The sequence below is a fragment of the Mumia spirodelae genome (genome assembly GCF_050632745.1).
GTDB lineage: Bacteria > Actinomycetota > Actinomycetes > Propionibacteriales > Nocardioidaceae > Mumia.
Window position 1 is genome coordinate 280,871 of the sequence record NZ_JBODSD010000004.1, and the last position, 54,799, is coordinate 335,669.

58 protein-coding genes (2 of these 58 cut by a window edge) are annotated in these 54,799 nt (G+C 71.6%); 27 read left to right on the forward strand and 31 right to left on the reverse strand.

Translation table 11 applies throughout. The features are described from left to right. The 6 genes from ACQSSQ_RS19245 to rplS form a co-directional block, all read right to left on the reverse strand. Nucleotides 1–29, reverse strand: partial view of a YraN family protein gene (locus tag ACQSSQ_RS19245; protein ID WP_431328737.1) — the beginning only. 340 nt of this gene lie to the left of the window's left edge; 29 of the gene's 369 nt are visible here — the first part of the coding sequence; its start codon is at nucleotides 27–29; its stop codon lies off the left edge, out of view. A gap of 103 nt (nucleotides 30–132) precedes the next feature. Beyond that, on the reverse strand, nucleotides 133–441 hold the full coding sequence (locus ACQSSQ_RS19250) for a DUF2469 domain-containing protein (RefSeq protein ID WP_431328738.1): 309 nt from the start codon (nucleotides 439–441) through the stop codon (nucleotides 133–135). Nucleotides 442–508: 67 nt separating this feature from the next. After that, nucleotides 509–1,378 carry a ribonuclease HII gene (gene rnhB, locus ACQSSQ_RS19255; protein ID WP_431328739.1) on the reverse strand — a complete coding sequence of 290 codons (870 nt, stop codon included), beginning with the start codon at nucleotides 1,376–1,378 and terminating at the stop codon, nucleotides 509–511. A 27-nt stretch (nucleotides 1,379–1,405) separates the two neighbouring features. Beyond that, nucleotides 1,406–2,113: a signal peptidase I gene (lepB, locus tag ACQSSQ_RS19260; protein ID WP_431328740.1), complete on the reverse strand. Its 708-nt coding sequence runs from the start codon at nucleotides 2,111–2,113 to the stop codon at nucleotides 1,406–1,408. A gap of 53 nt (nucleotides 2,114–2,166) precedes the next feature. Next, nucleotides 2,167–2,952 carry a signal peptidase I gene (gene lepB / locus ACQSSQ_RS19265; RefSeq protein WP_431328741.1) on the reverse strand — a complete coding sequence of 262 codons (786 nt, stop codon included), beginning with the start codon at nucleotides 2,950–2,952 and terminating at the stop codon, nucleotides 2,167–2,169. Nucleotides 2,953–2,971: 19 nt separating this feature from the next. Continuing rightward, a complete protein-coding gene (gene rplS, locus ACQSSQ_RS19270) occupies nucleotides 2,972–3,322 on the reverse strand; it encodes a 50S ribosomal protein L19 (RefSeq protein WP_431328742.1) in 351 nt (116 codons plus the stop codon). A 458-nt stretch (nucleotides 3,323–3,780) separates the two neighbouring features. Here rplS and ACQSSQ_RS19275 point away from each other — a divergent pair, with 458 nt between their 5' ends. Then, entirely contained in the window at nucleotides 3,781–4,638 is an 858-nt protein-coding gene (locus ACQSSQ_RS19275) for a helix-turn-helix transcriptional regulator (RefSeq protein ID WP_431328743.1), read from the forward strand. Between the two features lie 14 nt (nucleotides 4,639–4,652). On the opposite strand, the gene trmD is transcribed toward ACQSSQ_RS19275, so the two are convergent. Genes trmD through rpsP form a run of 4 tightly spaced genes read right to left on the reverse strand, consistent with a single transcriptional unit; the run spans nucleotide 4,653 to nucleotide 6,622 of the window. Beyond that, nucleotides 4,653–5,372: a tRNA (guanosine(37)-N1)-methyltransferase TrmD gene (gene trmD / locus ACQSSQ_RS19280; protein WP_431328744.1), complete on the reverse strand. Its 720-nt coding sequence runs from the start codon at nucleotides 5,370–5,372 to the stop codon at nucleotides 4,653–4,655. Next, entirely contained in the window at nucleotides 5,372–5,914 is a 543-nt protein-coding gene (rimM, locus tag ACQSSQ_RS19285) for a ribosome maturation factor RimM (RefSeq protein ID WP_431328745.1), read from the reverse strand. Before rimM ends, trmD begins: the two co-directional genes overlap by 1 nt. Nucleotides 5,915–5,918: 4 nt before the next feature. Then, the gene (locus tag ACQSSQ_RS19290; RefSeq protein ID WP_431328909.1) at nucleotides 5,919–6,161 is read right to left on the reverse strand and encodes an RNA-binding protein; all 243 of its coding nucleotides are present in this window, start codon (nucleotides 6,159–6,161) and stop codon (nucleotides 5,919–5,921) included. Between the two features lie 8 nt (nucleotides 6,162–6,169). Beyond that, nucleotides 6,170–6,622, reverse strand: a complete 453-nt coding sequence (gene rpsP / locus ACQSSQ_RS19295; RefSeq protein ID WP_431328746.1) for a 30S ribosomal protein S16 — start codon at nucleotides 6,620–6,622, stop codon at nucleotides 6,170–6,172. A gap of 218 nt (nucleotides 6,623–6,840) precedes the next feature. Here rpsP and ACQSSQ_RS19300 point away from each other — a divergent pair, with 218 nt between their 5' ends. Then, nucleotides 6,841–7,284, forward strand: a complete 444-nt coding sequence (locus ACQSSQ_RS19300) for an HIT family protein (protein WP_431328747.1) — start codon at nucleotides 6,841–6,843, stop codon at nucleotides 7,282–7,284. Nucleotides 7,285–7,375: 91 nt separating this feature from the next. Here the strand turns inward: ACQSSQ_RS19300 and ACQSSQ_RS19305 are convergent, their stop codons facing one another. Together ACQSSQ_RS19305 and ACQSSQ_RS19310 are read right to left on the reverse strand one after the other, a co-directional pair. Next, nucleotides 7,376–9,292 carry an ABC transporter ATP-binding protein gene (locus ACQSSQ_RS19305; protein ID WP_431328748.1) on the reverse strand — a complete coding sequence of 639 codons (1,917 nt, stop codon included), beginning with the start codon at nucleotides 9,290–9,292 and terminating at the stop codon, nucleotides 7,376–7,378. Next, entirely contained in the window at nucleotides 9,289–11,022 is a 1,734-nt protein-coding gene (locus ACQSSQ_RS19310) for an ABC transporter ATP-binding protein (protein WP_431328749.1), read from the reverse strand. Before ACQSSQ_RS19310 ends, ACQSSQ_RS19305 begins: the two co-directional genes overlap by 4 nt. Before the next feature lie 133 nt (nucleotides 11,023–11,155). Here ACQSSQ_RS19310 and ACQSSQ_RS19315 point away from each other — a divergent pair, with 133 nt between their 5' ends. The 4 genes from ACQSSQ_RS19315 to ACQSSQ_RS19330 are packed head-to-tail and all read left to right on the forward strand — an operon-like array spanning nucleotide 11,156 to nucleotide 13,864. After that, nucleotides 11,156–11,914 (forward strand): ABC transporter ATP-binding protein, encoded by a 759-nt coding sequence (locus tag ACQSSQ_RS19315; RefSeq protein ID WP_431328750.1) that lies wholly within the window; start codon nucleotides 11,156–11,158, stop codon nucleotides 11,912–11,914. Between the two features lie 11 nt (nucleotides 11,915–11,925). After that, a complete protein-coding gene (locus ACQSSQ_RS19320; RefSeq protein WP_431328751.1) occupies nucleotides 11,926–12,693 on the forward strand; it encodes an ABC transporter permease in 768 nt (255 codons plus the stop codon). A gap of 24 nt (nucleotides 12,694–12,717) precedes the next feature. Next, nucleotides 12,718–13,074, forward strand: a complete 357-nt coding sequence (locus tag ACQSSQ_RS19325; RefSeq protein ID WP_431328752.1) for a DUF1048 domain-containing protein — start codon at nucleotides 12,718–12,720, stop codon at nucleotides 13,072–13,074. 1 nt (nucleotide 13,075) lies between these two features. Next, on the forward strand, nucleotides 13,076–13,864 hold the full coding sequence (locus tag ACQSSQ_RS19330; RefSeq protein ID WP_431328753.1) for a MerR family transcriptional regulator: 789 nt from the start codon (nucleotides 13,076–13,078) through the stop codon (nucleotides 13,862–13,864). On the opposite strand, the gene ACQSSQ_RS19335 is transcribed toward ACQSSQ_RS19330, so the two are convergent. Further along, nucleotides 13,861–15,255, reverse strand: a complete 1,395-nt coding sequence (locus tag ACQSSQ_RS19335; protein WP_431328754.1) for a GntT/GntP/DsdX family permease — start codon at nucleotides 15,253–15,255, stop codon at nucleotides 13,861–13,863. The genes ACQSSQ_RS19330 and ACQSSQ_RS19335 overlap by 4 nt on opposite strands. Further along, complete coding sequence (locus ACQSSQ_RS19340; protein WP_431328755.1) at nucleotides 15,255–15,782, reverse strand: gluconokinase; 528 nt, start codon at nucleotides 15,780–15,782, stop codon at nucleotides 15,255–15,257. Before ACQSSQ_RS19340 ends, ACQSSQ_RS19335 begins: the two co-directional genes overlap by 1 nt. A 139-nt stretch (nucleotides 15,783–15,921) precedes the next feature. On the opposite strand from ACQSSQ_RS19340, the gene ACQSSQ_RS19345 reads away from it, so the two are divergent. The 12 genes from ACQSSQ_RS19345 to ACQSSQ_RS19400 are packed head-to-tail and all read left to right on the forward strand — an operon-like array spanning nucleotide 15,922 to nucleotide 27,086. Then, nucleotides 15,922–17,226 (forward strand): DUF4437 domain-containing protein, encoded by a 1,305-nt coding sequence (locus ACQSSQ_RS19345; RefSeq protein WP_431328756.1) that lies wholly within the window; start codon nucleotides 15,922–15,924, stop codon nucleotides 17,224–17,226. Then, nucleotides 17,223–17,963 (forward strand): hypothetical protein, encoded by a 741-nt coding sequence (locus ACQSSQ_RS19350; RefSeq protein ID WP_431328757.1) that lies wholly within the window; start codon nucleotides 17,223–17,225, stop codon nucleotides 17,961–17,963. Before ACQSSQ_RS19345 ends, ACQSSQ_RS19350 begins: the two co-directional genes overlap by 4 nt. A gap of 26 nt (nucleotides 17,964–17,989) precedes the next feature. Beyond that, nucleotides 17,990–18,514, forward strand: coding sequence for a MaoC family dehydratase (locus ACQSSQ_RS19355; protein WP_431328758.1), 525 nt, complete (start codon nucleotides 17,990–17,992; stop codon nucleotides 18,512–18,514). Beyond that, nucleotides 18,511–19,551 (forward strand): LLM class flavin-dependent oxidoreductase, encoded by a 1,041-nt coding sequence (locus ACQSSQ_RS19360; RefSeq protein WP_431328759.1) that lies wholly within the window; start codon nucleotides 18,511–18,513, stop codon nucleotides 19,549–19,551. The genes ACQSSQ_RS19355 and ACQSSQ_RS19360 overlap by 4 nt, the downstream gene beginning before the upstream one ends. Continuing rightward, complete coding sequence (locus ACQSSQ_RS19365) at nucleotides 19,548–20,786, forward strand: CaiB/BaiF CoA transferase family protein (protein WP_431328760.1); 1,239 nt, start codon at nucleotides 19,548–19,550, stop codon at nucleotides 20,784–20,786. The genes ACQSSQ_RS19360 and ACQSSQ_RS19365 overlap by 4 nt, the downstream gene beginning before the upstream one ends. Nucleotides 20,787–20,790: 4 nt before the next feature. Continuing rightward, the gene (locus ACQSSQ_RS19370) at nucleotides 20,791–22,185 is read left to right on the forward strand and encodes an MmgE/PrpD family protein (RefSeq protein WP_431328761.1); all 1,395 of its coding nucleotides are present in this window, start codon (nucleotides 20,791–20,793) and stop codon (nucleotides 22,183–22,185) included. Further along, nucleotides 22,182–23,390 (forward strand): Rid family hydrolase, encoded by a 1,209-nt coding sequence (locus tag ACQSSQ_RS19375; protein ID WP_431328762.1) that lies wholly within the window; start codon nucleotides 22,182–22,184, stop codon nucleotides 23,388–23,390. The genes ACQSSQ_RS19370 and ACQSSQ_RS19375 overlap by 4 nt, the downstream gene beginning before the upstream one ends. Before the next feature lies 1 nt (nucleotide 23,391). Further along, nucleotides 23,392–23,892, forward strand: coding sequence for an FAS1-like dehydratase domain-containing protein (locus tag ACQSSQ_RS19380; protein ID WP_431328763.1), 501 nt, complete (start codon nucleotides 23,392–23,394; stop codon nucleotides 23,890–23,892). After that, complete coding sequence (locus ACQSSQ_RS19385; protein WP_431328764.1) at nucleotides 23,889–24,335, forward strand: MaoC/PaaZ C-terminal domain-containing protein; 447 nt, start codon at nucleotides 23,889–23,891, stop codon at nucleotides 24,333–24,335. The genes ACQSSQ_RS19380 and ACQSSQ_RS19385 overlap by 4 nt, the downstream gene beginning before the upstream one ends. Continuing rightward, entirely contained in the window at nucleotides 24,332–25,480 is a 1,149-nt protein-coding gene (locus tag ACQSSQ_RS19390) for an acetyl-CoA acetyltransferase (RefSeq protein WP_431328765.1), read from the forward strand. Before ACQSSQ_RS19385 ends, ACQSSQ_RS19390 begins: the two co-directional genes overlap by 4 nt. Next, nucleotides 25,477–25,908: a Zn-ribbon domain-containing OB-fold protein gene (locus ACQSSQ_RS19395; RefSeq protein WP_431328766.1), complete on the forward strand. Its 432-nt coding sequence runs from the start codon at nucleotides 25,477–25,479 to the stop codon at nucleotides 25,906–25,908. The genes ACQSSQ_RS19390 and ACQSSQ_RS19395 overlap by 4 nt, the downstream gene beginning before the upstream one ends. After that, entirely contained in the window at nucleotides 25,908–27,086 is a 1,179-nt protein-coding gene (locus ACQSSQ_RS19400) for an acyl-CoA dehydrogenase family protein (RefSeq protein ID WP_431328767.1), read from the forward strand. The genes ACQSSQ_RS19395 and ACQSSQ_RS19400 overlap by 1 nt, the downstream gene beginning before the upstream one ends. A 74-nt stretch (nucleotides 27,087–27,160) precedes the next feature. Here ACQSSQ_RS19400 and ACQSSQ_RS19405 read toward each other — a convergent pair whose 3' ends face one another. Further along, the gene (locus ACQSSQ_RS19405) at nucleotides 27,161–28,027 is read right to left on the reverse strand and encodes an HpcH/HpaI aldolase/citrate lyase family protein (RefSeq protein WP_431328768.1); all 867 of its coding nucleotides are present in this window, start codon (nucleotides 28,025–28,027) and stop codon (nucleotides 27,161–27,163) included. A 120-nt stretch (nucleotides 28,028–28,147) separates the two neighbouring features. Here ACQSSQ_RS19405 and ACQSSQ_RS19410 point away from each other — a divergent pair, with 120 nt between their 5' ends. From ACQSSQ_RS19410 to ACQSSQ_RS19425, 4 genes are read left to right on the forward strand one after another with little or no spacing between them, the layout of a single operon-like run. Next, the gene (locus ACQSSQ_RS19410; RefSeq protein WP_431328769.1) at nucleotides 28,148–29,413 is read left to right on the forward strand and encodes a CaiB/BaiF CoA transferase family protein; all 1,266 of its coding nucleotides are present in this window, start codon (nucleotides 28,148–28,150) and stop codon (nucleotides 29,411–29,413) included. 31 nt (nucleotides 29,414–29,444) lie between these two features. Continuing rightward, nucleotides 29,445–30,293, forward strand: a complete 849-nt coding sequence (locus ACQSSQ_RS19415) for a cyclase family protein (protein ID WP_431328770.1) — start codon at nucleotides 29,445–29,447, stop codon at nucleotides 30,291–30,293. After that, nucleotides 30,286–31,767 (forward strand): MmgE/PrpD family protein, encoded by a 1,482-nt coding sequence (locus ACQSSQ_RS19420; protein WP_431328771.1) that lies wholly within the window; start codon nucleotides 30,286–30,288, stop codon nucleotides 31,765–31,767. Before ACQSSQ_RS19415 ends, ACQSSQ_RS19420 begins: the two co-directional genes overlap by 8 nt. Beyond that, a complete protein-coding gene (locus tag ACQSSQ_RS19425) occupies nucleotides 31,764–33,230 on the forward strand; it encodes a dihydroorotase (protein ID WP_431328772.1) in 1,467 nt (488 codons plus the stop codon). Before ACQSSQ_RS19420 ends, ACQSSQ_RS19425 begins: the two co-directional genes overlap by 4 nt. Before the next feature lie 11 nt (nucleotides 33,231–33,241). On the opposite strand, the gene ACQSSQ_RS19430 is transcribed toward ACQSSQ_RS19425, so the two are convergent. Further along, nucleotides 33,242–34,051, reverse strand: a complete 810-nt coding sequence (locus ACQSSQ_RS19430; RefSeq protein WP_431328773.1) for an IclR family transcriptional regulator — start codon at nucleotides 34,049–34,051, stop codon at nucleotides 33,242–33,244. Between the two features lie 148 nt (nucleotides 34,052–34,199). Here ACQSSQ_RS19430 and ACQSSQ_RS19435 point away from each other — a divergent pair, with 148 nt between their 5' ends. Next, a complete protein-coding gene (locus ACQSSQ_RS19435; protein WP_431328774.1) occupies nucleotides 34,200–35,732 on the forward strand; it encodes a class I adenylate-forming enzyme family protein in 1,533 nt (510 codons plus the stop codon). On the opposite strand, the gene ACQSSQ_RS19440 is transcribed toward ACQSSQ_RS19435, so the two are convergent. Next, entirely contained in the window at nucleotides 35,704–36,393 is a 690-nt protein-coding gene (locus ACQSSQ_RS19440; protein WP_431328775.1) for an alpha/beta fold hydrolase, read from the reverse strand. The two genes, ACQSSQ_RS19435 and ACQSSQ_RS19440, sit on opposite strands and share 29 nt — an antisense overlap. Continuing rightward, on the reverse strand, nucleotides 36,390–36,707 hold the full coding sequence (locus ACQSSQ_RS19445) for an antibiotic biosynthesis monooxygenase family protein (RefSeq protein ID WP_431328776.1): 318 nt from the start codon (nucleotides 36,705–36,707) through the stop codon (nucleotides 36,390–36,392). Before ACQSSQ_RS19445 ends, ACQSSQ_RS19440 begins: the two co-directional genes overlap by 4 nt. Nucleotides 36,708–36,770: 63 nt before the next feature. Here ACQSSQ_RS19445 and ACQSSQ_RS19450 point away from each other — a divergent pair, with 63 nt between their 5' ends. Continuing rightward, nucleotides 36,771–37,601: a hypothetical protein gene (locus tag ACQSSQ_RS19450; RefSeq protein ID WP_431328777.1), complete on the forward strand. Its 831-nt coding sequence runs from the start codon at nucleotides 36,771–36,773 to the stop codon at nucleotides 37,599–37,601. Then, on the forward strand, nucleotides 37,598–38,461 hold the full coding sequence (locus ACQSSQ_RS19455) for an NAD-dependent epimerase/dehydratase family protein (RefSeq protein WP_431328778.1): 864 nt from the start codon (nucleotides 37,598–37,600) through the stop codon (nucleotides 38,459–38,461). Before ACQSSQ_RS19450 ends, ACQSSQ_RS19455 begins: the two co-directional genes overlap by 4 nt. Before the next feature lie 197 nt (nucleotides 38,462–38,658). Here the strand turns inward: ACQSSQ_RS19455 and ACQSSQ_RS19460 are convergent, their stop codons facing one another. The 8 genes from ACQSSQ_RS19460 to ACQSSQ_RS19495 all read right to left on the reverse strand — a co-directional run bounded on the left by ACQSSQ_RS19460 (nucleotide 38,659) and on the right by ACQSSQ_RS19495 (nucleotide 49,949). Further along, nucleotides 38,659–39,984: a hypothetical protein gene (locus ACQSSQ_RS19460; protein WP_431328779.1), complete on the reverse strand. Its 1,326-nt coding sequence runs from the start codon at nucleotides 39,982–39,984 to the stop codon at nucleotides 38,659–38,661. Then, the gene (locus ACQSSQ_RS19465) at nucleotides 39,981–40,646 is read right to left on the reverse strand and encodes a neocarzinostatin apoprotein domain-containing protein (RefSeq protein ID WP_431328780.1); all 666 of its coding nucleotides are present in this window, start codon (nucleotides 40,644–40,646) and stop codon (nucleotides 39,981–39,983) included. The genes ACQSSQ_RS19460 and ACQSSQ_RS19465 overlap by 4 nt, the downstream gene beginning before the upstream one ends. A gap of 59 nt (nucleotides 40,647–40,705) precedes the next feature. After that, nucleotides 40,706–43,567 (reverse strand): ABC transporter permease subunit, encoded by a 2,862-nt coding sequence (locus ACQSSQ_RS19470; RefSeq protein WP_431328781.1) that lies wholly within the window; start codon nucleotides 43,565–43,567, stop codon nucleotides 40,706–40,708. After that, nucleotides 43,564–44,346, reverse strand: coding sequence for an ABC transporter ATP-binding protein (locus ACQSSQ_RS19475; protein WP_431328782.1), 783 nt, complete (start codon nucleotides 44,344–44,346; stop codon nucleotides 43,564–43,566). Before ACQSSQ_RS19475 ends, ACQSSQ_RS19470 begins: the two co-directional genes overlap by 4 nt. After that, entirely contained in the window at nucleotides 44,327–45,706 is a 1,380-nt protein-coding gene (locus tag ACQSSQ_RS19480; protein ID WP_431328783.1) for an ABC transporter substrate-binding protein, read from the reverse strand. Before ACQSSQ_RS19480 ends, ACQSSQ_RS19475 begins: the two co-directional genes overlap by 20 nt. 45 nt (nucleotides 45,707–45,751) lie before the next feature. Further along, entirely contained in the window at nucleotides 45,752–47,056 is a 1,305-nt protein-coding gene (locus tag ACQSSQ_RS19485; RefSeq protein WP_431328784.1) for a hypothetical protein, read from the reverse strand. Further along, nucleotides 47,053–48,075 (reverse strand): WxL protein peptidoglycan domain-containing protein, encoded by a 1,023-nt coding sequence (locus ACQSSQ_RS19490; RefSeq protein ID WP_431328785.1) that lies wholly within the window; start codon nucleotides 48,073–48,075, stop codon nucleotides 47,053–47,055. Before ACQSSQ_RS19490 ends, ACQSSQ_RS19485 begins: the two co-directional genes overlap by 4 nt. Before the next feature lie 128 nt (nucleotides 48,076–48,203). Continuing rightward, entirely contained in the window at nucleotides 48,204–49,949 is a 1,746-nt protein-coding gene (locus ACQSSQ_RS19495; RefSeq protein WP_431328786.1) for a hypothetical protein, read from the reverse strand. Nucleotides 49,950–50,099: 150 nt separating this feature from the next. Between ACQSSQ_RS19495 and ACQSSQ_RS19500 the strand changes: the two genes are divergently transcribed. Continuing rightward, nucleotides 50,100–50,771, forward strand: coding sequence for a class E sortase (locus ACQSSQ_RS19500; RefSeq protein ID WP_431328787.1), 672 nt, complete (start codon nucleotides 50,100–50,102; stop codon nucleotides 50,769–50,771). Nucleotide 50,772: 1 nt separating this feature from the next. Next, a complete protein-coding gene (locus ACQSSQ_RS19505; RefSeq protein WP_431328788.1) occupies nucleotides 50,773–50,958 on the forward strand; it encodes a hypothetical protein in 186 nt (61 codons plus the stop codon). A 241-nt stretch (nucleotides 50,959–51,199) separates the two neighbouring features. Here the strand turns inward: ACQSSQ_RS19505 and ACQSSQ_RS19510 are convergent, their stop codons facing one another. The 5 genes in view from ACQSSQ_RS19510 to ACQSSQ_RS19530 are tightly spaced (each overlapping or abutting the next) and all read right to left on the reverse strand, a layout consistent with a single transcriptional unit that may run on beyond the window. Then, nucleotides 51,200–51,946, reverse strand: coding sequence for a maleate cis-trans isomerase family protein (locus tag ACQSSQ_RS19510; RefSeq protein WP_431328789.1), 747 nt, complete (start codon nucleotides 51,944–51,946; stop codon nucleotides 51,200–51,202). After that, nucleotides 51,943–52,620, reverse strand: a complete 678-nt coding sequence (locus ACQSSQ_RS19515; RefSeq protein WP_431328790.1) for a hypothetical protein — start codon at nucleotides 52,618–52,620, stop codon at nucleotides 51,943–51,945. The genes ACQSSQ_RS19510 and ACQSSQ_RS19515 overlap by 4 nt, the downstream gene beginning before the upstream one ends. Continuing rightward, a complete protein-coding gene (locus ACQSSQ_RS19520; protein WP_431328791.1) occupies nucleotides 52,620–53,480 on the reverse strand; it encodes an SDR family NAD(P)-dependent oxidoreductase in 861 nt (286 codons plus the stop codon). Before ACQSSQ_RS19520 ends, ACQSSQ_RS19515 begins: the two co-directional genes overlap by 1 nt. After that, nucleotides 53,477–54,460 carry a calponin homology domain-containing protein gene (locus ACQSSQ_RS19525; RefSeq protein WP_431328792.1) on the reverse strand — a complete coding sequence of 328 codons (984 nt, stop codon included), beginning with the start codon at nucleotides 54,458–54,460 and terminating at the stop codon, nucleotides 53,477–53,479. Before ACQSSQ_RS19525 ends, ACQSSQ_RS19520 begins: the two co-directional genes overlap by 4 nt. Further along, nucleotides 54,457–54,799: the 3' end of a hypothetical protein gene (locus ACQSSQ_RS19530; protein WP_431328793.1), read on the reverse strand. Its footprint extends 437 nt past the window's final position; 343 of the gene's 780 nt are visible here — the last part of the coding sequence; its start codon lies off the right edge, out of view — the gene reads right to left on this strand; its stop codon occupies nucleotides 54,457–54,459. The genes ACQSSQ_RS19525 and ACQSSQ_RS19530 overlap by 4 nt, the downstream gene beginning before the upstream one ends.

Genomic DNA, 54,799 nt, shown 5'->3' on the forward strand with positions numbered 1-54,799 from the left:
GCGCGCCGTTGCTCGTACGTCGAAGCCATGTCGCCACCTCCGGGGAGAAGGTGGCGTCCGCGGACCGCGTCGGGACACGCGGCCGTCCGAGCTGGGGACGAGCCGGCCTGCGTCCGGGCTGGGGACGAGTGCTCAGGCCTTCGGAGGCTCGAAGTCGGTGTTGGCGAGCTCCTCGACGTTGACGTCCTTGAACGTCAGGACCTTGACGTTCTTGGCGAAGCGGGCCGGGCGGTAGATGTCCCAGACCCACGCGTCCGTCATCGTCACCTCGAAGTAGGCGTCGCCCGTCTCCGAGCGCACCTTCACGTCGACGGCGTTGCACAGGTAGAACCGCCGGTCCGTCTCCACCACGTAGGTGAAGATGCCGACCACGTCGCGGTACTCGCGATAGAGCGCCAGCTCCATCTCCGCCTCGTACCGCTCGAGATCCTCCGCGCTCATCGTCCTCCCTCGTCCGGGACCGCCCTTGTGAAACTACCGCGTACGGCGGCTGCCGCACGCGGTCCGTTCACGCGCCGCGCTCACCCCGCTCGCTCTCCGTCACCGTCGACACCTCGCCCGGGCCGCCGGACGCCCACCAGAGGTCGTCCTCTCCTCCCTCGGCGGCGAACGCGACCTCGTCGGGATCGGGCGTCTCCATCTCCCACGCCTCCTCCGGCACGGGCACCACGAGCTCGCCCTCCTCGGTCTCCTCGAGGACGACGCCGTCCGGGACGAGGCCCGGCAGCCGCCACGAGACCCGGTGGTGCGGCGTCGGTCCGAGCGAGGCGAGCGCGGCGATGTGCTCCGGCGCCGCGTAGCCCTTGTTGTCCGCCCACCCGTACTCAGGGTGCTCCTCGGCGAGACCGACCATGATCTCGTCGCGAGCCGTCTTGGCGAGGATGCTGGCCGCGGCGACGGCGGCGCAGCGCAGGTCGGCCTTGATCATCGTCACCACGGGCGGCACCCGGTCGACCACGGTCGGTGGCCCGTACAGAGTCGCCTGCTCCGGGACCGTCAGGTAGTCGTGGTTGCCGTCCAGCAGCACGGTGTCGGGCGCGACCGCGAGCTGGGCCAGCGCACGGTGCCCCGCCAGCCGGAGCGCGGCGATGATCCCGAACTCGTCGATCTCGCCCGGGCTCGCGTGCCCCACGCCGTGGGAGGGCGCCCAGCGCTTGATCCGGGGCACCAGCCGCCGACGTGCCTCGGCGGTGAGCAGCTTGCTGTCGCGTACGCCTTGGGGCGCCGTCTTCGTCGCCTCGGTGACCGCGACCATCGCGACCGTGACCGGACCGCACAGCGCTCCGCGCCCCACCTCGTCGCTGCAGGCCAGCGAGGTGATCCCGCCGCGGAGCATGCGGCGCTCGATCCGCAGCGACGGCGGTGCCGTCGGACTCATCGCGCCTCCTCCGTCATGGCTGCGACCTCAGTCGCGGTCGGGGACCCCGGCGAACGGCTCGTGGTCCGAGCCGCCGGAGCCGGCACGGCTGAGCGGCCACACGATCACCCACGACTTGCCGAGGACCGCGTCGGTCTTCACGAAGCCGCCGCCCGGCCCGCCCATGTGGGCGCGCGAGTCCTGCGAGTTGCCACGGTTGTCGCCCATCAGCCACAGACGACCCTCGGGCACCTTCACGTTGAACCGCTGGCTCGCGGTCGCAGACGGGTCCTTGACGTACGGCTCGTCGATCGAGACGCCGTTGACCTGCAGACGCCCCTCGGCGTCGCAGCAGACGACGTTGTCGCCGCCGACACCGATCACGCGCTTCACCAGGTGGCCGCCGGACGGGTAGAGCCCGAAGACCGAGAGGACCTTCTGGACCGGGCCGAGGTCCTCCTCGACCGTGGGGCCGAGCCAGTCGCCAGGATCGTCGAACACGACGACGTCCCCGCGCTGCGGCTCCCCGGTCCAGTAGGAGACCTTCTGGACGAGGATGCGGTCGTCGATCTTGAGCGTGTCCTCCATCGATCCCGACGGGATCCAGAACGCCTGGACGAGGAAGGTCTTGACGATCAGCGCCAGCACGAGGGCCACGACCACCAGCAGGATCGTCTCCTGCCACAGCGGAAGGGGCTTGCGCTTCGGCTTCGAAGGGCGCTCGGCGGCTGTCGCGGCCTGCTCGTGGGACGTCACGCCCACAGCGTAGCCCTGGCTCCCTGGCGCCACGGGCGCAGCCGGTCGACTGCTCAGTCGAGCGAGGAGAACGACTCGGGGTCGTGCAGCACGGCGCGGTCCTTCCAGGGCCAGACGACGAAGGCCACCTTGCCGACGACGTTGCCGTCCGGCACGAAGCCCCCTCCTGCCTCGTCGATGTGCGCCCGTGAGTCGGCGGAGTTGCCGCGGTTGTCGCCCATCACCCACAGGTGCCCCTCGGGCACGGTGACGCTGAACGGCGTCCGTGCGGTGGCCGCCGCTTCCTTGACGTACGGCTCCTCGATGGCGACGCCGTTGACCTCGATCCGGCCGGCGGTGTCGCAGCACTTGACGGTGTCGCCCCCGACCCCGATCACCCGCTTCACGAGATGACCGCCCGACGGGAAGAGTCCGGCCGACGACAGGAGCTTCTGGGCGGCGTTGGTCGAGGCGTGGACGTCACCGGCCTGCAGCCAGCCGCCCGGGTCGCGGAACACGACGACCTCGCCGCGGTGGGGCTCGCGCCCCCAGTACGAGACCTTCTGGACGACGATCCGGTCCTGGTCGCCGTCGGGGTTGCCGGTCAGCGTCGGCTCCATCGACTCCGACGGCACGTAGAACGTCTGGAGGAAGAGCGACTTCACCACCAGCGACAGCAGCAGCGCGACCAGCAGGAGCGCGAGGATCTCCATCCACAGCGGGATCGTCCGGTCGCCCCAGCGTCCGGCCGCCAGGCGCAGACGCGGACGCACCGGGCCGCCCGCGGTGCGGGCTGCCCGGTGCGTCCCTCGTGCCTCGTCCGGCCGACCGTCGTCCGGTCGGCCGTCACGCGTGCTCACAGTCTCCCCCCGAGACTGCTCAGGCCTCGCGCTTCTCCTTGATCTTGGCTGCCTTGCCGCGCAGGTTGCGCAGGTAGTACAGCTTGGCGCGGCGGACGTCGCCGCGGCTCACGACCTCGATCTTCTCGATGATCGGCGTGTGCAGGGGGAACGTACGCTCGACCCCGACACCGAAGCTCACCTTGCGGACGGTGAACGTGCGGCCGACGCCCGAGCCCTGGATGCGGATCGCGACGCCCTGGAACACCTGGACGCGCGAGCGGTTGCCCTCGACCACCTTGACGTGGACCTTGAGGGTGTCCCCGGCGCGGAACTCGGGAACGTCGTCACGGAGCGACTGGCTCGCGACGGCATCGACTACGTTGGTCATCTCATCTCTTCCTCGTCGGTGCCACAGGTCACCCACGGCATGCGCGGTGATTGCTTCGGAGCGGCGCTGCGACGCGTCGCGAGCGACGGTCCGGAGGCTCGGAACCCCTGTGGCAGCGGAGCCCAGCACCGACGTCCTAGTGTGCCACACCGGCCCCAGCGCCCGTTAATCGGCACAGAAGCAGGGCCCGGCACCGCGTTCCCCTCGGCATCACCCCCGCTGACGCCGGCGCGGACCGCGGTGCCGGGCCCTGCTGCGAGCGTAGGTCGGCCACGACCCGGGACGGAATACGTAGTGGTACGTACGCTGCGACGCCCGCCGCGACACGAGCCGTCGCGATGTCGCATCCGGCGCGGAGCCCGTTGCTCCCGCGGACTCCCGACACGTGACACGCCGCCCAGCCGGGACCACGCCCTTCGCTACGCTCGCCGAGAGGGACGAGACGAAAGAGGTGGAGGATGCCCGACGCCGCGCAGTGGATCGGCGTCGCTGCGGACGTCCTGACCCTCGACGACCTCGGCGAGGCGCGCCAGCGGCTGACCGACCACCTGCTCCGGGAGTTCGGGGCGGACGCCGGGGCGAGGATCGCGTACGACGCCCGCACCGGCGCGTTGACGCTGCACGGGTTCCCCCGCGACATCGCCTTCGACACCGAGCGCTGGCCGTACGGCCTCGAGACGCTCACCCACACCCACCCGCTGCTGCTGCACTACGTCCGCACCGGGTCGGTCGAGCCGGAGGTCCTGCTGCGCCCCGGCGTCAGCACGCGGACGCTCCCGATGCCGCTGGTGAGCCTGCTCCGCTCCGTCGGCGTCGGGCTCCACCAGCTCGCGCTCCCGCTGCGCAACGACCCCGACACCGGGCTCGAGGCGTACGTCCTGGTGCGCGACGAGCCCTTCCCGCGCTGGGCGCTCCCCCGCGCCCGCGCCCTTCACGACCTCGTCCGCGGGCTCGACCAGCACCTGCGGCTGCGCCTCGCGGCACCGGAGGCTCAGGCCGCGGCGCCCGGTGACGACGTCGGCCTGACGCCGCGCGAGCTCACGATCCTCTCGATGCTGGCCGAGAGCCGCACCGCGGAGTCGATCGGACGCAGTCTCGGCATCTCCGCGCGGACGGTGCACAAGCACCTCGAGAACGTCTACCGCAAGCTCGGTGTCAGCGACCGCGTGGCGGCCGTCACCGCGGCCCAGCGGCGCGGTCTCTTCCCGGCGAGCGCTCCGGCCGGCGGCGCCGCTGCCACGGGTCCCGGGACGGGACAGTCCCCCGCGTCGCCCGACCTCCCGGCTGGGGGCGAGGGCGTCTCGACCCTGGCCTGACCTCGGTCCGTGCGTCAGGCGTCGTCGCGCGGCAGCAGGTCCGGCCGCCGCTGGACCGTCCGCTCCTCCGCCTGAGCGCGGCGCCACGCGGCGATGCGGGCGTGGTCGCCGGAGAGGAGGATCGGCGGGACCTCGTGGTCGCGCCAGAGGGCGGGCTTCGTGTAGACGGGGTACTCGAGGAGACCGTCGGCGCCGTGCGACTCCTCCGCGAGCGACTCGGGGTTGCCCATGAACCCGGGCAGGAGCCGGATCACGGCCTCGATCACCGCCAGCGCGGCGACCTCGCCGCCGTTGAGGACGAAGTCGCCCAGCGAGATCTCCTCGACCGGCATCCGGTCGCCCGCCCAGTCGATCACCCGCTGGTCGATGCCCTCGTAGCGTCCGCAGGCGAACGCCAGCCACGGCTCAGCCGCGAGCCGCTCGGCGTCAGCCTGCTTGAAGGGCCGGCCGGACGGGGTCGGCACCACGAGGCGGGGCACCGCTGCAGGAGCAGCCTCGCTCGCCCCCACCGCCAGCAGGTCGTCGAGCGCCTCCCCCCACGGCTCGGCGCGCATCACCATGCCGGCACCACCGCCGTACGGGGTGTCGTCGACGGAGCGGTGCCGGTCGTGGGCGTGCTCGCGCAGGTCGTGCACGTGGAGGTCGAGGAGTCCGCGCTGCTGCGCCTTGCCCGGCAAGGACAGCGACAGCGGCGCGAGATAGTCGGGGAAGATCGTGACGACGTCGATGCGCATCAGTGCGGCGTCCCGGCGTCCTCGGACTGCTCGGGGTCCAGCAGGCCGGCGATCTCGGCGACGTGGACCACGCCGGCCTCGAGATCGACCTCGGGCACGAGGGCGACGACGAACGGGACGAGGACCTCGACGCCGTCGGGACGCTCGACGGCGAGCATGTCCTGAGCCGGCAGGTGGAGCACCTCGCGGACCGTCCCCCGCTCGACTCCCCCGCTCAGGACCCGCAGGCCCTCGAGCTGGTGGTCGTAGAACTCCTCCGGATCGTCCGGGCGTTCGGACGCGTCGACGTCGACGACGACCTGCGCGCCGCGCAGCGCCTCGGCGGCGGTGCGGTCGGGCACCGCGTCGAAGGTGACGAGCAGGCGTCCCTGGTGGGGACGCGCACTCCGGACGGACATGGTGCGGTCGGCACCGGACCGCGGACGCAGCACGACCGACGAGCCCGGGGCGAATCGCCTCTCGGGCTCGTCGGTCGTCAGGTCGATGCTGACCTCGCCGCGGATGCCGTGCGCCCGGCCGACCCGGCCGACGACGATCTCCACCGGCTCAGCGACGCCGGTCGACGTCGACGAAGTCGATGCGGGCCCCGCCCTTGCCGGCGAGCGCGCCGGCAACGGTACGGATCGCCGTGGCCGTGCGGCCCTGGCGCCCGATCACCTTGCCGAGGTCCTCGGGGTGGACCCGGACCTCGAACAGCAGACCGCGACGCAGCTGCTTGGGGGTGACGTCGACGTCGTCGGGGTGGTCGACGATGCCGCCCACCAGGTGCTCGATCACTTCGGCCACCATCACGGTGCTCAGGCCTCCGCGGGCTCGGCAGTCTCGGCGGACTCGTCGGCCGCCGGCTCCTCGGCCTTGGCGGCCTTCTTGGCCGGGGCCTTCTTGGTCACGGCCTCGGTGCTCGCGTCGCCGTGGACGGCCTTGAGCGCCTCGTTGAAGACCTCGGCCTTGTCGCGCTTGGGCTCGGCGACCTTGACGGTCGACTCGGCCTTCTCGCCCTTCGAGCGCTGGAGGTCGCCGGTGAGCTTGAGCAGCGCGGCGACGGCCTCGCTCGGCTGGGCGCCGACGCCGAGCCAGTACTGGGCGCGCTCGGAGTCGATCGTGATGATCGACGGCTCGGCCTTGGGGTTGTAGGTGCCGATCTCCTCGATGACGCGACCGTCGCGCTTGGTGCGCGCGTCGGCGACGACGACTCGGTAGAACGGCGTGCGGATCTTGCCCATCCGCTTCAGACGAATCTTGACGGCCACGGGTGTGGTGTCTCCTCAATGAACGTGGTGTGGTGATCCAACGGCTGCCGTGTGGGGAACGGGCCGTCTGATCGTGGATCCGGACGCGGCCGAATGAGAGGGTTCGAGCGCGAGACGGAATCGCGATCCATTGTGCCAGACCGCGTCCGTGGCCTCCAACTCAGCGGCGGCTCACCGGGACGGCCCGCGCTCGCCGCGACGTACGGCACACTGCTGCCATGAGCACGCTCTTCACCAAGATCATCGCTGGAGAGATTCCCGGACGCTTCGTGTGGGCCGACGACGACGTGGTCGGGTTCCTGAGCATCGGGCCGATCCGCCCCGGGCACACCCTCGTCGTCCCCCGGGCGGAGGTCGACCACTGGATCGACGCCGACGACGCGCTCCTCGGCCGCCTCACGCGGGTCGCCAAGCGAATCGGCGCCGCCCAGCAGGCCGAGTGGGACAGCCCGCGGGTCGGGACGATGGTGGCCGGGTTCGAGGTCCCCCACCTGCACGTGCACGTCTGGCCCGTGTGGGGTCTCGACGACTTCAGCTTCGCCGCCGTCGACCCGGACCCCTCCCCCGCGTCGCTGGACGAGGCCGCCGAGCGCCTGCGCAGCCGGCTCGTCGATCACGGTCACGGCGCGCACGTCCCGAGCGACGTCGCCTCGGCCGACTGACCAGCCGCGCCACGGCGCCACGTCGGTGCTCCCGTGGTCACGCGTCGGAGCGCGGTGACCACGGGCGCACCGACGTGGCGGGGATTGAGGATCAGATCTCGGCGCCGGCGAACTGGGCCTGGTAGAGCCGCGCGTACGCCCCTGCGGCGTCGAGCAGCTCGTCGTGCGTCCCCTGCTCGACGATCCGCCCCTGCTCCATGACCACGATGCGGCTCGCGTCGCGGATCGTCGACAGGCGGTGGGCGATGACGAAGCTGGTGCGTCCCGAGCGCAGCTGCGCCATCGCCCTCTGGACCAACGCCTCCGTGCGGGTGTCGACCGAGCTCGTCGCCTCGTCGAGGACAAGGATCGCCGGGTCGGCGAGGAACGCGCGGGCGATCGTGAGCAGCTGGCGCTGCCCCGCGCTGAGGTTGCCGCCGTCGTCGTCGATCACCGTGTCGTAGCCGTCGGGCAGCGTACGGACGAAGTGGTCCACGTACGCCGCCTGCGCGGCCGCGACGACCTCCTCCTCCGAGGCGCCGTCCGCGCCGTACGCGATGTTCTCGCGGATCGTCCCGTGGAAGACCCACGCGTCCTGGAGCACGACCCCGAAGTTGTCGCGCAGCACGTCGCGGTCCATCGCCCGGATGTCGATCCCGTCCAGCGAGATGCGACCCTCGTCGACGTCGTAGAACCGCAGCGCGAGGTTGGTCAGCGTCGTCTTGCCGGCGCCGGTGGGACCGACGATCGCGACGGTCTGGCCCGGCTCGGCGACGAGGTCGAGGTGCTCGATCAACGGCTTCGCGGGGTCGTACGAGAAGGACACGTCCTCGAACGCCACCCGCCCGCGCACGATCTCCGGCGCGAGCGCGTCCGGTGGGTCCGGGACCTCCTCGGCCTCGTCGAGCAGCTCGAACACCCGCTCCGCCGAGGCCACGCCCGACTGGAGCAGGTTGATCATCGACGCGACCTGGGTGAGCGGCTGGGTGAACTGGCGGGAGTACTGGATGAACGCCTGCACGTCGCCGACGCTGATCGCGCCCGAGCCGACCCGGACGGCGCCGATGACGGCGACCGCGACGTAGTTCAGGTTGGAGACGAACATCATCACCGGCTGGATGAGCCCGGAGACGAACTGCGCCCGGAACCCCGCGTCGTACACCCGCTCGTTGGCGGCGTCGAAGTCGACCCGCGCCTGCTCCTGGCGGCCGAAGACCTTGACGACCTCGTGTCCGGTGAAGTTCTCCTCGACGTGGCCGTTGAGCTGGCCGGTGGCCGCCCACTGCGCGACGAACTGTGGCTGCGACCGCTTCGCGACGGCGCCGGCGATGACGACCGCGATCGGGATCGTCACCAGCGCGACCAGCGTCAGCAGCGGCGAGATCGTGACCATCATGACCAGCACCCCCACCACCGTGAGGATCGAGACGAGGAGCTGGCTGATCGTCTGCTGGAGCGACTGCGCGATGTTGTCGAGGTCGTTGGTGACGCGCGACAGGATCTCGCCGCGGGGGCGGGAGTCGAAGTACGACAGCGGGAGCCGGCCGAGCTTGTCCTCGACCTCGCCGCGCATGTCGGCCACGGTCCGCTGGACGAGCCGGGTGGTGACGACGCCCTGGACATACATGAAGACCGACGACAGCACGTAGATCGCGAGGACGCCGACCAGGACCCACCCCAGGGCGTGGAAGTCGATCCCCTCGCCGGGCTGCAGGTCCATCGCCTGCACCATGTCGGCGACGCGGTCGTTGCCCTCGGCGCGGAGCCCGGCGACGACCTGCTCCTTGGACGCCCCGTCGGGCAGCGTGCTCGCGACGTAGCCGTCGAAGACGATGTCCGTGGCGTGGCCCAGGATCCGCGGGCCGATCACGCTCAGCGCCACACCGATCACGGCGAGCACCAGGATCGCCCAGGTGCTCACCCGGTCGCGCACCAGCGTCGCGAGCAGCCGACGCGCGGAGGCGCCGAACGACTTCGCGCGCTGCGGCGCCTGCATGCCCATCATCGGGCCGGGGCCGCGGCCGCTCATGCCGCCTCCTGCTCGGTCAGCTGGGACAGCACGATCTCGCGATACGTCTCGCAGGTCTCCATCAGGTCGAGGTGGGTGCCGGTCCCGACGACGCGGCCCTCGTCGAGGACGACGATGCGGTCGGCGTCGCGGATCGTGCTGACCCGCTGGGCGACCACGATCACGGCCGCGTCGGCGGTCACCGTTCTGAGCGCCCGTCTGAGTGCGGCGTCGGTCGCGAAGTCGAGCGCGGAGAACGAGTCGTCGAAGAGGTAGACCAGCGGGCGGCTCACCACCGCACGGGCGATCGCGAGGCGCTGGCGCTGCCCGCCGGAGACGTTCGTCCCGCCCTGCGCGATCGGGGCGTCGAGGCCCTCGGTCATCGCCTCGACGAAGTCACGGGCCTGAGCGATCTCGAGCGCCTCCCACAGCTCCTCGTCGGTCGCGTCGGGCTTGCCCATGCGCAGGTTGGAGGCGACCGTGCCCGAGAAGAGGAACGCGCGCTGCGGGACCAGACCCATCGCCGCCCAGACCTGCGGGAGGGCCCGGTCGCGGACGTCGACGCCGTCGAGCAGGACCCGGCCGCCGGTCACGTCGAACAGTCGCGGGATCAGGTTGAGCAGCGTCGTCTTGCCGCTGCCGGTCGACCCGATGATCGCCGTGGTCTCCCCCGGCTCCGCGACGAGGTCCACGTCGCTGAGCACGGGAGCCTCCGCCTCGGGGTAGCTGAAGGTCACGTCCTGCAGCTCGACCCGGCCCCGGGTGACGTGCGCGGTGTCGGCGTCGGGGGCGCTGACGACGCTCGGATCGGTCGCGAGCACCTCCTGGATGCGGTCGGCGGCCACCTCCGCCCGCGGCAGCAGCACGAACATGAAGGTCGCCATCATGACCGACATGAGGATCTGGATGAGGTAGGTCAGGTACGCCGTGAGCGTCCCCACCTCGAGGGTGCCGTCGGCGACGCGGTGGCCGCCGAACCAGAGCACCGCGACGCTCGAGGCGTTCATGACGAGCATGACGGTGGGGAACATCAGGGCCATCCACTGCCCGGCCTTGATCGCGACGTCGCGGTACTCGGCGTTGGCGACGGCGAAGCGCTGGCGCTCGTAGTCGCCCTTGACGAACGCGCGGATGACCTGGATGCCCATGATCTGCTCGCGCAGGATCCGGTTGATGACGTCGATCTTGCCCTGCATCTGCCGGAAGTAGGGACGCATGTGGGCGATGATGAAGCCGACCGCGACCACGAGGACCGGGATCACCACCGCGATCAGCCACGAGAGCCCGACGTCCTGCCGCAGGGCCATGATGATGCCGCCGACGCACATGATCGGCGCGGCCACCAGCAGCGCGAACACCATGAACGCGACCAGCTGGATCTGCTGCACGTCGTTCGTGCTGCGCGTGATCAGGGTCGGCGCGCCGAAGCGGGCGACCTCCTGCGCGGCGAAGGTCTCGACCTTCCCGAACACCGCCGCCCGCAGGTCACGCCCGAACGCCATCGCCGTACGGGCCCCGTAGTAGACCGCGACGATCGTGCAGACCACCTGGACGCAGGTGACGAGCAGCATGACGCCGCCGGTGCGCAGGATGTAGCCCGTGTCTCCGTTGACGATGCCCTCGTCGATGATGTCGGCGTTGAGGCCCGGGAGGTAGAGGTTGGCCAGCGTGGCGACCAGCTGGAAGACGAGCACGAGCGCGATCGCGCTGCGGTAGGGACGCAGGTACGTCCGCGCGAGGGTCCAGAGCACGCGACGACGTTACCCCCGGGGTGGTTGCGCCTCACACCGGATTTCGCCTCTGTACGCCGAGGGCGAACGCCGGCGGAGAAACCTCGGATCAGCGCTTGACCTTGACGCTGCGTCAGGGTTCCACGCTGTACGCATGACAACGACGCACGCAATCCAGATCGCGGGACTGACCAAGTCCTACGGCGAGCACGAGGTGCTCCGGGGCGTGGACCTCGAGGTGGCGCGAGGAAGCATCTTCGCGCTGCTCGGCTCCAACGGCGCGGGCAAGACCACGATCGTCAGGATCCTGTCGACGCTGCTCGCGGCGGACGGCGGGACCGCCACCGTCGAGGGCCACGACGTGGCGACGCAGGGGGCGAAGGTACGCGAGTCCATCAGCCTGACCGGGCAGTTCGCCGCCGTCGACGAGATCCTCAGCGGACGGGAGAACCTCCTCCTCGTCGCGAAGCTGCGCCACCTCAAGAACCCGGGCGCGATCGCGGACGACCTGCTCGCGCGGTTCTCCCTGACCGACGCCGGCGGCCGCAAGGTGGCGACCTACTCGGGAGGGATGCGTCGCCGGCTCGACATCGCCATGAGCCTGATCGGCGACCCGCCGGTGATCTTCCTGGACGAGCCGACGACCGGGCTCGACCCCCAGGCACGCATCGAGGTCTGGGACGCCGTCAAGGAGCTGGCCGGCCAGGGCACGACCGTGCTCCTGACGACGCAGTACCTCGACGAGGCCGAGCAGCTCGCCGACCGGATCGCGATCCTCCACCAGGGCCGGATCATCGTCGACGGCACCCTCGCCGAGCTCAAGCAGCTCCTCCCGCCCGCCACCGTCGAGTACGTCGAGAAGCAGCCCACCCTCGAAGACGTGTTCTTCGCGGTCGTCGGCACCGACAAGTAAGGAAGACAGAGATGACCACCCGCTTCGCCTCGGACACCGCCACCCTCACCGGGCGCTCGCTGAGCCACGTCACCCGCAGCCCCGACACGATCATCACGACCGTGATCACACCGATCGCCATGATGCTGCTCTTCGTCTACGTCTTCGGCGGCGCCATCGACGCCGGCCCCGGGACGGACTCGTACGTGGACTACCTGCTGCCCGGCATCCTCATCATCACCATCGCCTCGGGCGTCGCGTACACCGCGTACCGGCTCTTCACCGACCTGCAGAGCGGCATCTTCGAACGCTTCCAGTCGATGCCGATCGCCCGCTCGTCCGTGCTGTGGGCGCACGTGCTGACGTCGCTCGTCGCCAACCTCGTGTCGCTCGCGGTCGTCATCGGCGTCGCTCTGCTCATGGGTTTCCGCACCGGTGCGGGCGTGCTGGCCTGGCTCGCCGTGATCGGCATCCTGGCGCTGTTCACGCTCGGCCTCACCTGGCTGGCCGTCATCCCCGGCCTGACCGCCAAGACGCTGGACGGCGCCAGCGCGTTCTCCTACCCGCTGATCTTCCTGCCGTTCGTGAGCTCGGCGTTCGTGCCCACCGACAGCATGCCCGGCCCGGTGCGGTGGTTCGCCGAGAACCAGCCGGTGACCTCGATCGTCAACACCATCCGCGCGCTGTTCGCCGAGCAGCCGGTCGGCAACGACGTGTGGGTGGCCCTCGGCTGGTGCGTCGGCATCCTCGTCGTCGCGTACGCCCTCGCCCTCGCGACCTACCACCGCAAGATCGCCTGACCCCACCTCTCGAAGGAGAAGACCATGAGCAGCTTCCTGACCAAGATCGTCGGAGACAAGAAGCAGTGGAAGCGCATGGAGGCGCGTGCCGCCGAGCTCCCGCGCGACTACCGGGTCGTCTACGCGGAGATCAAGAAGTACCTGTGGCGGTTCACCTCGGGAGACGGGAGCGACATCGTCGCTATCCTCGACGACGTGCTCGCGACGTTCGAGGCTGGTGCAGCAGAGGGCAAGCGCGTCCTCGAGGTGACGGGAGAGGACGTGGCCGCCTTCTGCGACGAGCAGCTCCGGGGTGCCACGCCGTACGACGGCTTCCTCGCGACGTGGCGCGCGTCCCTCAACCGGGTCGTGCTCGACCAGGACGTGAAGAAGCAGCCCTGAGATGCTGACGATCAGCCAGCTGGCCTCCCACGCCGGCGTCACGGTTCGCGCGGTCCGGCACTACCACGCGAAGGGGCTCCTGCCGGAGCCGGAGCGCGACCGCTCGGGCTACCGCCGGTACGGCGCCCAGGCCGTCGTCGAGCTGATCCGGATCCGCACGCTGGCCGACGCCGGCGTCCCGCTGTCGAAGGTGCAGGAGCTGCTGGCCGCGGGACCGGAGGAGTTCGAGGCGGCGGTCGAGGACATCGACCGCCGCCTCCGGGCCGAGATCCGGGAGCGGCAGCGGCACCGGGAGCGGATCGCCCGCCTCGCGGCCGGCGACAGCCTCGCGCTCCCGCCCGAGGCTGTGGCCTACTTCGACCGGCTGCGCGAGCTCGGGTTCCAGGAGCGGTTGATCGAGGTCGAGCGCGACAGCTGGATCCTGATCGCCGCGCAGGTGCCCGACCTGGTGCCGGACCTCATGAAGGGCAAGTGGGGACAGCTCGACGACGGGACCCTGCGGACGCTGTACCGCGACCTCGGCGAGGTCGTCGACGCCCGCCCCGACGATCCCCGGCTGGCCGACGTCGCCGACCGGCTGGCCGGTCTGCTCGACGCGGCCTACGCGCGGGCGGGCGGCCACGTGGAGGAGGAGCACGACCTCGACCCCGGCCTGGTCGCCCTGCTCGACGAGGCGTTCCTCGAGTCGTTCCCGTGCGCGCCGCGGCTGCTCGAGCTGCTGGAGGAGCGCGGCTGGACCGGGTGGACGATGATCGAGCCCACGGAGCGTCGTCGCGCGCCGCGCGACTAGACCACCAGGTGCATCAGCAGGACGAAGACGAGTCCGGACACCGACAGCACGGTCTCCATCAGGGACCAGGACTTGATCGTCTGGCCCACCGACATCCCGAAGTACTCCTTGATCAGCCAGAAGCCGGCGTCGTTGACGTGGGAGAAGAACACCGAGCCCGCGCCGATCGCCAGCACGAGCAGCGACACCTCGCCCTGCGCCATCCCCTCGGTGAGCGGGACCATGATCCCCGCCGCCGTGATCGTGGCGACCGTCGCCGAGCCGGTCGCAAGCCGGATCAGCACCGCCACGAGCCAGGCCACGAGCACGACGGAGACGCCGGAGTCGGTGACGAAGTCGGCGATCACCTCGCCGATGCCGGTGTCGATCAGCACCTGCTTGAAGCCACCGCCCGCACCGACGATCAGGATGATCCCGGCGATCGGGGGCAGCGACGTGCTGATCGTGGAGCTGAGCTCGTCACGTCCCATGCCGGAGCCGACGCCGAGCGTGAACATGGCGACGATCACCGCGAGCAGCAGCGCGACGAGCGGCTCGCCGACGAAGTCCATGAACGCGTACGGCGCCGTGTCCTCGTCGAGCAGGAGGTCCGCGACCGCCTTCGCCATCATGAGGACGACCGGCAGCAGCACGGTTGCGAGCGTGACCCAGAACGACGGGCGACGGCCTTCGGTGTCGCGGCTCGCCTCGAACGCGGCGGAGTCGGCAGGGATGTCGACCCAGCGGTTCGCGGCCATCGTGAACAGCGGACCGGCGACCACGATCGTCGGGATCGCGACCAGGATGCCGAGGCCGAGGGTGATGCCGACGTCGGCGCTCAGCACGTCGATCGCGGCGAGCGGTCCCGGGTGCGGCGGCACGAAGCCGTGCATCGCGGAGAGCCCGGCGAGGGTCGGCAGCCCGACCGCGATGAGCGAGAGCCCGGAGCGCTTGGCGACCAGGTAGATGACGGGCATCAGGAGGACGAGGCCGATCTCGAAGAACATCGGCAGCCCGATGATCGCGCCGATGCCGGCCATCGCCCACGGGAGCATCCGCTTGCTCGACCGTCCGACGATCGTGTCGACGATCTGGTCCGCTCCCCCGGAGTCGGCCAGGATCTTGCCGAACATCGCTCCGAGGGCGATCAGCACGCCGACACCGGCGACCGTGGTCCCGACGCCCGCGGTGAAGCTCTCGAGAGTGTCGGCCAGCGGCATCGTCGCGACGGCGCCGACTGCGAGGGAGCCCAGCGTCAGGGCGAGGAACGGGTGGACCTTCAGCCACACGATGAGCACGACGATCAGTGCGATGCCGACCAGCGCCGCCGTCACGAGCTGCGCGGTGCCGGCGGCCGGCGTGATCGCCTCCTGCGTCCCGAGGAGTCCGAACAGGCCGGTGGGATCGCTCATCATGGTGCCTCCTGCTCGGGGACGACGTGGGTGCGTTCGAGGAACGTGTCGACGATCTCGGCCGGCGTCGGGGTGATGTCGAGCAGCTCCCCGTTCTCGTCGGGCTCGAGCTGCTCGAGCGTCTCCTCCTGCGACTGCAGCAGCGACACCGGCATGAAGTGCTCGCGGTGCTCCATCCGGGAGCGGATGAGGTCGTGGTCACCGGCCAGGTGGAGGAAGACGATCCGCGGGGCGGCCTCGACCAGCACGTCGCGGTAGACCCGGCGCAGCGCCGAGCAGCTCACCACTCCCCCGCCGGCGTCGTGCTCGTGGAGCCATTCACCGATCGCCTCCAGCCAGGGCCACCGGTCCTCGTCGGTCAGCGGCGTCCCGGCGGACATCTTCGCGATGTTGGCCTCGGAGTGGAACGCGTCCCCGTCCTCGTACGGAACCCCGAACCGTTCGGCGAGCTCGTGGCCGATCTCCGACTTGCCGACGCCGGAGATCCCCATCACCACCGCGAGCGGGGGCAAGGTCAGCGTGCTCATGCAGCACCTCCTGCCGCTGAGCGTGGCACGACCGACGGCACATCGCTGATCGGGATGACCTGTCTCACGGAACCTCTACCCACGGTCGCGGAATGCAGATATCGTATATTTTCATATCCGCATTCATCGAGGAGGCATCGTGCGACCCCACGTCGAGCTCATCCAGGAAGACGACTACGTCTGGCACGCCGCTGAGCTGCCCGGCGGCGAGGGGCGAGCCAGCGAGCGCCGGCTGTCCGTCGACGAGGAGGACGGCTCGTCCTCGCTCCGCGTCGACTTCCACACCGACTGGGGCCGCGGTCCGGGCATCCACCACGCCAACACCGAGTACTACGTGCTCGAGGGCGAGATCGACTACGGCGGCCGCACGATCGGCAAGGGCGGCTACGTCTACGCCCCGAAGGGGGTCCCGAACGACTACCTCCGGATCGCCGAGGGCACCAAGATCCTCCACTACCGCGAGTACGGCGACGCCGGCTTCGACCCCGTCGACGCCCTCGCCGGCGCCCAGCGCTGGGACGACTCCCGCGAGGAGGTCATCGTCATCGACTCCGAGGCGATGCAGTGGGACGCCGTGCCCAACCCCGGCCCGATGCCCGGCCTCTTCATCAAGTACCTCCACGTCGACCCGGTCACCGGCTTCTACACCCGCCTCGTGCACGCCCAGGAGGGCTGGGCGGACCACCGCCTCGCGCACCACCCGTGCTACGAGGAGGCCTACACGACCCAGGGCCACATGGAGTACAACTTCGGCACGCTCGACCTCGGCACCTACTTCTTCCGCCCGGCGCGGGTGAAGCACGGCCACTTCACGACGATGGAGGGGGGCGCGACGTGGCTGCTGCGCTCCGACGGCGAGCTCGCCAACTGGTACACCCAGAACGAGTGGGTCCGCTGGGGCGGCGAGGGCGTCAACTACGGCCCCGAGGGGCTCGACGAGACCCCGCACCCGGCCCTCCGCTGGGCGCACTCGACGCACGACATGGCCCAGCCGTGGCGTACCGACGAGGACATGCGCCAGCTGACGGCGTCCTGGCAGTTCCAGAAGGACCAGGGCCGGTACGACGCCCCGGTCGCGCACCACGGCGCCGGCGTGGACAAGGGGGCGATCGCGCTCGCGAAGGCCCTCGACGCCTACAACCTGCAGGGCGGCCACGACGGGCACGGCGACGGGCACAGCCACGACCACGACCACGACCACACGCACGACCACGACCACACGCACGACCACGACCACGCCGAGCCGGCCCGCGAGGTCATCAACCTCGACTGGGGCTGGAGCGGCAAGGACACCGAGCACGCCGACGAGCGCACCGACGAGAACGCCCACAACTGGGGCGCCGGTCGGCCGTGGAAGGCGGGCGACCCGATCCCCGCGCCGATCCTGTCGAGCATGCCGGTCCGGAGCCGTTCGCGCGGCCGCTGGGACGGGGACGGGATGTGAGCGGTCCGCTCGCCGCCGTCGAGGCGGTGCACGGGTTCAACGGCTACAGCGTCGCGATCCTCCTGCACATCCTGCTCTTCGCGTACTGGCTCGGCGGGGACCTCGGCGTCTTCTACTCCAGCCGCTACATCCTGCGCGAGGACCTGTCCCCGCAGGCGAGGGGGACGGCACTCAAGATCATGCACGGCGTCGACCTGGCCCCGCGGATCTGCCTGGTGCTGTTCCTGCCCAGCGGCATCACGTTGATGGCGTGGGGTCCGCTCGGCGACGAGTTCTTCGTGAACGGGCCCCTGCTGGCGCTCGTGTGGGTGGCAGGCCTCGTCTGGCTCGCGATCGCGGTCTACGACTACTTCCGCGACACGACGACCCGCTTCGGCCAGACCGTGCAGCGTCTCGACCTCGTCGTCCGGTACGGCCTGGGCGGCAGCCTGCTCGCGGTCGGCGCGTACACGATGGTCGTGACCGAGCCGTTCGGCGTGGACACGAACCCGCGCTGGCTCGGGGCCAAGCTCGCCGCGTACGCGCTCTGCATCCTCGCGGGCGTCCTGATCCGGTGGAAGCTGCGCTCGTTCGGCCCGGCCTTCGGGCGGCTCATGGCCACGGGCTCCACGCCCGAGGTGGAGCGCGACCTGCGCGCCTCGCTGCGCGGCTGCGAGCCGTACGTGTTCGCGATCTGGGGCTTCGTGCTGCTCGCCGCCGTGCTCGGCGTGATCAAGCCCGGGTCGACCGCCTTCTGAGCACAGCGACTACGACAAGGAGCGACATGACCGTCAAGCAAGGGTGGACCGGCCGGTTCTTCGAGGACTTCGAGATCGGCGACGTCTACCAGCACCCGCTCGGGCGCACGGTGACCGAGAACGACAACACGTGGTTCTCGCTGCTGACGATGAACACGAACCAGATGCACTTCAACACCGAGTACGCGAAGAAGTCGGAGTTCGAGAAGCCGCTGGTCGTCTCGACGCTGACGGTGGCGATCGCGGTCGGGCAGAGCGTCACCGACATCACCCAGAACGCCTTCGCGAACCTCGGCTGGGACGAGATCCGGATGACCCATCCGGTCTTCGCCGGCGACACGCTCTTCAGCGAGTCGCTGGTGCTGGAGAAGCGCGAGTCGGCGAGCCGCCCGCACGCCGGCATCGTCACCGTGCGCACCCGCACGCTCAACCAGGAGGGCGACGAGGTCTGCTCGTTCAAGCGGACGTTCTACGTCTACCGTCGTGGTGCCGAGCAGGTCGAGGACACGTTCCCCGCCGGCAAGGTGCCGCTCACCGCCGAGGGCGCGTGAGCGACGTGCGCCTCACGTACGCCCCGTGGGGCGAGACGCTCGGGGAGCTCGCCGACGCGGCCCGGCGCGCCGAGGCCGCCGGGGCGGAGGTGCTGTGGGTGCCGGAGCTGCACCGCAGCGCCACCGTCAGTGCGGCCGCGCTGATCGCCGCGACCTCGACCGCACGGGTCGGCACGGCGATCACGCTCGCGTTCACCCGCAGCCCGATGGTGACCGCGCTCGAGGCGCTCGACCTGGACGAGCTCTCCGGCGGCCGCTTCGTGCTCGGCCTCGGCACCGGCGTGCAGCGGCTCAACGAGGAGTGGCACAACGCCCGTTGGGGCAAGCCGGTCGGGCACCTGCGCGAGTCGGTGCGCAACATCCGGCACTTCTGGCAGACCTGCACGAGCGGCGAGCCGATCGCGCTCGAGGGCGAGTGGGAGCCGATGCGCATCCGCGGGTACGAGCGCCCCTACCCGGTCGTCCGGCCTGCGATCCCCGTGTACCTCGCGGCGATGGGTCCGGCGATGACGCGCCTGGCTGGACAGATCGGCGACGGGTGGATCAGCCACGAGCTGTGCTCGCCGAGCTATCTCGAGAAGATGATCCTGCCCGAGCTGCACGCCGGCATCGAGGCCGCTGACCGGCGGCGCGAGGACGTCGAGGTCGTCGTCTCGGCGTGCTGCTCGGTCGCCGACGATCCCGCCACCGCGACCCGCCGTGTCGCCGGCACCGTGGGCTTCTACGCCAGCGTGCGGACGTACGCGGAGTTCTTCGCCTTCCACGGTCTCGCCGACCAGCAGCAGCGCGTGGTCGACGCGTTCCGCGAGGGCCGCGGCGCCGACTACCTGGCCGAGTCCGTCGAGCCAGCGATGGTCGACGCCCTCACGCTCAACGGCGACGCCGCACGCGTCGCCGCCCAGCTCGCCGCGTACGACGGGCTGGCCGACGCCGTCAAGCTCAGCCCGCCCACCCACGGCATCACGCCTGCGGAGACCCGTGCTGCGCAGGACGCGATCATCACGCTCATCGCCGAGCTCACCGGAGGCACCGCATGAAGCCCTTGGAGGACGTCCGCATCATCGCCGTCGAGCAGTACGGCGCCGGCCCGTTCGGGAGCGTGCACCTCGCCGACCTCGGTGCCGAGGTGATCAAGATCGAGGACCCGCGGGTCGGCGGCGACGTCGGCCGCTACGTCCCGCCGTACGCCGAGGACGAGGACTCGCTGTTCTTCGAGACCTTCAACCGCAACAAGCGGAGCCTGTCGCTCGACCTGACGACGGCCGCGGGCCGGGAGGTGTTCGAGGAGCTGGTGAAGGGCGCCGACGCGGTCTACTCCAACCTGCGCGGGGACGTGCCGGCCAAGATCGGGATCACCTACGACGACCTCAAGCACCTCAACCCCGCGATCGTCTGCTGCTCGCTGACGGGGTTCGGGATGACCGGCCCGCGGAGCAAGGAGCCGGGCTACGACTACATCCTCCAGGGCCTCGCCGGGTGGATGGACCTGACCGGCGAGCCGGACGGCCCGCCGACCAAGTCGGGGCTGTCGCTCGTCGACTTCTCGGGCGGGTACGTCGCTGCCCTGGCGCTGCTCGCGGGCCTGCACGCCGCACGCCGTGACGGGACCGGGATGGACTGCGACGTCAGCCTGTACGACACCGCGATCTCGATGCTGACCTATCCGGCTGCCTGGCACCTCAACGCCGGCTTCACGCCGGAGCGGACCCGGCACTCCGCGCATCCGTCCCTGGTCCCGTTCCAGGCCTTCGAGGCCTCCGACGGCTGGCTCGTCGTCGGCTGCGCCAAGGAGAAGTTCTGGGCCCGGCTCGCGCTCGTGGTCGGCCACCCGGAGTGGGCCGAGGAGGGCTCGCCCTACGCGGACTTCGGCGGCCGCCAGGAGCGCAGCCGGGAGCTGCTCGCCCAGCTCGAGGCGATCTTCCTCGAGCGGACCGTCGCCGACTGGCTCTCGGTCCTCTACCCGGCGTCGATCCCGTGCGGCCCCATCAACGACGTCCCTCAGGCGCTGCGCGAGGAGCACACGATCGCGCGCAACCTCGTCGTCGAGACCGAGCACCCGCGCTACGGCACGCTGCGCCAGGTCGCGTCCCCGGTCCGCGTCGGCTCCGCTCTGCCGGAGTACCGCCGGGCACCGCGCCGCAACGAGGACGCCGACCACGTGCTGCGCGAGATCGCCGGCTACGACGACGAGCAGGTCGCCGCGCTCGCCGCCGACGGCGCGTTCGGGCCCGTCCACGAGCGCCACGACGCGTCCGTGCCGGCGCAGGGATGAGCCGATGATCGCCGCGACGCTGGCCGCGTGGGCCGTCGGTGACCTGACGGTCCCCCCTGCGGTCGACGAGGCCGCGCTGCGCCACCTGCTGGACGGCTGCGGGACCGCCGTCGCCGCCGTGCGGCTCGACGCGGCCACGCCTGCGCTGACGGTCGCGGCCGGGCTCGGCGGCCCCCCGGAGGCCACGATCCTCGGCACCCGGACGCGGGTCGGCGCCCCGGCGGCCGCGCTCGCCGACGGCACGCTCGTGCACGCCTTGGACTTCGACGACACGCATGCCGGAGGGCTGGTGCACGCCACCGCCGTCGTGCTGCCGGCGGCGCTCGCCGTCGGCGAGCAGGTCGGTGCGAGCGGCCGCGAGGTCCTCGACGCCGCCATCGTCGGGTACGAGGTCGCGTGCCGGGTCGCCGCAGCCGCGCCCCACGGGTTCCACCGGCGCGGGCTGCACGCGACGATGGTCGCCGGCGTCTTCGCCTCGGCCGCGATCACGGCGCGCCTGACCGGCCTCGACGCCGCGACGACGACCGACGCGCTCGGGATCGCCGGGAGCCAGGCGGGCGGGCTGCTGGCGTTCCTCGGGACCGGCGCGAGCACCAAGCAGCTCCACCCGGGCCTCGCCGCGCAGTCCGGCATCCTGGCGGCACGCCTCGCGGCCGCCGGTGCCAGCGGGCCGGCGACCGTCTTCGACGGACCGTACGGCGTGTACGACACGCTGGCCGACGGGCCCGTCGATCCCGCGCTCGTCGTCGAGGGTCTCGGCGAGCGCTGGGAGACGACCGCGATCGGGATCAAGCCCTGGCCGACCTGCCAGCTCGCCCACGCGACGATGGCCGCCGCCCAGGATGCGCTGCGCAACGCCGGCGTCGCGGGGTCACGGGTCGCCTCCGTGCTCGCCTGGGTGCATCCCGACTCGGCCTCCGTCGTCTGCGACCCGGACCGTGACCTCGCGCGCCCGGCCAGCCCGTACGCCGCGAAGTTCTCGCTCCCGTGGAGCGTCGCCGCCCTGCTGATCGACGGACGCGTCGGCACCGACACGTACGCACCGCAGGCCCTCGACCGCGACGACGTCCGCCGGCTCGCCTCCCACGTGACCTGGGAGGTCGACACCGGCGCCCCTGGTGTGGCGGCCGACGCCGCGGGCGAGGTCGTCCTCTGCCTCGACGACGGCACCCGGGTCGCGGGCCACGTGGCGCACAGCCCTGGCACCGGAGGAGCGCCGCTCGACGCCGACGCGCTGGACGCCAAGCTGCGCGGCAACGCCGGTCCGCTCGCCCCCGCACTCGCCGACGCCATCCGCGGCCTCCCTCACGCGGACGGCGTCGGCGAGCTCCTCGAGGCGGCCGCCCGTGCCGCCGACGACCGCTCCCCCACCCCTCACTCCCTGGAGGTCCCCGCATGACGGTGTCCGCGATCCGCCCGGCCGACTTCCCGTGGCTCCCCGCCGACGGGTTCACGTTCAGCCTCGGTCTGCGCGAGGACGGCCACGCGTGGACGTCGGGGCACACGGCTGCGGCGCTCGACGCCTCGCTCGGCCGGATGACGGTGAGCGGGTCCATGACCGAGCAGGCGCGCACGGCGTACCGCAAGGTCCTCACGCTCGTCGAGGCCGCGGGCCTGTCCCCCGCCGACGTCACCCACGTCACGGAGAACGTGACGATCGCGGGACTGGCGTCGTACGAGGAGGCCGTGGCGGTGCGCCGCGAGGTCTTCGGCGACCACGAGCCCGCGGTGACCACGGTCGTCGTCGAGCGTCTGGTCCGCTCCGCGGCGCTGCTGGAGATCGAGGTGCGGGCGTCCTCCGGCGGGGGCAAGGTCCTTGCGGCCAGCGAGCGCCGCGAGGCCGGTGCCTGGATTGCGGCACCGGTCGTCGAGGGCCACGACGGCGCCGTCCACCTGCCGACGATGGTGCCGGTCGACGCCGCGGGCGACCTCGTCGCGCCCGGTGACTTCGTCGGTCAGTACCGCTACTGCCTGGAGCAGGCCGACGTGCTGCTGCGCCGGGCCGGGCTGTCGCTCGACGCCGCGGTCACGACGTACGACTACTCCACGCCCGACACCCGCACCGTTTACCGCAAGACGCACCACGTGAGGAAGGACCTGCTCGGCGGCGCCGGTGTCTACCCGGGGGCCGGCGGGATCCTGATGAGCCGCCTGCACCACCCGGGCCAGCTCGTCGCGATCGACGTCACCGCGTCGCGGCACCCCCTGGAGCTGGTCAACCCCGGCTGGTCGCGCTACGACACCCTCACCTACGCGCCCGGGGTGCGCGCCGGCCGGACGCTGTACATGTCCGGCTTCGCCGCCCTAGACATGGAGACGCAGGGGGCGCTGTTCCCCGACGACCTGGAGGCTCAGGCCGACGCGACGTACCGCGCGATCCTCCATCTCCTCACCTACGCCGGGCTCGAGGCCAAGGACCTGGTCCGGACGGTGGAGTTCTGCGTCGCCCGCGCGCTCGGCGACTACCGCGTGGTCGCCGGTGTCCGCGAGCGGCTGCTCGCGCCACCGTGGCCGGCCTCGACCGGCGCGATCTGCGCCGACCTCCTGCGGCCGGAGTTCCTCCTCGAGGTCTTCCCCACCGCCCTCTACCCCGAGGAGGCGTGACATGGGCCTGCTCACCGACGAGGTCCGCGCGCTGGTCGGCACCCGGCGCGTCTACACCGCGCCGGAGCCGATGGGGGCCGCGGCCGGACGCTACTTCGCGCTCGCGGTTGGCGACGACAACCCGCTCTACACCGACGCGGCGTACGCCCGCGCGCACGGGTTGGACGGGGTGACGCTGCCGCCGACGCTGGTCTGCGAGACCAACCAGTACGCCGGGCTGCCCGCCGACGCCGAGGGCTACGCCGGGCACACCTGGGGGCTCGAGCTTCCCGGGACGCGGCAGGTGCGCGGCGGCAACCGCTACACCTTCCACCGCCGCATCCGCCCCGACGACGTCGTCACCGCGACCTGGGAGATCACCGGAGCGACGGAGAAGCAGAACCGCTCCGGCGCCGACATGCTCGTCGTCGCCTCGACCGCGACCTACACGAACCAGGACGGCGACCTGCTCGCCGAGAACGAGGAGACGATCATCTTCGTCTCGCTGGGAGGAGCAGCATGAGCACCGCGAGCGTCCCGGCCGTCGGCGACACGGTGCCGCCGCTGGAGCGGACCATCACGCTCACCGACATGGTCGCGTACGCCGGGGCGACCTGGGACTGGCACCAGCTGCACTACGACCCCGCGTACGTCGCCGCGAAGGGCCTCCCGGGTCCGATCGTGGACGGCCAGGTGTTCGGCGCACACCTCGTCGAGGCGCTGCAGGACTGGCTCGGGCCCGACTGCTTCGTCCGCACGCTCGACTTCTTCTACCGCAACCTCGTGTTCGCCGGGGAGACGATCCGCTGCACCGGCAGCGTGACCGAGGCGCACGCGGACCGGCTCACGGTCGAGGTGCGGGTCGACGTGGTCGCGGCTGACGGGTCGGTCGGCCGCGCGGTCGTCGCTCCCGCCTCGGCGGAGGTGCTGCTCGGCGTCGCGGACCCGACCGGCAGGACGCCATGAGCACCGGCGTCGCGATCGTCGGCGCGGCCGAGTCCGACCTCGGCGTCACCGGCCTGTCGATCCTCGGGCTGCAGACCCAGGCGATCACCCGGGCCCTCGCCGACGCGGGTCTCACGCTGGCCGACGTCGACGGGATCGCCACCACCGGGGTGTCCCGGTTCTCGGCCACGCAGCTCGCCGACTACCTCGGCCTCGAGCCGCGGTGGACGGACTCGACGTTCGCCGGCGGGTCGGCGTTCGAGATGTTCGTCGCCCGCGCGACGCAGGCGATCGAGGCCGGGCAGTGCGAGGTCGTCGTGATCTCGTTCGCGTCGAACCAGCGTTCGGCGCGCTCGCGCAGGCTGGGCGGCGTCCACGAGCCCTGGCTCCCCGAGGCGCAGTTCGAGGAGCCGTACGACCCGCTCTTCCCGCTGTCGTACTACGCGATGGCCGCGCGGGCGTACCTGGACCGCTACGGCTACGGCCGTGAGCAGCTCGCGGAGATCGCGATCGCGGCACGGGAGTGGGCGCTGCTCAACCCGAAGGCGTTCCGCTACGGCACGGGGTCCTTGAGCGTCGACGACGTGCTCGGCGCGACGATGATCTCCTCGCCGCTGACCACGGCCGACTGCTGCCTGGTCACCGACGGGGGCGGCGCCGTCGTCCTCACCAGCGCCGATCGGGCTCGCGACCTCCCGAAGCCGCCCGTCCGCGTGCTCGGCTACGGCGAGCGCACCACGAACACGTCGATGACGGCACGCCGGGACACGACGCGCACCGGCGCGGAGGGGGCGGGCCGCGACGCGCTGACGCGTGCCGGTCTCACGCCGTCCGACGTCGACGTCGTCCAGGTCTACGACTCCTTCACGATCACCGTCGCGCTGACGCTCGAGGAGCTCGGCTTCTGCGGACGCGGAGAGGCCCTCGACCTCGTCGCCGATGGAGCGATCCGGCCCGGCGGGCGCCTCCCGCTGAACACCAGCGGCGGCGGGCTGTCGTACTGCCATCCCGGCCAGTTCGGCGTCCTCCTCCTCGTCGAGGCGGTGCGCCAGCTGCGCGGCGAGGCCGGCGACCGCCAGGTCCCGGACGCGCGCACCGCCCTGGTCCACGGGACCGGCGGCATCCTCTCGACCCATGCCACGGTCGTCCTGGGAGCCGAGGCATGAGCGCCCGCTGGATCCCCGGCGAGGTGCCGCCGGCCGACGAGACCACCGCCCCCTGGTGGGAGGCGACGACCCGCCACGAGCTGATCGTGCAGACCTGCGCGTGCGGCCACCACCAGCACCCGCCGCGCGCGCTGTGCACCGCGTGCGGAGCCACCGACGAGCTCGGCTGGACCGCGGCCGTCGGCACAGGCGTCGTGGACACCTTCACCGTCGTGCACCGCGCCCCGCGTGCCGACGTCGCCGTGCCGTACGTGATCGCGCGCGTCCGTCTGGTCGAGGGCCCGGTCCTCCTCACCCGGCTCGAGGGGCGCGACGACCCCGAGACCTGGTCGATCGGCGACCCGGTCGTCGTGACGTGGACCGACCTGCCCGACGGGCGGGCCCTCCCCTCCTTCCTGCCCCCTGACGTGACCATCGAGGAGTCCTGATGAAGTTCGAGCTCGACGAGGATCAGCGCGAGTTCAAGAGCCTGCTGCGCCAGTTCGTCGACAACGAGATCGTCCCGGTCGCCCGCGACTGGGAGCAGGCCGGCCGCTATCCCACCGAGATCGTCGCCGGCATGGCCGACATGGGGCTGTTCGGGATCACCGTCCCCGAGGAGTACGGCGGCCTGGACCTGGACCCGGTCTCGTTCGCGCTGGTGTTCGAGGAGATCGCCCGGGGGTGGATGGGCATCGCCGGCATCCTGGGCAGCCACTCGCTCGCCTGCCGCCTCCTCGCGATGCACGGCACGGACGAGCAGAAGGCGGCGTACCTCCCGGATCTGGCGACCGGCAAGCGCCGTACCGGCATCGGGCTGACGGAGCCCGACGCCGGCACCGACCTGCAAGGGATCCGCACCACCGCGCGGCTGGTCACCCCCGAGGACGGCGGCGAGCCGCACTACGTGGTGAACGGGGCGAAGATGTGGATCACCAACGCCCGCTTCGCCGACCCGCTGCCGGTGCTGGTCAAGACCGACCCGAGCGCCGCACCGGCGCACAAGGGCATGAGCGTCCTGCTCATCGAGGCCGACACCCCCGGCTTCACTGTCACCAAGGACATCCCCAAGCTCGGCTACAAGGGGACGGAGTCCTGCGAGATCCTCCTCGAGGACGTCCGCGTGCCGGTGACCCAGCTCGTCGGCGGCGTCGAGGGCTGCGGCATGCAGCAGGTGCTCTCCGCTCTCGAGTGGGGCCGGGTCAACATCGCTGCCCGCTCCGTCGGCATCGCGCAGCGCGCCCACGACGAGGCGCTCGCCTATGCGCAGCAGCGGCACGCGTTCGGGAAGCCGATCGCCGACTTCCAGGCGATCCAGCTCAAGCTCGGCGAGCTCGGCACGCAGGTCCAGGCAGCACGCCTCATGGCGTACTGGGCCGCCGACGCCGTCCGCAGCGGGCGCGCCGACGGCGCCACCGGCATGGCCAAGATCTTCTGCTCCGAGGTCGCGCTGCAGGCCGCGATCGACGCGATGAAGGTCCACGGCGGTTACGGCTACTCCACCGAGTTCGAGGTCGAGCGCCTCTACCGCGACGCCATCCTCATGAGCATCGGCGAGGGAACCAACGACATCCTCCGCACCGTCGTCGCCAAGTCCCTCGTCAGCGGCGAGACCGTGATCGGCTGATGTCCCCGAACGCGAGCGCGGTCCAGAGGTGTCACGGGGTGGCACCTCTGGACCGCGCTGTGCGGGACGACCCGTCAGCGCGCGAGGGCGATCACGCTGCGGGCACGGCGTACGACCGCCTCGTCGACCATCCGACCGTCCGGGCCGATCACGACACCGCGCCCGTCGGCGACGGCCTCGTCGAAGGTCGCCACCAGGGCCTTGGCCCGCTCCAGCGCCTCCGCGCTCGGCGTGAAGACCTCGTTGGCGACCTGGACCTGGGCGGGGTGGATGCAGGCGCGCCCGGTGTAGCCGCGCCTCGCGAGGGCGCGGGTCGACTCGGCGAAGCGGTCGAGGTCGCGGAAGTCGGTCGAGACCGGGGCGACGGGTGCGCTGATCCCCGCCGCGGCGCTGACCAGCACGACCTGGCTACGGATCGCGGCCCAGTCGGCGTCGTCGGCGTCGTCGGCGTCGTCGCCGAACCCGAGGTCGGCGGCCAGGTCCGCCTCACCCACCTGGAGGCGTACGACGCGGGGCGCCGCCGCGATCGCCCGCGCGTCGAGCAGGGCGGCAGCGGACTCCAGCAGCGGGACGACAGCGACCGAGCCGGGCTCGAGGCGGGCGGCAGCCTCCCCGCGGGTGAGCGCGGCGTCGACCGCCTCGAGCTCGGCGCACGCCTCGGTCTTGGCGACCATCACGCCGGTGAGGCTGGGGCCGACGACGGCCGCGACGTCGTCCAGACCGAGAGGTCCGGAGTTGACGCGGACCCAGACCTCGACGCCCGCGGTGTCACCGCGCAGCGACGTCAGCCACTGCGCGACCGTGGCCCTCGCCGTGTCCTTGGCGGGCCACGGGACGGCGTCCTCGAGGTCGACGATCACGGCGTCCGCACCCCGGTCGAGCACCTTCGCGAGCTTGTCGGGCGCGTTGCCGGGGACGTACAGGTACGAGCGAGCGATCACGTGGCTTCTCCACAAAATGGAACGGCGTTTCGCTGCACGCTATCCGGGCCCGCGACGCCACGTCAACGCGACTCGGCGCATTGCGTTGACCGCCGACCGGCGCGCGCCTACGATTCTGGAATGCCGTTTCGCACAATGGAACACCCTCCTGACGACGCCGCGCCGACGCCCGAGAACGGGCCTGCGCCGCTGGCGGACGGGCCCCTGACCGGGATCCGCGTCGTCGACGCCTCGACGATCCTCGCCGGGCCCCTGTGCTGCCAGATCCTCGGCGACTTCGGCGCCGAGGTGGTGAAGATCGAGCATCCGACGGCCGGCGACAGCATGCGGGGCCACGGCGAGAGCAAGGACGGCGTGCCGCTGTGGTGGAAGGAGATCTCCCGCAACAAGCGGACTGTGGGTCTCAGCCTCTCCGCCCCTGAGGGCGCCGAGCTGTTCGCGCGGCTGGTCGAGACCGCCGACGTCGTCGTCGAGAACTTCCGACCCGGCACCCTCGAGCGCTGGGGCCTCTCCCCCGAGCGCCTGCACGCCCTCAACCCCGGCCTCGTCCTCGTGCGCATCACCGGTTTCGGCCAGCGCGGGCCGTACGCCGGGCGCGCCGGCTTCGGCACCCTCGCGGAGGCCATGAGCGGCTTCGCCCACCTCACCGGGCAGCCCGACGGTCCGCCGACCCTGCCCGCCTTCGGCCTGGCCGACTCGATCTGCGGCATCGCGGCGTCCTCCGCGGCGGCGATGGCGCTGCTGGCCCGCGAGCACAACGGCGGACGCGGCCAGGTGGTCGACATGAGCCTCCTCGAGCCGATCATGACCGCCGTCGGGCCGGGCCCCACGGTCTTCCAGCAGCTCGGCAAGGTCGGCACCCGGCACGGCAACCGGTCGCACAACAACGCGCCCCGCAACACGTACCAGACCAAGGACGGCCACTGGGTCGCGATCTCCACCAGCGCCCAGGCGATCGCCGAGCGCGTGATGCACCTGGTCGGGCACCCCGAGGTGATCGACGAGCCGTGGTTCGCTGCCGGGCACAGCCGCGCTCAGCACGCCGACCTCCTCGACGGCTACGTCGGAGGCTGGATCGGCGAGCGCACGCGTGACGAGGTCGTCACCGCGTTCACCGACGCCGGGGCGGCCGTCGCGCCGGTCTACACCGCTCGGGACATCGCGGAGGACCCGCACGTGCGCGAGGCCGAGATGCTCGTCGAGGTCGAGGACGCCGACCTCGGCCCTGTCCTCCAGCACAACGTGATGTGGCGGATGTCCGAGACGCCGGGCCGCATCCGCTTCCCCGGCCGTGCCCACGGCGAGGACACCGACGCCCTGCTCGCCGAGCTCGGCGTCGACGCCGACACCCTCGCCGACCTCCGTTCCCGCTCCGTCGTCCGCTGACGTGGACGAGCCCGACCTGAAAGAAGACGGCATGACCACCACCCCGACCGCCCCCTCCCCCACACGGAGCCTCCTCGACGCCGTGCGCGCCGGGGTCCGCGTGGTCGACCTCGGCCGACGCCTCACCGTCGGCATGCCGCAGTCGCCCAACCACCCGCCGTACTGGCACGCGCTCCCACGCCGCCACGGCGACATGGTGCGCGTCGACGGCGGCTCGGCGGCCAACGACATGATCTCGATGGGCACGCACGTCGGCACCCATGTCGACGCGCTCGCGCACGTGTCCCAGGACGGCAGGCTGTACGGCGGGCTCGAGGTGGCGGACGCGCTCGAGGGCGGCCGGTACGCCGAGCTCGGCGCGCACACCATCGCCCCGATGGTGCGCCCCGGGGTCCTGCTCGACGTCCCGTCCGCGCTCGGGGTCGGGCGCCTGGAGCCCGGCTACGAGATCACCGTCGCCGACCTCGAGCGCACGCTCGAGCTCCAGGGCAGCACCATCGTCCCCGGCGACGTCGTCCTGGTCCGCAGCGGATGGGGTCAGCACTTCGACAGCGGGGCCAAGGAGCTCTTCATCGGCCACGACTCGGGCGTGCCCGGGGTCGGTGCCGCGGGTGCGCAGTGGCTCGTCGACCACGGGATCCACGCGACCGGCGCCGACACCATCGCGTACGAGTGCCTCCCGCCGGGCGCCGGTCACGCGACGCTGCCGGCGCACCGTGTCCTGCTCGTCGAGAACGGCGTCTACATCGTCGAGACGATGGACCTCGAGGAGCTCGCGGCCGACCGCATCCACGCCTTCGTCTTCGTCCTCTCGCCGCTGCCGTTCTTCGGCGCGACCGGCTCCCCCGTCCGTCCGCTGGCGGTGGTCGAGGATGAGTGACCCGTCGGAGGTGACGCTCGGAGCGCAGGTCGCCCGCTTCGCCGTCGACGCTGCCCGCCACGGGATCCCGGACGACGTCGCCGCGAGCGCCCGGCAGCGCGTCCTCGACGTGCTCGGCCTCTGCGTCGCCGCGCACCGGCTCGAGACGAGCGCCGCGATCGTCGACCACGTCCTCGACCAGGGCGGGCACGCCCAGGCGACGATCGTCGGCGTCCGCGACCGGGTGACCGCCGCCCAGGCAGCGCTCGCCAACGGCGTGCTGGCCCACTCCCTCGACTACGACGACACCCACCTCCCGTCGGTGCTCCATCCCAGCGCGAGCGTCGTCCCCGCGGCGCTGGCCGCCGCCGAGCACACGGGCGCCGACGGTGCGCTGACCGTGCGCGCGGTAGCGGTCGGGCTCGAGGTCGCCGTCCGGCTCGGCATGGCCGGGTACGACGCGGAGCTGGGCAACTCGGTGTTCTTCGAGCACGGGCAGCACGCCACCTCGATCACCGGCGCGATGGGCAGCGCGGTCGCGGCCTCGCTGCTCTACGGGGCCGACGAGAAGGGCGTGCTGGACGCGCTCGGCGTGACCGCGTCGATGGCGTCGGGGATCATCGAGGCCAACCGCACGGGCGGCACCGTCAAGCGGCTCCACTGCGGGCTCGCCGCCCAGTCCGGAGTCACCGCCGCCCAGCTGGTGCGGCGCGGCTTCACGGGCCCGCCGACCGTCCTCGAGGGACGCTTCGGGTTCTTCGAGGCGTGGCTGCACGGGCGCTTCCGCCCCGAGGCGGTCACCGAGGGCCTCGGCAAGGAGTGGTCGGTCCCCGGCATCTTCTTCAAGCCGTACCCCGCGAACCACTTCACGCACACGTCGATCGACGCCGGCCTGGCGTTGCGGGCCCGCGGCATCAGGCCCGACGACGTCGCGTCGATCCGGATCGGCGCGCCGACGGCGGTGATCCGCACGATCGGACAGCCGCTGGAGACCAAGCGCACGCCGCAGACCGGCTACCAGGCCCAGTTCAGCGGCCCGTACGCGGTCGTCGCCGGCCTGCTCGGCGGCGGCGGGCTCGGCCTCGGCCTCGACGACTTCACCGACGCGCTCGCGCAGGACCCGGTGCGCCGGGCACTGATGGCGACGGTGGACGTCGTCCCCGACCCGCGGTGCGACGCGATCTACCCGCACCAGTTCCCCGCCGTCGTCACGCTGCGGACCACCTCCGGCGAGGTCGTCGTCGAGGAGGTCCTCACCAACCGCGGCGGCCCGGAGCGCCCGCTCACCGACGACGAGCTGGCCTGCAAGTTCCGCGACAACGTCGCCGGCCGGGTCGGCACCGCCGACGCCGACGCCGTACGACACGACGTGCTCGCCCTCGACGCGCTCCCCCGCGTCGACGACGTGCTGCGCCGCCTCGCACCCCCCGCGGAGCCCGCTGCGGCGAGCCCCGCTTCCCCCACCCCGCACCCCACCGAGGAGGAGTCCGCATGAGCGACCTCGACCTGATCATCAAGAACGCCGACGTCGTCGTCGACGGCTCCCAGCTGACCCAGCAGCTCGACATCGGCGTCAAGGACGGCCGCATCGCCGTGCTCGCCCCGGACCTCCAGGTCGAGCCGGGCGTGGACCTGGTCGACGCGACCGGGCGGACCGTGTTCCCCGGCGTCGTCGACGCCCACCAGCACTGGGGCATCTACAACCCGCTGCCGGAGGACACCGCCACGGAGAGCCGGGCGTGCGCGCAGGGCGGCGTCACGACGGCGCTCAACTACATGCGCACCGGCCAGTACTACCTCAACAAGGGCGGGGCGTACGCGGACTTCTTCCCGGAGGTGCTCGCGCAGACCGAGAACCGCTCGATCGTCGACTACGCCTTCCACCTGGCGCCGATGTCGCGAGGGCACATCGACGAGATCCCGTCGCTGGTCAAGGAGCACGGGGTCACGTCGTTCAAGATCTTCATGTTCTACGGCAGCCACGGCCTGCACGGCCGCTCGGAGGACCAGCGCGCGTTCCTCATGACGCCCGAGGGCGAGCGCTACGACTACGCGCACTTCGAGTTCGTCATGCGCGGAGTCCAGGCCGCGCGGGAGCAGTACCCAGAGATCGCCGACCAGATCTCGCTGTCGCTGCACTGCGAGACCGCCGAGATCATGAGCGCCTACACGAAGCTCGTCGAGGAGGACGGCACGCTGAGCGGGCTGCCGGCGTACAGCGCGTCGCGTCCGCCGCACTCCGAGGGCCTCGCGGTGACCATCGCGTCGTACCTCGCGCACGAGACCGGGCTGCCGACGATCAACCTCCTGCACCTGAGCTCGCGCAAGGCCGTCGACGCCTCGCTGCGGATGGCCGAGGCGTTCCCGCACGTCGACTTCCGCCGCGAGGTCACCGTGGGCCACCTGCTCGCCGACTGCGACACCGCCCACGGGATCGGCGGCAAGGTCAACCCGCCGCTGCGCCCCCGCGAGGACGTCGAGGCTCTGTGGGAGCACGTGCTCGCCGGACGCGTCGACTGGGTCGTCAGCGACCACGCATGCTGCCGCGACGAGCAGAAGTTCGGCGCGGACCGCGACGACGTCTTCCTCGCGAAGTCGGGATTCGGCGGGGCGGAGTACCTGCTCGCGGGCATGATCACGGAGGGCCGCAAGCGCGGGCTCGGCCTCGACCAGATCGCCCGGCTCACGGCGACCAACCCCGCGGAGCGGTTCGGCCTCGGCGCGACCAAGGGCGCCATCCGGGTCGGGGCGGACGCCGACCTCGCCGTCGTCGACATGGACCGGACGTGGACGGTCCGCGCCGAGGACTCGGAGTCGACCCAGGAGTACACGCCGTTCGAGGGCGCCGAGCTCACGGCCAAGGTCACCGACACCTTCGTCCGCGGCCGGCGCGTGCTCACCGACGGCGTCGTGACCGCGACGGGTGGCGGACGCTACCTGGCCCGCCCGAGCGTCTGACCGTGCCCGCCTCAGCCGGTCCAGCCGAAGCGGTACGAGAGGGTGGCCGTGGTCTCGAGCAGCGCCTCGCGGCACGCGTCGAGCTCCCTCGCGAACCGCTCGGCCGGACCGCACACGCTGACGACCGCGACCGGGCGGCCGTCGTTGCCGCGGACGGGGGCCGCGACCGACGCGGCACCCTCCATGCGCTCGCCGGCGGAGTGCGCCCAGCCCTGGCGGCGGACCTCGGCGAGGTCGCGCCGCAGGGCAGCGGCGTCCACGAGCGTGCTGTCGGTCAGCGGGTCGAGCGGGGCCGACTCGAGGTAGGCCGTGGCCTCGTCCTCGGGCAGGAACGCGAGGAACGCGCGCGAGGACGCTCCGGCGTGCAAGGGGTACGGCTCACCGATCGTGACCGACATGATGACCTCCCGGTCGGGGGTCACCTGGTCGACGTAGATCCGGCTGCGGGTGCCGAGCAGGACCGACAGCGTCGCGGTCTCGTCGGTCCGGGCGGACAGGTCCTCGAGGAACGGCCGGCCGATCCGGCGGACGTCGATCCGGTCGAGGTAGGTCAGTCCGAGGCGCATCGCCGCGACGCCCAGCGAGTAGCGGCGGCTGCGCTCGTCGAGGGCGACCAGGTCGCGGCTGCGCAGCGACGCGAGCACGCGGTGGACGGCGGCCTTGGAGAGGTCGAGCGCGTCGGCGATCTCCGTGACGCCGAGGTCCGGGCTGCCGCTCTCGGTGAACAGCAGCAGCACGTCAGCGGCGCGCTCGACCGTGGCGATCGTGGCGCTGGTGCTCTCCGCAACACCCTGGGCAGCCTGCTTGGTCCTCGGGGACATCGGGCGACTCCTTCTCCGTCGTCGTCGTTCGGGCCGGTCGTGCTGGCCCGGGCGGATCAGTTCTCTCACGAAGACACCGCCGAATCAAGACACCGTTCCACCCGCCCTTCGAACACGATGCCATCCGACCCCGCTGCGAGGTGCTGACATGACCCCGACCGCCATCGGCGCTCCCCTGAACATCGCCAACGGTGTGCTGGAGTTCGCCCGAGCGACCCCCACCGTCCTTGCCGTCCAGGACGGCGAGCGCTCCCTGACCTACCGTGAGCTGGGCGAGCGCGCGGCGCGCTGGGCCAACGCGCTGAACGACCTGGGCCTCCCGCCCGGGGCGCACGTCGCGGTGTGCGTCGGCAACCGCCTCGAGCATCCTGAGATCGCCTGCGGCGTGGCCCTGGCGGCGATGACGATGATCCCGGTGAACCCCCGCTACACCCCCGCGGAGGCCCGGTTCGTGCTCGAGCACTCCGAGGCACGGGCCGTGGTCGTCGAGGGGGCGCTCGCCGGCCTGGTGGCGGACGCGGCACGGGACAGCGGCATCCCGGTGGTGGCCCTCGACGGCGCGGAGGGCGCGCTCGCGTACGACGCGCTGCTCGCCGCCGCGTCGCCGGTCGCGCCCTCGCCGGTCGTCGACGAGTCCGAGCCGTTCTGCATCGCCTACACGTCGGGCACCACGGGTCAGCCCAAGGGTGTGATGATCTCCCACCGCTCGCGGACGCTGACCTTCTACCAGGCGGCGGCGGAGTGGGGCCTGGGCAACGGGCGGGTGTCGCTGGCGGTCGCCCCGATGTACCACGGGGCCGGGTTCGCGTTCGCGTACGCGCCGGTGTTCACCGGCGGCACGGTGGTGATGCTGCCGAAGTGGTCGCCCGAGGCGATGCTCGACCTCGTGGAGCGCCACGGCGTCCAGTCCGTCTTCCTCGTGCCCGCCCACGCCCAGATGCTGCGGGCGCTCGGGGCGGAGGCGATCGCGGCCCGCGACCTCAGCCGGCTCGACACGCTCTACTTCAACGCGGCCGCCCTCCCGTGGGAGCTGAAGCAGTGGGTGATGGAGACCTTCCCCGGCGTCGCGGTCCACGAGCTATACGGCTCGACCGAGAGCGGCATCATCACGAACCTCCGCCCCGTGGACGCGACCCGCAAGCCGGGCTCGGTCGGGCAGCCGTGGTACATGACCGAGGTCCGGGTCGTCGACGCCGACGGAGCCCCCGTCGGCAACGGTGGGACCGGCGAGCTCTACAGCCGCTCGCCGTACCTGATGCGCGGCTACTTCAAGAACCCCGAGGCCACCGCGGCCTGCACGACCGACGACGGCTTCGTCACGTGCGGCGACCTGGTCCGGCTCGACGACGAGGGCTACGTCCACATCGTCGGACGGACCAAGGACATGATCGTCTCCGGCGGCGTCAACGTGTACCCGCGCGAGATCGAGGACGTGCTGGCGACCCACCCGGACGTCGTCGAGGCGTGCGTCCTCGGCGCTCCTTCCGAGACGTGGGGCGAGGAGGTCGTGGCGGTCGTCGTGCTCGCGGCGGGGCGCGGCCTCGACGCCGACGCCCTCGTCGCGCACTGCCGGGAGTCGCTCGCGGGGTTCAAGATCCCGCGCCGCTGGTCCACGATCGGGGCGCTGCCGCGCAACGCCGCGGGCAAGGTCGTCAAGCGGGACGTGCCGCTGCCCGCATGAGGACGTCGGCCACGACCCTCGGTGCCGTCAGCGGGGCGTCGTGGCCGGCCTCGATCACCTCGTACGCCGTGCCGCGTGCGTCCAGGCGGGCGCGCGTGGTGCCCGAGGGGTAGCCGTCGGGCGTGCCGGAGCAGAAGACGTACGAGACCGGGCCGGCGTGCTCGTCCGGGACGTCCAGGGCGTCGAGCGACGGCGCGAACGGCGTCGGCGTGAGCCGCGCGGCCATCCACGCCGCCGTCGCCTCGTCGAGGTCCCCACCCGCGACGGGCGCACGCGCGGGGATCGAGGTCTCGCGGGGCGGGAGCGTCACGCCCGCTGCGGGCGTGAGGTCGACGGCACGCTCCCCGGGATCGGGCACCGCGCCGTCGAGGTAGACGACGTGCCGGACCCGCGCCGGGATCCGCGCCTCGAGCGCCCGCACGACCACCCCGCCCTGGCTGTGGCCGACGAGCACGAGGTCGTCGAGGTCCTCGGCCTCCACCAGCGCGACCAGCTCGTCCACCCACGTCTCCAGCCCGGCGACGGCACCTGCGGCACGCTCGCCCGCGCCGGTGAGGCTGGGCGCGTACACGTCGTGGCCGGCGGCGACGAGGTACGGCCGGACGCGGCGCCACGACCAGCCGCCCCGGAACGCACCGTGGACGAGCAGGAAGGTGCTCACCGCGGGTCCGGCTCGTCCAGGACGACCTCGAGGTACTCGCGGGGGTAGGAGTCGTACGGGCGGAGGTGCTCGTACATCGCCTCGGTGTGGGCGACGTAGTCCGGGTGCTTGGTGCACTCCTCGTACGCCTCGACCGTGTCGAAGAAGCGCAGGTGGGTGAAGTGCGTCGGGTCCTCGAGGCCGCGGACCAGGCGGCGACCGCGGTATCCGGGGTGGTCGTGGAAGAAGCGACCGAACTCCCCCGAGAGCGCGATGTAGGCCTGGGCGTGGTCCTCGCCGGGCTTGGTCCAGGCCTGGCTCACGACGACGATCATGCTTCCTCCACGGCTTCGTTCAAGACTCTCGACTCATAGATCATATATCTTTACACTGACGCAATGACAAGCAGCGCTCAGACCAAGACCATCCCCGAGTTCCTCGCCGAGGCTCCCGACGTCGACAGCCGCGAGCTGTGGCAGGCGTTCTGGGAGATCCTGACCGCGGCGAAGGACAAGATCACCGCCGAGCTGCCCGTGCAGCCCCACCCCAACAGCGCCGGGCTGGCGTCCTGGAGCACGCCGGACGACTCGTACGAGGGGTCGCTCAACACCTACACGGGTGACGCCGACGAGGGTGTCGAGTGGCTCGTCCACTCGTGGATCGGCAACCGCAAGGCGTCGATCCTGGACATGAACCTCCAGGTCTGGCTCGGGCCGCACATCGACGTCCCGCACCTGATCCTCGTCTTCGGGACGATCCCCAACATCTTCCACTTCAGCGACCTCGTGCCGCGCCGGGACCTGTCGATCGACGTCGACTACCTGGAGCGCTACTACGAGCCTCAGAACGCCTCGTGGCTCGCGCTGCGCGGCGACGACCGCTTCACCTGGTCGGTCAGCCACGGCACGTACATGCGGGCCTTCCTCTCCCCCGTCGGCAACTCCTACGTCGCCGACCGCACCGACGACGTCGTCGAGACGCTGCGCGCCGCGGTCGAGCAGCGCGTGGACGCCTGGCTCCAGATGGTCCGCGAGGCCACGACGGTGCCGGTCGAGGAGCGGGCGGCGCTGCGCGAGCGCGACCACCTGCTGCGGACGTACGGCTACACCCTCGACCCGATGAACGAGCTGTCCAAGAAGTTCCTCGGTGCGCAGCGCGTCGAGGAGCTGGTCTCGGTCCGCGCCGGCCTCGCGCAGATGCGTGAGCTCCAGGGCAGGGACGCCCGATGAGGGTGCTCGTCGTCGGCGCCGGGCTGGTCGGCTCCGCCGCGGCCACCACGCTGCGCGAGCGGGGCCACCACGTCACCGTGACGACCACGACGCCCGAGCGCGAGGCGGACCTGCGTACGCGCTTCGACGACGTCGCGGTGCTGCGCGGGAGCGACCGTGACGCGGTCCACGCCCGGGTCGCGGAGGCCGACGTCGTCGTGGTGACGGCAGGACCCGTCGCGGCCCGGTCGATGACACCCGAGGACCGCGCGGTGACCTACCACGAGGTGCTCGTGCAGACGGCCGAGAGCATCGCGAGCGCCCCCGGCACCCCGCACCTCGTGGCGCTGTCGGCGTTGTCGGTCTACGGCGACGCCGGCAACCACCTCGTGACGGTGGACGAGGACTCCCCCGTCACCACCTCGGACGACCCGAGCCCGAGCATGTTCCTCGCGATGGAGGACGTCTACCGTACGAAGGCCGGCGAGCGCGCCACGATCTTCCGGTGCGGCGACGTCTTCGGGGCGGACGACCCGCCGATCGAGGCGAAGGTCGCGATGGCCCACCAGTACCTCGGCGGCTCGGTGCCGTTCGGCGGAGACGCCCTCCTCTACCGGCTCGCCGTCGAGGACGCTGCCGACGCGATCGTGCACGCGGTCGAGGACCGACTGGTCGGCACGTACAACCTCACGCACCCCGAGGTCCCGCCCACCAACGCCGAGCTCTTCGACACGATCAGCGCGGCGCAGGACCTCCCGCCGCTGGTCTACCGGGCCGAGATCGCCGCGCCCGCCGTGCCGATCTCGGTCGACCGGCTGCGCGACGCGGGGTTCGTGGCGTCGCGGTCGTACGTGGCGCACCCGCTCCTCGCCGACCGCTGACCCCCCTCTCACCCGCGCCCTCCCCGTTTTGAAGGGTTCGACACGGTTCCGGTCCTCGGATTCCCCTTCGAACCCTTCAAAACGGGGACGAGGGCCGAGCCGGGAGGAGACGAGGGTGGGCACGACGAAGCGGGCTCCCGTGCGTTGACAGGTACGCAGGGAGCCCGCCGTCCATGGGGCCGAAGGAGGAGTCCGGCTCAGCCGCTCGCAGAGGTACGGCGGCGCGCCGGCACCAGGACCAGTCCGGCCGTGCCGAGGAGCACGAGCACGGCGGCCCACAGGCCGATCACCGGGAGCCCCGGCGATCCGCCGGTCTTCGGCAGCGAGTCGGTCGACCCGCCGGTGCCGCCGTCGTCTCCGCCACCGCCGGCGCCCCCGTCGCCACCGTCGTCCGGCGGCTCGCTGCCGACGCCCAGCTTGGACAGGTCCGCGTCACCCGTGCAGTCGGCGCTGATGCTCATGGCGGGAAAGTCGAACGAGAAGCCCTTCACCGACACGTCGAGCTCGTCGCCCTCGACGGCCGCCGAGCCCTTCAGTGCCGGAACTGGGACCGGGGCCTTCGTCGGTACCTTGACGGCACCTCCGCCCTTGAGCGTCGTCGCCTTGCCTGCCACGTCGAGCGCGAGCGTCACGTTCATCGTCCCGTCGATCGGGAGTGGCGCGATCCCCGGCAGGTCGCTCATCGACGCCTGCATCGAGACCGGGTCACCCTCGGCCGCGCGGTAGCCGGAGACAGAGATCGTGGCGGGGTACTCGAACTTCGTCCCCAGAGGTTCCAGCGTGCAGGCGAACGTCACCTTGCCCTTGGCCGGCACGCCCGCATCGCCAGCCGGGGGCGTCGTCGGTGCGCTCGTCGGTGCCGTCGTCGGCGCGGGCGTGGTCGGCGGCGGAGTCGTCGGGGTCTCGGTCGGCTCCGGCTCAGGCTCCACCTGTTCGCCCGAGCCCACCGCCGTGGCGGTCACGTTGGTCGGAACGGGCTTCGTCCGAGGGTTGGTCCCGCCAGGGGTGCCGCCGGTCTGACCGTTGCAGTCGATCTGCGTGTTGTACGGAGCCGCCGCGAAGTAGACGACCTTCTCGAGCGTGACGACGTTGTCGCCCTCCACCGCAACAAAGGTCTTCGTCACCGAAGCGCCAGGCATCGCAACGCCCCCGGCTACGGTCCCGAAGTCCTTCGTGGCGGTGATCGGCTCGCCCCCGTTCACCGAGAAGTAGAACGTCCCTGTCACGGACGCCGCGGGGCCGCCGTTCTTGGGTCCCTTGTCGAAGCTGTAGGTGAGGGTGACCCGCTCCCCCGGGTTCGGCGCGGCGTCGGAGAGCGTGATCTTGTGGTCCGACACCCCGGTCGACCACGGCGCCAGGCTCGTCGAGATGTCGTTCGACGGCGTCCCTGCGTACCAGACCCAACATCCCCCGGTCGGCTCGACGGCTGCGGCGGGCGTCGCCGCCACCGTCAGAGACCCCGCGGCCAGGGCGACGACCGCGGCGAGACGAGAGAGGGCGCCCACGCGCCCGAGCGCCCTCACGCGCCCACCTCGCGACGGCGCCGCCCCGGCAGCCCGAGCAGCAGGCCGAGGCCCGGAAGCAGCAGGGCTGCGGCGCCGAGCAGCAGCACCGGCAAGGTGTCCGTGCCGCCCGTCTTCGGCAGCGCGTTCGAGGTGTCGGACTGCGTCGTGGTCGCCGGCGCCGTCGTGGCCGGCGCGGTGGTCGCCGGTGCGGCAGCAGGCTGGTCCGCGGGCTGCTCGGCCGCCGCGGCACCGAACTCGAGGTTGACGTTCGCCGTGTTCGCGGACACCACGTCGGCCGAGTTGGCGTTCGGGAGGGGTGCGGCACCGATCACGCACTGCTGCTTGGTGCAGTCGACCGATCCGTACTTCTCCTTCATCTTCAGCGTGACGGCCTTGAAGCTGCCGTTCGCGTCGGCGTTGACGAACGTCGCACCGGTCGCGGTGTTGCAGTCGGCCGGGCCCTTGTAGCCCTCCTTGCACTGGCCGACGGCGATGCTCTTGAGGTTGGGCGCGAAGCCGGAGCCCGACACGGTGATCGACGAGCCGTCCTTCAGACCGGTCGTCTGGCTGATGTCGAGCTTGGGTGCCGCCGACGCCGCTGGGGCGCCGATCAGCATCACGAGCCCGAGCGCCAGTGCACAGGCCAGTCCACGAAGGGCTGTGGGGAGCTTGGGGGTCATCTGCATCGTTCTCCGGGTGCGGTGGTGGGACGGACGGGCGTACGCGGTGCGGGCTCCGGTCATGGCGTCCCCGCGGGGATCGTCGTGACGGAGCTCAGGTGCGGGCCGGAGCGTTGGATCGCGGCGTGGTCGGAGCCGAGGTAGGAGCTCACGACCTCGGGGTGGGTGCGAACCTCGTCCGGGGTGCCGGACGCGACCAGCCGGCCGAGGTTCATCGCGACCATGCGGTCGCACAGGCGGCTCAGCAGCGGGAGGTCGTGCTCGATGACGACCATCGCCGTCCCGAGCTCGCGACGGACGTCGAGCAGCAGGTCGCCGAGCGCCTCGCACTCGTTCTGGGCGATGCCGGCCGACGGCTCGTCGAGGAGCAGCACCCGGGGCTCGAGCGCGAGCAGGCAGGTCAGCTCGACGACGCGACGGGTGCCCGTGGAGAGCTCGGCGATCGTCCGGCCGGCGAACGGGCCGAGACCCATGCGCTCGATCAGCTCGTCGGCACGCCGGCCCTTCAGGCGGTCGGGCACCGGGGTGCCGAGGGCCGCGACCGCGAGGCGGCTCGGCCGCGTCCGCTCGCCGGCGACCATGACGGTCTCGCGCACGGTCATCGTCGGGAAGAGCGCGGCGTCCTGGAAGGAACGTACGAGCCCCGCCGCCGCCCGGCGCTCCGGCGTGGCCGTCGTCATGTCCTGGTCCGCGAAGAAGATCGCGCCGGTGTCGGGAGCGGTGAAGCCCGCGATGATCTCGAACAGCGTGGTCTTGCCGGCGCCGTTCGGCCCGATCACGCCGACGATCTCGCCCGGACCGACCTCGAGGTCGACGTGGTCGACCGCCACCACGCCACCGAAGTGGCGGCTGAGGTCCTGGACGACCAGGAGCGGCGGGGCGCCCGGACCGGCGTCGAGGTCCTGCGTGTCCGGGGTGAACAGGCCCGAGAGCTCCGCCGAGCGCTGCAGCGGGGAGCGCTGGGAGACGTCGGGTTCGGCGCGGGCGGCGACGGGGTCGATCCCGGCCCGCGACGCGAGCCAGTCGTACCACCGGTCCCGCATCCGCATCCCCACCCCGCCGAGTCCGTCGGGGAGCATGATGACGACGAGGAGCCAGCCGATCGCGAGCGCGGCCTCGCCGGGGATGCCGAGCATGACGAGGCTGGGCAGCCCGACGATGATCAAGGTCCCGATGAGCGGTCCGATGACGAGGCCGAGACCACCGACCACGGTCAGCGCGACGACGTCGATGCTCGCTGCCGCGGGGAACGAGTTGACGGTGAGCGTCGTCTGTCCGTGCCCGATCACGACACCGCCGAGACCCGCGACCGCGCCCGACACGGCGTACAGCTGCAGCTTGCGCAGCGTCCGCGGGACGGTGAACGCCCGGGCGGCGTCCTCGTTGTCGCGCAACGCCTGCAACGACCGGCCGAACCCGCTGCGCCAGAGGTTGGCGCAGACGAAGACTCCGATCGCGAGCATGAGGATCGCGAAGAGGTAGTAGTCGCGGGCCAGGTCCATCGGGTAGCCCCACCAGGTCGGCTTCGCCGGGGAGACGCCGTCGCCGAGGAAGATGTCCAGGCGGAGCACCCAGGCGGTGGTCGCGAGCGCGAACGCGAGGGTCGACACCGCGAGCGCCAGACCCTTGAGCCGGAGCGCGGGGATGCCCACCAGGGCGGAGACGACGGCCGCGACCGCGACACCGCCCAGGATGCCGAGGACGAAGCTGCCCGTCGCCTCGACGAGGTGCGCGGACGCGGCGGCCCCGATGCCGGCGTAGGCGAACTGACCCAGCGAGAGCTGGCCGGCGACGCCCGTGATGAGACCGACGCTGAGGCCGACGAGCGCGAAGCCGGCGACGCTCGTGAGGACCGCGGCCGTCTCGTTGCTGACGAGGTAGGCGAGGGCGATCGCGAGGGTGACGGACCCGCCGACGATGACGATCCGGGTCACGAGGATGCTGCGCACCCCCGAGTACGCCTCGGGGATGGGCGGCGAGCCGACCCGACGCCAGCCGCCGCGGTCGGTGTCAGCACGGCCGAGGGCCGGCTGGCGCAGCAGCGCGACGACGATCACGATGCCGAGGACGACCGGCACGAGCCCGCGGGTGTCAGGGTTCGACAGCAGGATCTGCTCGAGGACGCCGATCGCGATCGACGCGCCGAACGCGATCGGGATCGACGACATCCGGGCGATCACGGCCCCGGCGAGACCCTTCAGGAGGAGGTCGGGCCCGAGCGTGTCGATGGACTGCCCGGCCGTCGTCGGCGTGACCAGGATCGCCGACAGGGCCGCGATCCCGCCGGAGATCGCCCACGCGTACGACGCCATGCGAGGCGCGCGGATGCCCTCCAGCGCCGCGGTGTCGGGCGCGTCGGCCGCGGCGCGGATCGCGAGGCCCTGGCGGGTGTGCCGCAGGAACCAGGACAGGGCGACCAGCACCGCCGGCGCGAGCAGGAGCATCGCCAGGTGCGACGGGCCGACGGGCGTCGTGCCGAGCGTGAAGGACGGCAGCAGCGGCGGCTCGGGGAACGTGAAGCCGCTGACGCCGTCGCTGTTGATCAGCAGCGCCATGATGAGGATGAACTGGGAGAGCCCGAGCGTCGCGATCATGCCGATCAGGCTGGGGCGTCCAGCGAGCCGACGGACGACCGAGACCTCGATCCCTCCCGCCAGCACGGCGGCCACGGCGATCGCGACCGGGAACGCCACGAGGTACGGGGCACCCCAGTCGACGACCAGCAGGCCGAGGACCGACGCGCCGAACGCCCCGATCGAGCCATAGGCGAAGTTGACGAACTTGCTCGACCGGTAGACGAGGACGAGACCGACGGCGAGCAGGCCGTACGTCAAACCCGTGAAGACCCCGATGATCAGCCGGTCGATGCCGATCTGGAAGCCCACGACGTCCATCGCGAGGACGGTGTCCGCGGCGCTCACTGGGCCACCGCCACGTGTCCGCCGAGCATGAGGTCGCGCACGCGGTCGGGGTCGGCGGCGAGGTCGGACGCGGTCTCGCAGGCGACGATCTGCCCCTTCTCCATGAAGTAGGCCCGGTCGACGAGCGAGAGCGCGACGTTGACGGACTGCTCGACGAGCAGCACCGCCGTCCCGCGCTCGTTGAGGCGACGGACGAGCTCGATCAGCCCGCCGACGACGACCGGCGCGAGCCCGAGCGAGAACTCGTCCACGACGAGGATGCGGGGGTCCTGCACGATCGCCTTGGCGAGCGCGAGCATCTGCCGCTCACCGCCCGACAGCGTCGACGCCGGCTGGTCGCGGCGCGCGTACAGGCGAGGGAAGACGGCGAGCGCGGCGTCGACGGCCTCCTGGGCCCAGGCCTTGTCCTCGATCGTGAACGCGTGCATGCGGAGGTTCTCGGTCACGGTCAGCGAGCTGAACGTGGCCTGGCCGACGACCTGGCCCAGACCGCGCGCGATGCGCTCGCGGGTCGGAGCGGAGGTGACGTCGACACCTCCGAGGCGGACCGTGCCGGCGTCCGGACGGAGGAGTCCGGCGACGACCTTGAGCGTGGTGCTCTTGCCGACGCCGTTCGGTCCGAGCAGCGCGACCATCTCGCCCTCCTCGACGACGAGGCCGGCGTCGAAGAGCACCTGCACCTGGCCGTACGACGCCTGGATGCCCTCGACCGACAGCGCCGGTCCTCCGGTGCGCGGCGTCAGGATGCCGAGGCCCGCGTCACGACGTCGGGAAATCAACGTCGCCCCCTTCGTAGACGAAGCAACCGCACGCGTCGTCGAACTTCAGGACCCGGAAGGCCCCCGAGGCCGCACGCCTGCCCGGTCCGAGGGCGCCGGTGAAGCCGGTCGCGGGCACGAACGCGGAGCCGAGCTCCTCGACGGCAGCGCCCCACGCCGACGCGTTGAGGTTGTCGGTGAGGTCGGTCGCTCCGGCCTGCAGAAGCAGCGCAGCGTCGCAGTACGGCAGGGCGACGCGCGCGGCCTCGCGCGACTTGAACGCGATGCCGGCTGAGGAGTAGATGTCGACGCACCGCTTCTCGGCGTCGGTGCCCGGGAAGGGCAGCTGCGCGTCGGCGACCTCCTGCGACGGGGCGAACCCGACGCCGACCATGCCCTTCAGGATCGTCGGGGACAGCATCTCCGGGTTGTTCACGAAGAACGACGGGTTGTCGAACGTCGAGACGGCGTAGCGGGCGGTGAACTCCTGGGTCGTCGCCTGGGTGGCGAAGATCGACGCGAGGCGCGCGCCACCGAGGAACATCACCCGGTCGATGCCGGCCGAGCGGAAGTTGACGGCGCCCTGCCCGGTCCCCATGAAGAGACTGCCCTGGTCGGTCGTGTCGACCCAGGAGATCTCCGGCTTGACCCCGGCGTCCTCCAGGAGCGGGACCGCCAGCTCCTCCATCGTCTTGCGGTTGATCGGGTTGTCCGCGGCCACGACGCCGACCTGCTCGCGGCCCTTGAAGAAGCCCTGCTCGGAGAGCGTCTCGACGTAGGCCTTCACGAAGCTGTCGTACGAGGGGTAGCTCGGCGACCAGAGGTAGGGCGACCACTTCTCGTACGTGGCGTCGTCGGTGGCGACGAGCGTCGCGTCGAGGACGAGCGTCTTCGCCTGCGCGTAGCAGGGCCGCGCGTTGTCCTGGAACTGGCCGGTGAGCACCACCGCGAAGGCCTTGTCGTCCTGGACGATGCGCTTGCACAGCTGCTCCTCGGCCGCGGCCGAGTCGTTCTGCGCGTCGTACAGGCGGAAGACCGCGTCGAGCTTGCGACCCCCGACGCCGCCGTTGGCGTTGACCCAGTCCTCGAGCGCCTGCACCTGCTTCTCGGGATCGCCCGCGTTGGCGGTCTTGAACCCGGTGACCTTCTTGACGGCCTCGAGGTCGACGCCGACGAACACCACCTTGACGGAGTCGTCGCTCACCCCGGGGCCGACACCCTCCGCGTTCGCGGAGGTGCCGGCGCCGGAACCACCGACGACGCTCCCTGGCATCACGCTCCCGCAGCCCACGAGGGCCAGGGCGAAGCACGCGAGTGCCACGGTCGCGCGGACGACCATCGAGCGGTCTGTCTCGCGTCGGGGTTCTTGCTGGTGCCGCATGCGCTCTCCATCCCGGGGCTGAAGTGATCGCTAGAATATACGATATTAGTTGGCGTGGGAAGAACGTTTGCCGTCTCTTCGCCTCAGCCACGCGTCCACGGCCTCGACGTCGACGACGGAGTCGGCTACCGCGCTCGCCCCGCTGCCGTCCGGGCCTCCGGACGGGCCGCCGGAGCCGCTTCCCGTCGCCGCTCCCGGCGAGCGGCGCGCCAGCCACGTGTCGAGCGCGACCAGGTCGACGACCGACGCACCGGCCCCTCCCCCGGCCTCCGCAGGAAGGTCCGACAGGACGGCCGTGCCGACGGCGAGCGCGGGGTCGTGCAGAAGGGCCTCGAGGTCGCGCTGCTCGAGGCGTCCGTCGAGCCGCCTGATGAGGCCGGACCTGCCCACCGCCTTGGGGCTTACGAGGAACCCGCCGATCGCCTCGACGTAGACCACGTCGGGCAGCGCGTACGGCCGGCTCGTCAGTGCCGCGGCACGCTCCCTGTCGACCTCGGGGCGATCACGTCGGGCGTCCAGCCGCCGTCGCAGACCCCAGCCGATGAGGAAGACCCCGAGCACGCAACCGGCCACGAGCGCCCACGGGTACGTCGCCCACTCCGTGGAGAAGGTCGTGCCGAGCTCACCCTCGCCGACCTGTCCCACGACGTGGTAGGTGCCGAAGGCGGCGAACGGCAGGCTGACGTCCATCTCCATGGTCGCGCTCTGGAGCGGCTCGATCGTCAGGTCCCGCGAGGTGGTCACGGTCGGCTCGGTCTTCTCCGACTGCCCGACACCGATCAGCACCTCGGGGTTCACCGCGGGCGCGTTGCCCTGGTTCTCGATGGTGAAGACCAGCCGCCGGGTCGGCGTGAACCCGAAGAGCGCGCCGATCCCTCCCCCGCCCTCGAGCTTGACGTCGGTGACACGCAGGCTCGGCAGGGGCAGCGCAGCCGACGGCGGTGTGCCGACCGCGTGACCCGTCACGACGAACGGGGTGTCGACGGCCAGCGCCGGCCCCGTGTACGAGGCGACGCGGACGACGCACGGGCAGGGGCGCGGCGGGTTGCCGACGGTCATGTCGAGGTCGATCTCGCCGTCGACGTTCGCGACGCCGAGGATCGCCGAGGTCTGGTCGCACGCGGCCGACCCGCCGATCGCCAGGTCGCCGCAGACGACCGCCTGGACCTGGGTCATGGCCGGCCAGCCGGCGCCCTTGACCGTGATCTGCGAGCCGGGCGCCCCCGATCCCGGGGAGACCGTCGCGGTCAGGCCGACCTCGTCGGCAGCCGACGCCGTCGACCACGTACCGGCGTACGCCCCGAGCAGCGCGAGCAGGAGGAGCAGGACCGGGATGCGCCGCGCCCTCACCGGCCGGCCGCGATCGTCAGCTTCGGGGCGGACGCGACGGCCTCGAAGGCACGCTTGCGCGCGACCCTGCGGCGCCACCACCACCAGGCGCCCGCGGCGAGCGCGAGCAGGACGGCGATCACGGCGATCCAGGGCACGACCCACTGCGTGACCGCGTCGGCGTCGCCGATGCCGACGGGCGTCGTCAGCGCCACGTCGACGGTGACGCGGTCCAGCGGCGCGATGCCGTCGACCTTCTGCTTCAGCTTGGCCGTCTGGCCCGGGAGCAGGTCGACGACCGCGGCGGTCTCGACCTTGTCGAGCTCGCGACCGCCGAGGCCGGACAGCGAGATCACGGCCGTCGGGGACAGGCGCAGGTTGCCGGTGTTCTCGACGGTGTAGGAGACGGTGCCCTTGCCCTGGCCGGACCAGGGGAAGATGCCCCGGTCGTGGTCGAGCCGGATGTCCGACACCTTCACGGCAGGCGTGGCGGGGCCGCTGACCCGCAGGTAGAGCCGCGCGGCCACGGCGCGCTTGATGCCGACGTCGATGCCGCCCGACTCCGTCGTCCCCTCGACGGCACCGTTGAGCGCGACGATGCCCCCGACGTGGTCGCCGGGGGTCGCGTTGGGCGGGATCTGGATCGTGATGGGGACGTCGACCTGGGTCCTGCGTGCCACCTTCACCTGCTGGACGGGGAGCTTCACCCAGGCGCCCACGTCGTTCTGGGGGTGCTCGAGGCTCCTCAGCGCGAAGAAGCCGCCCTCCTCGGTGTTGTAGCCGTCGGCCCCGTAGATCGAGAACGTCAGCGCATTCTTCGTGAAGTTGCGGATGCGTACCTTGTCCGTCAGCGTCGCGCCCGGCGCGCCCTCGAGGACGAAGTAGCTGCGGGGGGTCGGCGAAGACTCGTCGGCGGGGGTCGGGCTGACCGACCACGCACCGTTGTCGGCGGCGTGCGCCGGAGCGGGGAGCACCGCGGTCGCCACGACCAGGACGAGAAGGGCGAGCAGGGGGCGCACGAGGCGCTTCGCGAGGGTCATCGGACGGCACTCCTCGTCGGAGGGGACGGAACGGCCGGAACGGGTGGGTGCCGCTGCTGCGGCACCCACCCGACCGTCACTACGGGGTGTTGCGTGTCATGACAGATGACGTGACGAGAGCCTCAGGCTCACGACAGCGTCAACGTGAGGAGACCGGTGTAGGTACCGGCCGCCTGGCTGGGTCCGACCTTGAGCGCCAGCCCGGCGTCGGCGATCGCGTCGCCGCCGCTGGTCCCGTCCGCCCCGACGCCCGACGTGGCCACCGAGCAGAGCGGCAGATCGGTCGTGGCGTTGGTGAACGCGCCCGCCGCCCCGGCCACGACGGTGTCGTCGCTGTTGGCCTGAGGTGCGCAGGTGGGCGTCCAGGTGAGGGCGCTCGGTGCGATGGTGAAGTTGCCGCCGGAGGGCTTCGCCGGACCGTTGAGGCCCGAGAAGCGACCGACGAGCGACCAACCGAGCGTGCCGCCGCGGTAGTCCTTCACCGTGACGTCCTGGAGCGAACCCGTCGAGGTCTGCTCGGTGCCGTTGAGCGCGATGCCCGACAGCTGGACGTTGCCCGCGGCCTTCGCCATCTTCAGGTCGCCCGCGACGACGGTCAGGTCGACCGTCTCGAGGAGCGCGCAGCTCCCCGTCGTGGCCGCACCCTGCTTCGCCGTGCAGGTGTCACCCGAGAAGGTGAACGCCTGCGAGCCGAAGAGTGCGACCGGCGGCGGGCCGGCAGCGTGGACCCGGCTCGCGCCGATGAAGGCGGTCGCCGCGTCGTTCACCACGAACTGGGCGGAGATGTTGCCCGCGGAGTCGGCGGTCGTGGAGACCGTCGCGTCCGAGGACGCCGGCGGCGGGAACGGAGGACCGTTCTTGTAGCCACCGACCGTCACCGCCTGGTTGGGATCCCAGTTGGTGCCCGTCACCGTGACCGTCGTGCCCGCGCCACCACCGGTGACGTTGGTCTGGACGGTGACGTCGCCGAGGACGGTGATCGGAGTCAGGCTCGTCTCACCACCCGAGGTGACCTTCAGCGCGCGCGAGCCCGTCGTCGGCGCCGCCGAGACGGCGAGGGTGCCGCTGCCGGTGCCGTTGGCGGCGATGGTGACGCTGGAGGACCCGGCGTCACAGCTCGACCCGCTGCTGTTGCAGAGCTCGGCCGTACCGGTGCCGGCACCCGCGAAGTTCGTGACGTCGAAGCTGATCACGTCGTTCTTGCGTGCGGCGTTGGTCACCACCTGGTTGCTGATGGCGGTGACAGTCGCCGTCGGACCCACCGCCGTGAAGCTCGCGGTGATGTTGGTGTCGACAGGCGTGGTGGCCGGGTTGACCCCGTTCGCGACGCCGACCGTCTGACCGTTGCAGTTGACCCGGGTCAGGAAGGTCGGGATGTCGTAGATGACCTTGCGCAGCTTCACCGTGGTGGCGCCCGCCGAGGTGATCGTGAACGAGCCGGTGATGGTGTCACCGGGGATGGTCGCTCCACCGGGAGCGGAGAACGCCTTCTGGACCGCCGGGAGGTTGACCCCGTTGACCGAGAAGTAGTAGTACGCCGTGCCACTGGCCGGCGGGCCACCGTTCTTCGGACCCTTGTTGAACGTCAGCGAGAAGTTGCGCGTGCCGCCGACGGTCGTGGCCCCACTGGAGGTGAGGGTGTAGTCAGCCGGCCCGGTCGGCGCAGCCGCCTCGTCCGCCCACGGGGCGAGCGACGACGACGTGTTGCTCGCAGGGTTGGTGTCCTCGATGCCGGCACCGGCGGGTGGCGAGTAGACCCAACACCCACCGGACGGCGTCGCTGCGGACGCCGTACCTGCCCCGAGGACGACTGCTGTCGTCGCGAGCATGCTGGCACCAGCCAGCAATGCGACGACGCGATTCTTCGATCTCATCTACCCGCTCTCCTTCTTCGGGTAGGGGGTCCCGAGAGACCCGACCTGAGTCGCAGTCCTGTCCACTGCATTGCACACATCCGGAGTGCAAGTAGAGATAGGCTGAGCCACACAGCCGATATTGTCAATGATATATCCGAGAGGATTTCGATGAGTCAGTCCGCGAGAGCGGTCCGGACGCTCGCCCGCACCTCGGCCGAGCTCCTGGTCACCGGCGGGGTCGTCGTGCTGCTGTTCGCGATCTACCTGGTGGTCTGGAGCGACGTGCAGACTGCAGCCGCTCAGGTGGACCTGCGTGACGACTTCGAGCAGCAGATCGAGGCCGCAGCCGCACCTGCCGCCCAGGCAGCGGTGCAGGCGAAGCCCGTCGCGCCCCCGACCGGGAGCGGGATGGCGGTGATGCGCATCCCGCGGCTCGGCGACGACTGGTCGTGGGTGGTCGTCGAGGGAGTCTCGGACGAGCAGATCGCCCGCGGCCCGGGGCACTTCCCCGACACCGCGCTCCCGGGACAGGTCGGCAACTTCGCCGTCGCAGGCCACCGCGCGACGCACGGCGAGCCCTTCGCGCACCTGGACCGGATGCGCGCCGGAGACACGATCGTCGTCGAGGCGGTCGGGGACACCTACACCTACGTCGTCGACCGCACCGAGATCGTCGCCCCCACCTCCGTGGACGTCCTGCTGCCCGTCCCGGGGAAGCCGGAGGCGAAGGGCCGCAAGGCCCGCATCACGCTCGTGACCTGCAACCCTCGCTGGGGCTCCAGCGAGCGACTCATCGTCCACGGCCACCTGGTCGAGACCCGCTCCGGATCGGAGGCGTGACGTGTACGCAGCCCTGTGGCGCATCCTGCCCGGCCCGAACGCCGTGAAGGCGCTCCTCTCCGTCGCGCTGTTCCTCGGACTCGTCGCCATCCTGTTCCTCGTGGTGTTCCCTGCGGTGCAACCGCTGCTGCCGTTCGACCAGATCACCCTCGAGCCGGAGTCGGCGGCGTCGAGGGCAGCCGGCTAGGCACGAGCGGCGCCGTCCGTCGCCTGTCGCGACACCGGGGCGTCCCACGTGGGTCCGGGGGTGCACGCACCGTAACCCCGCTTCTGGAACGCTGTCTCGAAAACGTGCGAACCGTGACCTGCTGCCCGCAGAGCAGAGCCGCCGCCCGGCCTCGAGGGGCCGAGCGGCGGCTCAGGTGGAATTCCGTACGAGGTCGACCCGGGGGACGCCGGCCCCGCACGGAAGCAGGGGGATGGTGCGGTCAGTGGTCGCGCAGGAGCGACCCGAAGCCGTGGAGCTTGTCGTCGATGCCGTTGTCGCGCAGCGCCATCCACCACGTGGCGGCGTTGATCGCGATGACCGGCTTGCCGAGCCAGCGCTCCGCCTCGTCGGCCAGCTCGGTCATGCACAGGTTGGTGCCGCACTGGACCAGTGCGTCGACCTCGGGCGCATCGACCTCGATCAGCGACTCGCGCAGCGTCTGCTCCGACACGTGTGCGATCGACACGGCGGTGGGGCAGCTCAGACCCTTGATCGACACGACATCGAAGCCGAGCTCGGTGAAGAACTTGCGGACGTTCTCGTCGCCGATCGGGGTGTACGGGGTGACGATGCCGATCCGGCGAGCGCCGTACAGCTGGAGCGCCCGCTCGCACGCCTCCGCCCCGGTGGCCACACCGAGACCGCCGGAGAGGTCCTTGATCTGCTGGACGAACTGGCGGTTGCCCTCCACACCGTCCCAGAAGGTCTCGGCGCTCATCCCCATGACCATGTAGTCGGGCTCCATCGTCATGATGCCCTCGACGCAGTCGGCCATCGCGGCGCGGATCTGGACGAGCAGGTTCTGCATGCCCTCGTCGTCGGCGATCCGGCCGTCGCGGATCAGGATCCGGCCGTAGTGCGACGTCACGCCGGGGACGCGCATCATGTCGAACTCCGGCTGCACGATGGTGTTGGTGCTCGGGGCGATCACGCCGAACTTGCGGCGGTAGCCGAGGCGGTCGGTCATGAGAGGGAGGCTCCTTCGGGGACGGAGGGACGGTCGGGACGCGCGAGGTGCCCCCGGAGGCGCAGCGCCCCGATCAGGAAGCAGAGCTGCACCGCGGTGTTGGTGAGCTGCTCCCCCCACTGGAGCATCTCGGTCTGGTGCGGTCGCGCGGCCAGCGGCGGCAGCACGAGCGTGCCGACGATGTAGACGATGAACAGCCAGCGTGCGAGCTGGTCGCCGTGGCGTGCGGCGAGCTGCGAGGCGATCGCCCCGACGGCGACCGCACTCAGTGCCGCGATCGCGAGCATCGGCGTCAGGTTGCGTGCCGCGCCCGAGATGCAGGCGCCGACGAACGGCACCAGCGCGAACGGGATCCACGACACGACCTTGCCGACGTACACGCTCGCCAGCGCCCAGGCGAGCGCGCAGAAGCCGATCGCCAGGCACGGGAACAACATCTGCTCGAGGAACGGGATCTCGACGCACGGCCCGGCGACGAGCAGCTTCCAGACCGCCTTGCCCAGGCCTCCGGCGGTGACCACGATCGCCCCCAGCAGCGCGCCCGCGCGGACCTGGGGAACCGCCTTGCCGGCCGCGTTGGCCAGGGTCACGAGTCCCGCGCCCGCCAGGACGACGGGGACGAAGTCCTCGACGGCGAGCGCCAGGCCGTACTCGGTGCAGGGATCGATCGCCATCAGGCCACCGCCTCGTCTCTCTCGGGCACAGCGGTCGTGGGCGCGAAGATGTCGCGGGACCGGAAGCCGGCGGTGAGGAAGCGCCCCATCGCCTTCGGCCGGGTCAGCCACGCCACCTTGGCGCCGTGCTTGCGGGCGCCGAGGACCTGCTCGGCGAGCCACGGGGTGACCGTCTCGACGCGGTCGCCCAGGATGTTGAAGATCTTGCGGGCACGCTCGAACGCCTCGGGCTGTCCGTCGTAGTCGTCGACGAGCAGGTCGGTCGCGACGATGCCCGGAGACAGGAAGCCGACCTTGACCGGCGAGCCCTTCGTCTCCTTGACCAGCGACGCGGTGAGGTAGCTGACGCCGCGCTTGGTGGCGCCGTACGTCGTCATGCCGGGCTGCATCTGGCCACCGGAGCCGAAGCCCTCCATGTTCCAGATCCAGCCGCCCTCGGGCTGGCCCCCCATCGTCTCGAGGGCGACCGCGGACCCGTGCACCACGCCGAGCACGTTCGTACGGACGACCGCCTCGGCGACGTCGGCGGGGACCTCCGGAAGCGGTCGGCGAGGGGCCGACAACCCGGCGTTGTTGATCCAGACGTCGACCCGGCCGAACCGGGCGACCGCGGCATCGCGCAGCGCGGCCAGCGACGGACGGTCGGTCACGTCGGCGACGTGGCCGAGGACGCTGTCGGCGCCGCCGGGCGCACGCGCGGCGAGCCGCTCGACGGCGGCCTCCACGCTGCCGGCCGACCGGCCGCAGACGACGACGCGGCAGCCGCGCTCGAGGAGCTCGCCGGCCAGTCCCAGACCGATCCCGCGGGTGCCGCCGGTGACGACGACGACCCGGCCCTCCGCCGACGGTGCTGTGCTCACGCCGGCTCCCAGGTCAGGAGGCCGTGCACGAAGTGCGTCGTACGCTCCCCGCTGAGGAGCTGCCACACGATCGAGAGGTCACGGGTCTCGGGGTCCAGGAGGAACTCGCGGCCACGGATCTTCTCGACGCCGCGGGCGTCGGGGCCCATCAGGTGCTGGCTGGTGAAGAGCGCACGGCCGTACGACAGAGCGTTGCCGAACACGTCCGGGCCGTCGTACTGGACCCTCGCACCGTCGCGGTAGCGCTCCAGGGCGTACGACCGGTCGAGCGCACCCTCCCACGTGATGCGCTGCCGGGCACGCAGCAGTGAGACCGGCTCGTGCTCGATGCGGACCTCGGTCGTACCGACGGTCGTCTGCGAGGCCGCGTCCTCCACCGACAGCGTGCCGGTCCACGCGCCCGACTCCTTCGTCGGCAGCACCTGCGGAGTCGACCCGCGCCGGGTCTCGGCGGCGATCCACTCGTCGACGAACGTCTGGGTCTCGGGGTTGGTCTCGTGGTCGAACGTGCGCTTGTAGACGCCGTTGAAGACCGCGCAGACCGCCCACCCGTCGTGCAGGACCGAGGAGTAGACCTGGGTCACGCCGTCGGGCAGCACCTGGTTCCAGGTGCGCAGGTCGGCCTGCCAGCCCGGGGAGTAGTAGTTCGCCTCGACGAAGAAGCCGTACGGCTGACCCGTCCCGTAGAAGTCCGGCCCGCAGTAGACGCGGTCCTGGTCGGAGTCGACGATGCCGAAGTCGAAGTTCGCGCCGAGCTCGAACCGGTTGCGCAGCGGTCCGCTGCCCTCCAGGTGGGTGCGCATCCAGTAGCGCGACACCCCGTCCTCCACGACGCTCGCCCGGACCACGTGCTCGTAGCCGACATGGTTGCCCTCGGCGTCGAACAGCGACGGACGGCCGTGCCACTCGCCCTCGATGCGCTGCTGCCACTCGCTGGTGGAGTCGGCGCTCGTCTCGGACCCGTCGACGGTCGCGGTCACTTCGACACCTCGTTGTCGAGCAGCTGAACCCGGACGTCCTCGGCCGCGGCCTCGCCGATCAGGCGGGCGACCTGCGCCCACACCTTGTCGACCTCGGGACTGAAGATGTTGGCGCGGTTGCGGGCGTCGCGGGCCGGCAGGTCGGTGTCGGCGACGTCGGCCAGCACCTCCTCGGGGACCGCCGCGTCGAGCAGCCCGAACCAGTGGTCCAGGTAGGTCGTGACGGCGCTCTCGATCGAGACGAACGCGTCGGCGTCGGCGCGGTGGACGAGCATCCAGGGCGACATGACGGCGTTCTGGCGGGGGCCGATCGCGGCCTTGCTGAGGCCCGGCCAGCCC

Bases quoted from the DNA above. Each gene is read 5' to 3' on its own strand.
- ACQSSQ_RS19490 (WP_431328785.1), bottom strand. From the start codon at position 48,075: ATGACCCTCGCGAAGCGCCTCGTGCGCCCCCTGCTCGCCCTTCTCGTC.
- ACQSSQ_RS19385 (WP_431328764.1), top strand. From the start codon at position 23,889: ATGAGCACCGCGAGCGTCCCGGCCGTCGGCGACACGGTGCCGCCGCTG.
- ACQSSQ_RS19495 (WP_431328786.1), bottom strand. From the start codon at position 49,949: ATGAGATCGAAGAATCGCGTCGTCGCATTGCTGGCTGGTGCCAGCATG.
- trmD (WP_431328744.1), bottom strand. From the start codon at position 5,372: ATGCGCATCGACGTCGTCACGATCTTCCCCGACTATCTCGCGCCGCTG.
- ACQSSQ_RS19445 (WP_431328776.1), bottom strand. From the start codon at position 36,707: ATGATCGTCGTCGTGAGCCAGGCCTGGACCAAGCCCGGCGAGGACCAC.
- ACQSSQ_RS19510 (WP_431328789.1), bottom strand. From the start codon at position 51,946: ATGACCGACCGCCTCGGCTACCGCCGCAAGTTCGGCGTGATCGCCCCG.
- ACQSSQ_RS19335 (WP_431328754.1), bottom strand. From the start codon at position 15,255: ATGAGCGATCCCACCGGCCTGTTCGGACTCCTCGGGACGCAGGAGGCG.
- ACQSSQ_RS19300 (WP_431328747.1), top strand. From the start codon at position 6,841: ATGAGCACGCTCTTCACCAAGATCATCGCTGGAGAGATTCCCGGACGC.
- rplS (WP_431328742.1), bottom strand. From the start codon at position 3,322: ATGACCAACGTAGTCGATGCCGTCGCGAGCCAGTCGCTCCGTGACGAC.
- ACQSSQ_RS19450 (WP_431328777.1), top strand. From the start codon at position 36,771: ATGACAAGCAGCGCTCAGACCAAGACCATCCCCGAGTTCCTCGCCGAG.
- ACQSSQ_RS19435 (WP_431328774.1), top strand. From the start codon at position 34,200: ATGACCCCGACCGCCATCGGCGCTCCCCTGAACATCGCCAACGGTGTG.
- ACQSSQ_RS19465 (WP_431328780.1), bottom strand. From the start codon at position 40,646: ATGACCCCCAAGCTCCCCACAGCCCTTCGTGGACTGGCCTGTGCACTG.
- ACQSSQ_RS19500 (WP_431328787.1), top strand. From the start codon at position 50,100: ATGAGTCAGTCCGCGAGAGCGGTCCGGACGCTCGCCCGCACCTCGGCC.
- ACQSSQ_RS19415 (WP_431328770.1), top strand. From the start codon at position 29,445: ATGACCACCACCCCGACCGCCCCCTCCCCCACACGGAGCCTCCTCGAC.
- ACQSSQ_RS19390 (WP_431328765.1), top strand. From the start codon at position 24,332: ATGAGCACCGGCGTCGCGATCGTCGGCGCGGCCGAGTCCGACCTCGGC.
- ACQSSQ_RS19395 (WP_431328766.1), top strand. From the start codon at position 25,477: ATGAGCGCCCGCTGGATCCCCGGCGAGGTGCCGCCGGCCGACGAGACC.
- ACQSSQ_RS19455 (WP_431328778.1), top strand. From the start codon at position 37,598: ATGAGGGTGCTCGTCGTCGGCGCCGGGCTGGTCGGCTCCGCCGCGGCC.
- ACQSSQ_RS19320 (WP_431328751.1), top strand. From the start codon at position 11,926: ATGACCACCCGCTTCGCCTCGGACACCGCCACCCTCACCGGGCGCTCG.
- ACQSSQ_RS19315 (WP_431328750.1), top strand. From the start codon at position 11,156: ATGACAACGACGCACGCAATCCAGATCGCGGGACTGACCAAGTCCTAC.
- ACQSSQ_RS19375 (WP_431328762.1), top strand. From the start codon at position 22,182: ATGACGGTGTCCGCGATCCGCCCGGCCGACTTCCCGTGGCTCCCCGCC.
- ACQSSQ_RS19355 (WP_431328758.1), top strand. From the start codon at position 17,990: ATGACCGTCAAGCAAGGGTGGACCGGCCGGTTCTTCGAGGACTTCGAG.
- ACQSSQ_RS19275 (WP_431328743.1), top strand. From the start codon at position 3,781: ATGCCCGACGCCGCGCAGTGGATCGGCGTCGCTGCGGACGTCCTGACC.
- rnhB (WP_431328739.1), bottom strand. From the start codon at position 1,378: ATGAGTCCGACGGCACCGCCGTCGCTGCGGATCGAGCGCCGCATGCTC.
- ACQSSQ_RS19380 (WP_431328763.1), top strand. From the start codon at position 23,392: ATGGGCCTGCTCACCGACGAGGTCCGCGCGCTGGTCGGCACCCGGCGC.
- ACQSSQ_RS19325 (WP_431328752.1), top strand. From the start codon at position 12,718: ATGAGCAGCTTCCTGACCAAGATCGTCGGAGACAAGAAGCAGTGGAAG.
- ACQSSQ_RS19370 (WP_431328761.1), top strand. From the start codon at position 20,791: ATGATCGCCGCGACGCTGGCCGCGTGGGCCGTCGGTGACCTGACGGTC.
- ACQSSQ_RS19340 (WP_431328755.1), bottom strand. From the start codon at position 15,782: ATGAGCACGCTGACCTTGCCCCCGCTCGCGGTGGTGATGGGGATCTCC.
- ACQSSQ_RS19365 (WP_431328760.1), top strand. From the start codon at position 19,548: ATGAAGCCCTTGGAGGACGTCCGCATCATCGCCGTCGAGCAGTACGGC.
- ACQSSQ_RS19305 (WP_431328748.1), bottom strand. From the start codon at position 9,292: ATGAGCGGCCGCGGCCCCGGCCCGATGATGGGCATGCAGGCGCCGCAG.
- ACQSSQ_RS19430 (WP_431328773.1), bottom strand. From the start codon at position 34,051: ATGTCCCCGAGGACCAAGCAGGCTGCCCAGGGTGTTGCGGAGAGCACC.
- ACQSSQ_RS19420 (WP_431328771.1), top strand. From the start codon at position 30,286: ATGAGTGACCCGTCGGAGGTGACGCTCGGAGCGCAGGTCGCCCGCTTC.
- ACQSSQ_RS19425 (WP_431328772.1), top strand. From the start codon at position 31,764: ATGAGCGACCTCGACCTGATCATCAAGAACGCCGACGTCGTCGTCGAC.
- ACQSSQ_RS19480 (WP_431328783.1), bottom strand. From the start codon at position 45,706: ATGCGGCACCAGCAAGAACCCCGACGCGAGACAGACCGCTCGATGGTC.
- ACQSSQ_RS19410 (WP_431328769.1), top strand. From the start codon at position 28,148: ATGCCGTTTCGCACAATGGAACACCCTCCTGACGACGCCGCGCCGACG.
- ACQSSQ_RS19290 (WP_431328909.1), bottom strand. From the start codon at position 6,161: ATGGTGGCCGAAGTGATCGAGCACCTGGTGGGCGGCATCGTCGACCAC.
- ACQSSQ_RS19250 (WP_431328738.1), bottom strand. From the start codon at position 441: ATGAGCGCGGAGGATCTCGAGCGGTACGAGGCGGAGATGGAGCTGGCG.
- ACQSSQ_RS19400 (WP_431328767.1), top strand. From the start codon at position 25,908: ATGAAGTTCGAGCTCGACGAGGATCAGCGCGAGTTCAAGAGCCTGCTG.
- ACQSSQ_RS19515 (WP_431328790.1), bottom strand. From the start codon at position 52,620: ATGGCGATCGATCCCTGCACCGAGTACGGCCTGGCGCTCGCCGTCGAG.
- ACQSSQ_RS19330 (WP_431328753.1), top strand. From the start codon at position 13,076: ATGCTGACGATCAGCCAGCTGGCCTCCCACGCCGGCGTCACGGTTCGC.